At 45.4% G+C, this 46,990-nt stretch carries 42 protein-coding genes; 17 read left to right on the top strand and 25 right to left on the bottom strand.

Going from position 1 to position 46,990, the window contains the following annotated elements; genetic code table 11:
• Window positions 1-62: 62 nt before the first annotated feature.
• The gene (locus QUB61_RS12070; RefSeq protein WP_333123949.1) at window positions 63-503 is read right to left on the bottom strand and encodes a gamma-glutamylcyclotransferase; all 441 of its coding nucleotides are present in this window, start codon (window positions 501-503) and stop codon (window positions 63-65) included.
• A gap of 120 nt (window positions 504-623) precedes the next feature.
• On the opposite strand from QUB61_RS12070, the gene QUB61_RS12065 reads away from it, so the two are divergent.
• The gene (locus tag QUB61_RS12065) at window positions 624-1,223 is read left to right on the top strand and encodes a glyoxalase-like domain protein (RefSeq protein WP_333123951.1); all 600 of its coding nucleotides are present in this window, start codon (window positions 624-626) and stop codon (window positions 1,221-1,223) included.
• A gap of 278 nt (window positions 1,224-1,501) precedes the next feature.
• On the top strand, window positions 1,502-1,984 hold the full coding sequence (locus tag QUB61_RS12060; protein WP_333123953.1) for a hypothetical protein: 483 nt from the start codon (window positions 1,502-1,504) through the stop codon (window positions 1,982-1,984).
• A 1-nt stretch (window position 1,985) separates the two neighbouring features.
• Here the strand turns inward: QUB61_RS12060 and QUB61_RS12055 are convergent, their stop codons facing one another.
• The 7 genes from QUB61_RS12055 to QUB61_RS12025 form a co-directional block, all read right to left on the bottom strand.
• A complete protein-coding gene (locus QUB61_RS12055; RefSeq protein ID WP_333123955.1) occupies window positions 1,986-2,216 on the bottom strand; it encodes a hypothetical protein in 231 nt (76 codons plus the stop codon).
• Between the two features lie 59 nt (window positions 2,217-2,275).
• Complete coding sequence (locus QUB61_RS12050; RefSeq protein ID WP_333123958.1) at window positions 2,276-6,910, bottom strand: nSTAND1 domain-containing NTPase; 4,635 nt, start codon at window positions 6,908-6,910, stop codon at window positions 2,276-2,278.
• A gap of 25 nt (window positions 6,911-6,935) precedes the next feature.
• Entirely contained in the window at window positions 6,936-7,403 is a 468-nt protein-coding gene (locus QUB61_RS12045; RefSeq protein ID WP_333189951.1) for a M15 family metallopeptidase, read from the bottom strand.
• A 220-nt stretch (window positions 7,404-7,623) separates the two neighbouring features.
• Entirely contained in the window at window positions 7,624-7,902 is a 279-nt protein-coding gene (locus tag QUB61_RS12040) for a hypothetical protein (protein ID WP_333123964.1), read from the bottom strand.
• A 135-nt stretch (window positions 7,903-8,037) separates the two neighbouring features.
• Window positions 8,038-10,158 carry a caspase family protein gene (locus tag QUB61_RS12035; RefSeq protein WP_333123965.1) on the bottom strand — a complete coding sequence of 707 codons (2,121 nt, stop codon included), beginning with the start codon at window positions 10,156-10,158 and terminating at the stop codon, window positions 8,038-8,040.
• A 153-nt stretch (window positions 10,159-10,311) separates the two neighbouring features.
• Window positions 10,312-11,214 (bottom strand): peptidoglycan-binding protein, encoded by a 903-nt coding sequence (locus QUB61_RS12030; protein WP_333123967.1) that lies wholly within the window; start codon window positions 11,212-11,214, stop codon window positions 10,312-10,314.
• 41 nt (window positions 11,215-11,255) lie between these two features.
• Window positions 11,256-12,158: a glycoside hydrolase family protein gene (locus QUB61_RS12025; protein WP_333123970.1), complete on the bottom strand. Its 903-nt coding sequence runs from the start codon at window positions 12,156-12,158 to the stop codon at window positions 11,256-11,258.
• Between the two features lie 90 nt (window positions 12,159-12,248).
• Between QUB61_RS12025 and QUB61_RS12020 the strand changes: the two genes are divergently transcribed.
• Complete coding sequence (locus QUB61_RS12020) at window positions 12,249-12,455, top strand: hypothetical protein (RefSeq protein WP_333123972.1); 207 nt, start codon at window positions 12,249-12,251, stop codon at window positions 12,453-12,455.
• Between the two features lie 362 nt (window positions 12,456-12,817).
• Here QUB61_RS12020 and QUB61_RS12015 read toward each other — a convergent pair whose 3' ends face one another.
• From QUB61_RS12015 to QUB61_RS11965, 11 genes are all read right to left on the bottom strand, one after another.
• Complete coding sequence (locus QUB61_RS12015; RefSeq protein WP_333123974.1) at window positions 12,818-14,095, bottom strand: bifunctional sterol desaturase/short chain dehydrogenase; 1,278 nt, start codon at window positions 14,093-14,095, stop codon at window positions 12,818-12,820.
• 73 nt (window positions 14,096-14,168) lie between these two features.
• Window positions 14,169-14,792, bottom strand: coding sequence for a restriction endonuclease subunit R (locus QUB61_RS12010; RefSeq protein ID WP_333123976.1), 624 nt, complete (start codon window positions 14,790-14,792; stop codon window positions 14,169-14,171).
• A 123-nt stretch (window positions 14,793-14,915) separates the two neighbouring features.
• Window positions 14,916-15,812 carry a polysaccharide deacetylase family protein gene (locus QUB61_RS12005; protein ID WP_333123978.1) on the bottom strand — a complete coding sequence of 299 codons (897 nt, stop codon included), beginning with the start codon at window positions 15,810-15,812 and terminating at the stop codon, window positions 14,916-14,918.
• A gap of 137 nt (window positions 15,813-15,949) precedes the next feature.
• Window positions 15,950-16,930 (bottom strand): hypothetical protein, encoded by a 981-nt coding sequence (locus QUB61_RS12000; protein ID WP_333123980.1) that lies wholly within the window; start codon window positions 16,928-16,930, stop codon window positions 15,950-15,952.
• Window positions 16,931-16,933: 3 nt separating this feature from the next.
• On the bottom strand, window positions 16,934-18,088 hold the full coding sequence (locus tag QUB61_RS11995; protein ID WP_333123983.1) for a DUF3696 domain-containing protein: 1,155 nt from the start codon (window positions 18,086-18,088) through the stop codon (window positions 16,934-16,936).
• Complete coding sequence (locus QUB61_RS11990) at window positions 18,085-19,242, bottom strand: DUF262 domain-containing protein (protein ID WP_333123985.1); 1,158 nt, start codon at window positions 19,240-19,242, stop codon at window positions 18,085-18,087. Before QUB61_RS11990 ends, QUB61_RS11995 begins: the two co-directional genes overlap by 4 nt.
• Before the next feature lie 154 nt (window positions 19,243-19,396).
• On the bottom strand, window positions 19,397-21,040 hold the full coding sequence (locus tag QUB61_RS11985) for a family 10 glycosylhydrolase (RefSeq protein WP_333123988.1): 1,644 nt from the start codon (window positions 21,038-21,040) through the stop codon (window positions 19,397-19,399).
• 451 nt (window positions 21,041-21,491) lie between these two features.
• Window positions 21,492-22,664 carry a transposase gene (locus tag QUB61_RS11980; RefSeq protein WP_333189948.1) on the bottom strand — a complete coding sequence of 391 codons (1,173 nt, stop codon included), beginning with the start codon at window positions 22,662-22,664 and terminating at the stop codon, window positions 21,492-21,494.
• A 409-nt stretch (window positions 22,665-23,073) separates the two neighbouring features.
• Complete coding sequence (psb27, locus tag QUB61_RS11975; protein WP_333123991.1) at window positions 23,074-23,472, bottom strand: photosystem II protein Psb27; 399 nt, start codon at window positions 23,470-23,472, stop codon at window positions 23,074-23,076.
• A 147-nt stretch (window positions 23,473-23,619) separates the two neighbouring features.
• Window positions 23,620-24,873: a DNA replication/repair protein RecF gene (locus tag QUB61_RS11970; RefSeq protein ID WP_333124193.1), complete on the bottom strand. Its 1,254-nt coding sequence runs from the start codon at window positions 24,871-24,873 to the stop codon at window positions 23,620-23,622.
• Window positions 24,874-25,188: 315 nt separating this feature from the next.
• Window positions 25,189-28,011 (bottom strand): cation-transporting P-type ATPase, encoded by a 2,823-nt coding sequence (locus tag QUB61_RS11965; RefSeq protein ID WP_333123994.1) that lies wholly within the window; start codon window positions 28,009-28,011, stop codon window positions 25,189-25,191.
• 1,487 nt (window positions 28,012-29,498) lie between these two features.
• On the opposite strand from QUB61_RS11965, the gene QUB61_RS11960 reads away from it, so the two are divergent.
• The 8 genes from QUB61_RS11960 (at window position 29,499) to QUB61_RS11925 (ending at window position 35,196) form a co-directional block, all read left to right on the top strand.
• The gene (locus QUB61_RS11960; RefSeq protein WP_333123996.1) at window positions 29,499-30,017 is read left to right on the top strand and encodes a phycocyanin subunit beta; all 519 of its coding nucleotides are present in this window, start codon (window positions 29,499-29,501) and stop codon (window positions 30,015-30,017) included.
• 102 nt (window positions 30,018-30,119) lie between these two features.
• Window positions 30,120-30,608, top strand: coding sequence for a phycocyanin subunit alpha (gene cpcA / locus QUB61_RS11955; RefSeq protein ID WP_333123999.1), 489 nt, complete (start codon window positions 30,120-30,122; stop codon window positions 30,606-30,608).
• Window positions 30,609-30,758: 150 nt separating this feature from the next.
• Window positions 30,759-31,574, top strand: coding sequence for a phycobilisome linker polypeptide (locus tag QUB61_RS11950; RefSeq protein WP_333124002.1), 816 nt, complete (start codon window positions 30,759-30,761; stop codon window positions 31,572-31,574).
• 217 nt (window positions 31,575-31,791) lie between these two features.
• The gene (locus QUB61_RS11945; RefSeq protein ID WP_333124005.1) at window positions 31,792-32,661 is read left to right on the top strand and encodes a phycobilisome linker polypeptide; all 870 of its coding nucleotides are present in this window, start codon (window positions 31,792-31,794) and stop codon (window positions 32,659-32,661) included.
• A gap of 158 nt (window positions 32,662-32,819) precedes the next feature.
• The gene (locus QUB61_RS11940; protein WP_333124008.1) at window positions 32,820-33,092 is read left to right on the top strand and encodes a phycobilisome linker polypeptide; all 273 of its coding nucleotides are present in this window, start codon (window positions 32,820-32,822) and stop codon (window positions 33,090-33,092) included.
• Between the two features lie 276 nt (window positions 33,093-33,368).
• Window positions 33,369-34,208, top strand: coding sequence for a HEAT repeat domain-containing protein (locus tag QUB61_RS11935; protein WP_333124011.1), 840 nt, complete (start codon window positions 33,369-33,371; stop codon window positions 34,206-34,208).
• A gap of 156 nt (window positions 34,209-34,364) precedes the next feature.
• Entirely contained in the window at window positions 34,365-34,547 is a 183-nt protein-coding gene (locus QUB61_RS11930) for a hypothetical protein (protein WP_333124014.1), read from the top strand.
• A 22-nt stretch (window positions 34,548-34,569) separates the two neighbouring features.
• Window positions 34,570-35,196 carry a HEAT repeat domain-containing protein gene (locus QUB61_RS11925; protein WP_333124017.1) on the top strand — a complete coding sequence of 209 codons (627 nt, stop codon included), beginning with the start codon at window positions 34,570-34,572 and terminating at the stop codon, window positions 35,194-35,196.
• Here the strand turns inward: QUB61_RS11925 and QUB61_RS11920 are convergent.
• Together QUB61_RS11920 and QUB61_RS11915 are read right to left on the bottom strand one after the other, a co-directional pair.
• Complete coding sequence (locus tag QUB61_RS11920) at window positions 35,185-35,478, bottom strand: DUF2103 domain-containing protein (protein WP_333124020.1); 294 nt, start codon at window positions 35,476-35,478, stop codon at window positions 35,185-35,187. The two genes, QUB61_RS11925 and QUB61_RS11920, sit on opposite strands and share 12 nt — an antisense overlap.
• Window positions 35,479-35,578: 100 nt before the next feature.
• The gene (locus QUB61_RS11915) at window positions 35,579-36,049 is read right to left on the bottom strand and encodes a response regulator (protein WP_333124024.1); all 471 of its coding nucleotides are present in this window, start codon (window positions 36,047-36,049) and stop codon (window positions 35,579-35,581) included.
• A gap of 426 nt (window positions 36,050-36,475) precedes the next feature.
• Here QUB61_RS11915 and QUB61_RS11910 point away from each other — a divergent pair, with 426 nt between their 5' ends.
• Window positions 36,476-36,802, top strand: coding sequence for an antibiotic biosynthesis monooxygenase (locus tag QUB61_RS11910; protein ID WP_333124027.1), 327 nt, complete (start codon window positions 36,476-36,478; stop codon window positions 36,800-36,802).
• Here QUB61_RS11910 and cas6 read toward each other — a convergent pair whose 3' ends face one another.
• Window positions 36,803-37,684, bottom strand: coding sequence for a CRISPR-associated endoribonuclease Cas6 (cas6, locus tag QUB61_RS11905; protein WP_333124028.1), 882 nt, complete (start codon window positions 37,682-37,684; stop codon window positions 36,803-36,805).
• A 280-nt stretch (window positions 37,685-37,964) separates the two neighbouring features.
• Entirely contained in the window at window positions 37,965-39,047 is a 1,083-nt protein-coding gene (locus QUB61_RS11900) for a class I fructose-bisphosphate aldolase (RefSeq protein ID WP_333124030.1), read from the bottom strand.
• Between the two features lie 676 nt (window positions 39,048-39,723).
• Between QUB61_RS11900 and QUB61_RS11895 the strand changes: the two genes are divergently transcribed.
• The 5 genes from QUB61_RS11895 to QUB61_RS11875 all read left to right on the top strand — a co-directional run bounded on the left by QUB61_RS11895 (window position 39,724) and on the right by QUB61_RS11875 (window position 45,043).
• Entirely contained in the window at window positions 39,724-42,354 is a 2,631-nt protein-coding gene (locus tag QUB61_RS11895; protein WP_333124033.1) for a M1 family metallopeptidase, read from the top strand.
• Window positions 42,355-42,740: 386 nt separating this feature from the next.
• Window positions 42,741-43,157, top strand: coding sequence for an NUDIX hydrolase (locus QUB61_RS11890; RefSeq protein WP_333124036.1), 417 nt, complete (start codon window positions 42,741-42,743; stop codon window positions 43,155-43,157).
• A 123-nt stretch (window positions 43,158-43,280) separates the two neighbouring features.
• Window positions 43,281-44,029 (top strand): IS1 family transposase gene (locus QUB61_RS11885; RefSeq protein WP_333124196.1). Its coding sequence is split into 2 segments (ribosomal slippage): window positions 43,281-43,620 and window positions 43,620-44,029, totalling 750 coding nucleotides; the frame shifts between segments, so codons are not numbered across the junction.
• Between the two features lie 49 nt (window positions 44,030-44,078).
• Window positions 44,079-44,708 carry a hypothetical protein gene (locus tag QUB61_RS11880; protein WP_333124039.1) on the top strand — a complete coding sequence of 210 codons (630 nt, stop codon included), beginning with the start codon at window positions 44,079-44,081 and terminating at the stop codon, window positions 44,706-44,708.
• A complete protein-coding gene (locus tag QUB61_RS11875; protein WP_333124042.1) occupies window positions 44,696-45,043 on the top strand; it encodes a hypothetical protein in 348 nt (115 codons plus the stop codon). Before QUB61_RS11880 ends, QUB61_RS11875 begins: the two co-directional genes overlap by 13 nt.
• Before the next feature lie 5 nt (window positions 45,044-45,048).
• Here QUB61_RS11875 and QUB61_RS11870 read toward each other — a convergent pair whose 3' ends face one another.
• Complete coding sequence (locus tag QUB61_RS11870) at window positions 45,049-45,531, bottom strand: hypothetical protein (RefSeq protein ID WP_333124045.1); 483 nt, start codon at window positions 45,529-45,531, stop codon at window positions 45,049-45,051.
• A 51-nt stretch (window positions 45,532-45,582) separates the two neighbouring features.
• Complete coding sequence (locus tag QUB61_RS11865) at window positions 45,583-46,710, bottom strand: FAD-dependent oxidoreductase (protein ID WP_333124047.1); 1,128 nt, start codon at window positions 46,708-46,710, stop codon at window positions 45,583-45,585.
• Window positions 46,711-46,990: the final 280 nt, after the last annotated feature.

Raw genomic sequence — 46,990 nt, 5'->3', positions numbered from 1 at the left:
GCCCGTCTTTTTTGGACGGGCGGGACGCCCATCCCACAATAACAATTAAAATTGTAAGTTATTTAATTCGCGATCCTAAGCTCATCGGCATTAAGGATTTTATGTGTTGAAAACCTATTTTCCCACGTGCCGTGGGGCAGGCAGATGCCTCCTAGGGAACGGACGCGATCGGGTAACATGAAGTATGCCCAAGCGGTGCTTAAAGGTTTGAGGTGTCGATCGAAGATTTCGATGGACTGCCGCTGATATTCGTTTTGTGTCGGTTCCCGCAGGGGATGATAGTCTTCAAGTCGGTCTAAATCGTCCAAAATAGCCGAGGAAGCGAAACAGAGGAGAAAACCGCAGACTGTGCCATCTCCGGCAATCATCGCAGGATAGCCGATCGGCAGCGCAAAAAGTTGACCGCGGGCGATCGCGGGGTAAGCATCCACAACTTTTCCTTCGCAGTAGCGGAGGTAGTTGCACTCCCCGGGTTTGAGAGTGCCGTAGACAAAGACTTTCATCGGGTAGGGCCTAACGGCTAGCTTTTGCTAACATAGATGGCTAAGCTAATAGTTTAAGTCTCGCGGGCGATCGCGACTGCAATCTTGATAAATTTCGTTGTTTACCCTTTCTTATGATTCATGAGTTTAGTAGTTAGTATTATGGCTCTTGCACTTCACCCTTTGCACCTGAGTTCTTTCTTGCCATCCCTGCCCCTGGACAGCTTGTTTTCGACTCAAGGGATTATGGTGATGCTGCTGGCCGCCTATGCGGGGGCGATGTGGATGTTTCTCACCAGTGCTCCGAAGGTACACACGGTGATGGTATCCGATCTCGGGCAAGCGAGGGAGTTCTATGAAGGTATGCTAAACCTGCCCGTAGCAGAAGTGCCGCTGCACTACTACTACAATTACGAGCAAAGTTTGGGGACAACTGGTATCGATCCGCTGTATTTGTCGCCGAATGTCGGGAGGGCAACGAGTTCTCAAACGATGGGGGATCCCGAGGGTTTGTGGTATCAGTTGATGAAAAATACCCAACTGCACATCATTAGCGGGGCCGGTGCAGGGGAAAAAAATCGCCAGCGTCACGTTTGTTTCGATCGCGAATGTCTGGATCAGCTATTGATGAGGGTACAAACTCGCGGCATTAAGTATAAAATTCGCCGGGAAAAGCCGCTGAATTTTTTGGTCAAGGATTACGACGGCCGCGTCATTGAAATGGCTGAGGTTAGTAATTAAGTAGGTCGTTCTAATTAAACCTAAAACGATCTCGCGCGCTACCCCCGGCTTCTTTTGTTAAGTAATATCATTCCGGCTGTGCCGGAATGATATTAGTCGCGAACACGGCTCATCTCCCGAGAGATAATCGCTCAATCAAAAAATGATAAGAATAGTTGAGATTTTTGAAATATCACTATATTTTGGTTAAACTACCTTGATGGGTTTCGGGAGATTTTTTTATATCCCCAGAATAATCAGTAACACTCTTGTTAACTAAAGCCGGGAGATAACTAGCAATGACAGAAGTTGAAGCTATTGTGGCAAGTTTGTGGGAGCTGGATGATGATGTATTGGAAGCTCAGCTAGGCGCTCGTGCTGAAGCTATAGGAGATGATGTTGCTGGAGGTGTCGCAAGAGGGGTAGACCTAACTTCCTGGGAATCTATTGATGTGAACGTTGCGGCTAGAGCATCGATCGATCCAAGATTTCTAGATGCTGGTCGCCAGCTTTTCGATCGCGTCAACCCCTTAACTTACGAGCTGATGTGCAAACCCCTCGGAGGAGACGATGCAGAGACTCGGAAGATTTTAGATGAAACAATAAATCAGAACTATACCAAAGCGGCTGGGATGTTGGCTCCTGTTTTAGTCAGTGGAGTTGGGTTGGCTCCTGCTGTTGCAACTCTCCTAGCAACTCTAATCATTAAAAAGATTGCAAAGACAGGTGCTAATGCAATTTGCGAGACTTGGGAAAAAAGTTTAGTAAAACCTGCAAGCTGAGTTATTTACAAAGATTAGTAATACAGTCCTGGACGCACTCCGACTCCTCGAAACCGGGTTTTTTACGCCCGTGTGCGCGCGGCAGGGCGTCTTCTCGCAAAAAACCCGGTTTCTGACCACCCGTGCGTCCAGGACAATCATAAAAACTCTGTGAGGCGATCGCACTTCTGTACTCAGAGGTTTTGTCGGGCGATCGCACTTTTGTACCCAGAATTTTCAGAGGCGATCGCACTTATCTACGCATATTTGACGAATAGTTGGTACGGCGTTAAAAACTTTTATCTTTTCCAACTACTTTGGCACATCGTCGCATAGGTGGCGATCGCTCTCGTTAACATTAGAGTTATTCTTCAGATAGTCACGCACGCGATCGCAACCTTTGGTAAGTAATTTATCTAAGTTACCAATTTCCCATAATTTGGTAGTGCCGTCCTCGCCAATGGTAGCCAGCATACTACTGTCGGGGCTCAAAATGACGCTTTTGATTTTGAGGTCAGGGTCTTTAAATTCTCCTATCTTGGTTCCATCCAAATACCACAAGCTGAAAGTACCGTCTTCTTTGACAAGGGCAGCTAAACTACCATCATTGTTAGAACTGATATCGGAAAATTCACCTGCTCCAAAATTTTCGGAAATAGTCTGTAGTTGTATTCCCGACTTTACATCCAACAATACGATACTTTTGTAGGCTCTACTTAATTGTTGTACACCAGCTAACAGGATTTGGTCGTCTGATTTCCAAATCACATTGGTAATCATCATGGTTTCCTCATAAGGAAACGACTTATCATTTGGCTTACCTGAAGATACATCCAACAAATAAACTCTGTTATTATTATTGTCATTTCCCGTAACTGCTAGTTGGTTACCATTAGGACTAAAACTCAGGTTACTACCATCATATTTTCCAGTAAATTCTCTGTACTGCTGACTCGCAAAATCTAATATACCCACAGTTCCTTCGTTGCTTAGGGTTGCCAGTTGCTTGTCATTAGGACTAAAACTCAAGCTATTAAAGACAGGGTATCGCTTGTTAAACTGCTGCACTAGCTTCCCGGATAAATCTAACAAGCGGACAGTTCCATCTACTGCTTGACTTGCTATCAGCTTACCATCTCGGCTAAATGAGAGACTCTTAACTTTGTGTGGAAGTTTTTGTGATTGACTTAGCTGTTGTTGTTCCAAATCCCAAAGACGGAGAGTCCCATCAGCACTGGCAGTAGCAAGGACTTTAGCATCTGAGCGAAAATTTAAACTCGCGATTTGACCTTTATGTCCTTTGAGTTCACTAATTGTGCCTGTGTCCAAGTCCTGCAAGCGTATAGTACCGTCATTGAATCCTGTAGCAGCAAGTTTTTTACCATCTGGGCTAAAACTAATATCGTCGTTCCGACCCAACAACTTTGTCCGCCCTTCTTGCGCGTTATTTGGTTGCCGCCAATCCCACAAATAACTTTCACTACCCCTGGTGCTTCTAGCTTGTCCGTAGATAATTCCTATATCCTTACCATTGGGACTCAGTATTACTCGATCGACGCTTACTGGAAACTGCGAGGTTTTACTTAACTCTCGAAAAGATGAGTTAAACACGCTGACAGTTGTACCATCCAGAGTTGTAGCAACAAATAATAATTCACCATTGGGCTGGAAACCAGCAGTTACGATTTTGTTGTGAGGTACTTGTTTGTTCTGAGGTACTTGGATTTTCTGGTATCGCTTGGGCTGGAAACCAGCAGTTACGATTTTGTTGTGAGGTACTTGTTTGTTCTGAGGTACTTGGAATTCTTGGGATTGGTTGTTAGATAAATTCCACCAATGGGCAATACCTTTATCTCCAACGCTAACAATTTGACTGCCATCCGGATTAAAACTGAGACTTTTAATCTGACATGAATCAGAACTAGAGATGTTGTTTCCCTTCTTACATTGATTTGTTTGTAATACTGCTGCCTGTTGTTGATTTTCCCAATCCCAAAACAGGATAGAACCCTTGTTTGTGCCAATAGCGAGTTGGCTACCATTTGGACTAAAAATTACCTCTGTAACTGTGTATTGATTTCCTGGTAACTCAGCTAACTTTTTAGCTTGTTTGTCCCATACTCGGACAGTACCATCATTTTCAGTACTAACTACCAGTAGCCTACCCTCTTTTTCCCAAAAAATACTTTGAACCCCACTGGGAAACCCTGCTTTTTTGTAATATTCTCGGACTGTATAAGTTGCCTTTCTTAAGGTTCTAATAACTTGAATTTGTTCGCCTTCTTTTGGTGGGGGTACTTTTAACAGCAAGTTAGTTTTAAGGGATTTTCCAGCCGACAAACTATCGACCAAAGCATCTAAAATCAGTTGATTTGAGCGCAAGTTACCATCTGCGGACTCAGTATTAGTCAGCATTTGGTTTATCGTTGATTGCCTAAGATTCGCTAAGGCCCAGAGAATCAACCCGCTTAAAACCAGAATTACCACAATCGCACTGCGCCACCGCCAACTAATATTCTGGCGTTTTTGCAAAACACTTTCCTGCACAAAATCAGCTTCTACCTGGTTTAACCAGTTGTCATCGGAATTGAGTTCTTTATCCAATACGTCGAGATAAGGATTCGCATTCCACAAAAACTGTACGGGTTTCTCTCTCGATTGCGCTTGCTGATTTTGAGCGCGGCGTAATAGTCGAGCAAACTGAGCAGGAATTTTATTCACTAAGTTTTCGATAGTCAAGAGTCGTCGATCTAACCAATCCAAAACAGGATCAGCCCTGTCTAGAATCCCTTTTGGCTGTTCTTTGTCCTTATTTTTAAGGCTATCCCACTCCCTCGCTGCGGGAGTTAGCCGTCGTTGCAGCAGTAAGCTTTCTTGTTCCTCTTGCTTCCACTTCAGCAACCTTTCCCATCCCCGCACCAAAGCATCATGGGCTGGTTCCACGTAGGGATTCCCCTCTGTATCTTGCCCTTTCACTAACAACCTGGCTGTGCTAAAATGCTCAATTACTTCATTAACTAAACTATTTTTATCTGGCGGATATTCCAATTCCGATAACGGGACTTGTCTACGCGCTAGCTCGCCTCCACCCAGGGCTACCATCCGCAGCATTACATGACGGATAACTTGGCTATAAGCTGGATTTTCTTGAACTAACGCCTGATATTCCTCATCAGCTCTTTGAGTCAGCGATAGGATTACTCCTCCCAAAGCTTGATAATCTTCTTGAGTCAGGGCCCGGTCAATGGTGATCCCTCCGTTTTCTGCATCCCGTTGTCGCTTTAAATACTTGAGATAAAGTTCGCTCAGGACAAAGGAAAGCAGAGGCAATGCTCCCGGCATATCCGCCACTTCATTAATTAATTGTTCTACTAAATCGTAGGGGTGAAAATACATTACCCGTGCTTCAGCGGGCTTTTCAATTGCTTGGCGTAGTTCCGATCGTGTCATCGCTGGTACAATAAATCGTCCCTTGAGCCAACGCTTTTTAAGCTCAGTGTCAGTGTTTCCCACTTCTTTTTTAATGACTGTGGGAAAAAACTTTAAGCCAGCATCGCGGACTTGGGGTTCAAAGTCAGAACGTAGGCTTAACACTATTCGTAATTTATCCCCATGGGCATCAATTGCTGTAAGTATTTGTTGGAAAAATTCCTTGCGCTCATCCTCGTTTTGACAAAGTGTAATAATTTCTTCGCTTTGGTCAATAAACAGTAATAACTTATAATTGGGGAGTTGTTTCGCCCAAACATCAATGCTCATTACCAGGTTATGCTGTGGATTTTGTGGCTCTACCTCTGGTAATTGAATTTGTTTCAAAGCATTATTTAAAGCTTGCAAGGGAGTCTTACCAGGACGGATGGGTGGCATAAAATACCATTTTTCAGTTTTTTCTTTCCGTAGTTCGGGAATTAATCCTGCCTTCACCAAACTAGATTTACCCGCACCAGAAGCACCCAAAACCACTGTTAGGGGATTAGTTTTGACAAAATTCTGTAATTTTTTTACCAGTTCAGTTCTACCGAAAAACAGTTTGTTGTGTTCCTCTTCAAAGGGTGACAAGCCCCGATAGGGATTTTTGGAAACATCCAATGGTGGGGCGGGAGGTAGATTCAGGGCGTGTCCTGGTGTCAGGAAAATGTACTCGCCTTTATCGTGTTTGTTGAGGGGATGAATCCCTGGCGTCTGGCGGATGGCACGTGCTTCTGTGGCAATTTCAACACGATCGCGCATATATAGATAGAGTTCAGATGCCGTAATTACACCATCCCCGGCTGGCTTACCGGGTTCGGCTGGTGGAAAGGCATCGGCTTTACCTTCAAGTGCTTCAATCAACGCACAGGCAAACGGTGAATGGCTTCCTATTTGTCCGCGATCGTCTTTCAGGTCAAAGGCATCCCATGCAGATTGATCGTAGGCAGCCGAAGTGAGGACTTGCCATGCGGGGTCTTGAATGAAGCGATCGTAGCGTTCTTTGTGGAGTATACCCAGTTCAACAGGAATCGCTTTGCGTAGGCTTGACCAGCGAAAAGCACCCGCAAAACAACAGTCGAGAATACCTAAAAAGTGACGGCAGGGAAGCTGAAGCAAGGCTTTATTCACCTCTGACATCGGCAGGTAAGTGCTAACATTGCCCAACTTAGCGTTTTGAGGAATCAGATAGCCTTCCGGGCCATCCTCACCGTTGAGGGCAATCCCATGTCCAGCGAAGTAGAAGAGAAAGCGATCGCCCGCTTGAATTTGTTTCGGTAATTCTATCTCTAATATCTGCCGAAGTTGGCTGAGGTTAGCTTCTTGATTCAGAAGCAGAGTAACTGTGTAATGATGCTCGGTTTCGAGGAGACGGGCGATTCCTGTCGCATCACTAACAGCAGTTTTGAGTGAAGAGATGCCGTTGTTGTAGTCATTAATACCAATAATTAGGGCATAGCTATGTGTGAATTCTGACATATTTAAGTAATCAGTAAGTTTTTATTTAGTTGACTGCCCTGCCACCTTTAGGAAAACCCTCTCTAGGAGACTGATTTAGCCGTTCCTCAGTCTCAGGAGTATATTGGCCATCTTCTGGAATCTTATCTTCTGGATGATTCAGATTCCAGAGTTGTTGAAAAGCGAGGATAGGGAGACTACTGATATCGTCAGTACCGGAACCAACAAAGTCAAAATGAACTGGGTCGGATGGTCCTAACGATTGCCATCCTTCTGATTCTAGAAAGGGTTGCCATTTCTCAGGCTCTTCAATATCAATAGCTAAACCATTCTGATGATTGCTCCTGCCAGGCTGTGCAGCAACCTTGAAACCTGGCTGTTCTTGAGCTAAATTATACAATATTTGTTGCACAGAAATTGAGCGATAAGGAATGAGAATTAAATAACTTCCACAAGTTTGTGGGATGGGCGGGACGCCCGTCCTTTTTGGACGGGCGGGACGCCCATCCCACAATAACAATTAAAATTGTAAGTTATTTAATTCGCGATCCTAAGCAGAATTAATTCTGAGTTTTTCACCGCGTTGATTAATAGGCTTTTCTAAAGCTTTTACAGCAGCTAATTGCAGAGAAGGAAAACTGCTATTTTCATTAAATTCGACCGATTTTTTTTGAAAATTGACAATAGAAGTAGGATGAATTAATTTCCTCCTAAAGAAGATTTGTTAATCCAATTTACGAACTTTGTGCTCGTGTAATGTTGGCAGTTGTTGCTTCCTCATTGATTAACTTACAGATGAATTCTTTCTTAAAGTTGCCTCCACTAGGAGTGAGGAGCAGGTTGTAAAGCTCCTCTGCATCCCGATCGGCATATTTCAAATTCCAGCCCTGATACTGATATCGCGAGATACCAACAATAATTGCCCAGCGATCGCAGTTGCGATATTCTGAGTATAGCTCTAAGTCGGAAATTATGGGTTCTGCACCTCGGCTAGTAGGTTGCTGCTGGGACATTTTATAGAAAGGTTAATTGCTAATGCGTTCTCTGGCAATTGAAAATTCTAGAGCTATTCCCGAAATCAACATAGAATTAATGCAAAGAAGCCGTAATCTGTTTTAATTTAATGAATAGCCCCATTTACAAAACACCTATCGCGTTAGTGTGATTTTTATGTCCTTTGTTGTCCATTCCTGACTTGGATCGAAAATGGGTACTGCCGCACGGGTGAGTTCTGGAGGTCGATCCACATCCGCACCAACTGCAGCCAGAAGTTGTCCAAGTGGATTATCGCCACGAGCGAGTTTCTCTGCCTTTTTGCCAATTTCTTCATCAAGGGAGGGTAACTCCAGCCAACGAAAATCATTCTGCTTGATGGTGGCAAAAACTTTGATAGTTTCTCCTCCATTTAGGTATCTTTCTGGTAGTGTCAAGTTGAGTGGAAGCAGCATCTCTTGATTAGGATTGAAGGGATAAAAAACTGCCTCTGGTCTTTGAAGTTGAATGCGGGAAACCGCCCAGTTGGGTTCGAGATCCAGTACAGCAATATTCAAAACTTGAGAGGAAGTATTTTTTATTCGCAAGAATGCGTACTCACCAGATTTAACAACTAGATTAGTAGGCTCGGAAAATGGCTGCGGTTTTTTAGGCATTTCCAGTCGCCAATTTGGTTGTGTAAGTAATTCCACCTCTAGTTTATTGGTCAAATCAGAAAATTGATTGCTCAACTGTTGAATTGCTTGATATTTTACTAAGTGTATCAATCGTTTCACTACTTTTTGCGGAGCATCAGGGTCATCAATATTTAGTGCAGGTGTGAGGTTTTCAATCGGTGTACCAATACAAATTTCATACTCCCCTTTTTGATTAACCGCAACTAAATAATCTTCTTTTTGTTGTGCATCCGCCAGTTTCAACCAACCATTTCCTGCCAATGCTTCCTCGACTGCTGAGAGTGCATCATCCTCCCGATCCTTAATAGCTTGAGGCAGTTGATTGTCTTTCTCACCAACCTCTTTTTTGAAAAGACGTACTCCCCGTACCAGCTCGACAGGGGCTGATAGCATCACGGCTTGAGCGCCTTGCTCAATGTTGCCCGGACCTAGCACTTCAATTACATCTGCCCAGGCATCAGAAGCACCAACGCTGGCAATCTCAACGATCGCCAATTGCTTGTTTTTCTGGATAAAATCTGTAATGCCAAATGGATAAATGGCGAAGCGATAACCTGGACTAAGACCGTTTGCCATCCCCGTATTCAGCCGAACTTGCTTGACGACTTTCTTCGGTTCTGAGTCTGCCTCTGTTACCTCTTCCTCAATTACCTCAAGCACGTTGACGGCATATTGTAAAGATCCGCGCTCAACTCCGAAGACAAAGCGATCGCTCTGGCCCACGAGCATTGGCATCTGAGGGAACTTGCTTTGAATTTTCGCACTGACGCGATCGTGCAATGTTTTGTACGTCAATCCTGAAGGGCTACTGGTTAACGTATCGATCATCCAGTACGTCAGCGCCCCATGTCGCTCCTTACCACTCACCGCATACTCGTAGGCAGACTCGCTAGGACGACAGGCAGCTAGCAATACATAATCTCTAGGTTGAGGAAGCCACTGCCCGGGGGTAATACTTGCAGGAATTCCATCAGTCAGAGCCTGCCAGTTTTCGATTAGCTCTTGTCGCTGGGCAACCAAGCTTTCGGAGTCTCGCGGTGCTGTGTCGGTTTCTCCGGGGCCTCGAATTGCAACATCGTCGCCTCTAGTGGCTTCTCCAGAGTGGCAGCTATCCAAGACAAGGGTGACAATCAACCCTTTGTCCGTCATCCGCTTCAACAGTGTCGCCAATTCCACATCTCGCAGGTAGCGCCCAGATTCGTTGCCCACATCTATTGGCACAATTCCCTCATCGAGTTGGTCATTCCCCTTCAATTCTGGATAGATGGTTGTCGTCCGTCCTCCATGTCCAGAATAGTGAATGTAAACCTGCTCTCCCGGCTGAGCTATTTCTGTAATGGCCTGAAACTTTGCCACAATATTTTCATAAGTTGGTTCCGGGTCTTTGGTTTCGATTGTTTCAGCGACTTCAGGATTGGGAGAAGTCAGCTTGAATATCTTTTCAGAGGGAATGTTCAGCGTTTTCAGAAGGTAGTCCGCTACAAGATTAATGTCACGCACCGCTCCTTTAAGACTCTTGTACAACCGATTGGGTAAGTAGTAATCAATGCCAATTAATAAGGCGTAAATATTCGGTATTTGCTCAGGTTGCTCGCTCATTTTTACCTCATCAGTCCAGCAGTATCTGTTTAACTCAGAGAGTTGATGTATCAGCAGAGTTAAGGCTCAACAAGTTCAAGCTCTCCAGAAGACTCTGCCAATTCAGCAACCTATCTTTCCGTTTAAGGTTTTATTAACTACCTTGCGAACAGCTCAAGCCAGTTGTTGGCCAGTGCGGGTTCCGACAATTCCGTCTGGCTTCAAACCTTTCTGCTGCTGAAGTTCTTTGACGGCTTTGTCTGTTGCTGGTCCAAATTCACCATCAGTCCCAACTACAATGCCAGCTTTTTTCAACCCTTCCTGAAGCTTGAGTACATCCGAGCCTTCCATTCTGGGCATCGCCAAGCGCAACGTTCTGGGTTTTTCATCCCACGGCGCTTTAGGAAACCCTGGAGCAGGAGAGCGATTAAGCGCATCCTCAGTTTGAGGGCCAAAGCCGCCATCTTCGGTAATCCTTCGATCGGGATAATTCTGATTCCAAAGCTGCTGAAATGCAAGTATTGATTGACTGCGAAGATCGATCGTCCCGTCGCCTTGGTAGTCGAAGTGAGGTGGATCCCCTGGTAATGGATTCCAGCCATACCGCATTAAATAAACTTCCCAGCCTGTTGGATCGTCAATGTCGATCGCTAACCCAGTTTGGTGGTTGCTGGCTCCCGGTGGAGCTACAGGATAAGGATTGTTGAAGCGATCGTTATACAGCAACATTTGCTGAGCGATCGTGCGGTAGGCAGAGTTCACCTGCATAGTTTGACCTCGATCTTGAATCGCTCTCTGAAGTGCCTGTTTTGCTGAGGGTTGTACATAGGGAAAGGCTGCATCCTGCAACTCTACATTGAAGTCATCAAAACTGACAAAGGCATCTGGCATCATCAGTTGCAGTTGATATATCAACTGCTGGGATAAGCCATTGACCACCGCCGTCGAAAACATGGGTGCATCTTGGACCAATCCGGCGAAACTCCCTCTAACTCCCAACATATCCCGTTGGACAAATTCTTCACAAGCTTCGACAATTACAGGTTGATTAAAAAGAATATCCCTTGAGTCACTCATGGTTTTCTCCTATCTGTTTGAATTTGGTTACACAATCGATGTTATAGTCCCAATTCTTTTCGCGTTTGGGCACCTACAACACCATCCGCCATTAGCCCTTTCTGCTGCTGAAACTCCCGCACTGCCTTCTCAGTATCATTACCAAAGACTCCATCAGGTTCGAGATTAATTCCTGCTGTTTTCAAAGCTTCTTGCACTTGACGAACATCCTCACCTTGCATGAGAGGATCGGTGAGTTTCAAGGTGCCAGGTGCTTCTGCGATTGTTTCCCCTGTTACTTCTTCGCCTGTTCCTTCATAGGTTAAGAATGACTGCCAGGGTTTTCCCAAAAACAGTGCTCGTTCAGCCAATCGTCGGCGTGTCAGCCCTATCCAGGGTTGACCGTTTACCTTATTCCACACAGGAAACTGATTAGCTGCTCCTTGATAATTTCCCTCGTTCAAAAGCCTCAGAAGAGTTGAATCTCCAAAACCTCCTGACCCCACGTTGAAGCAGAAACAAACCAGTGCAGAAAACTGACTGTCATTGAGCTGAGCTTCAACGGCATCCTCAACAAAGGATTCAAATTTTTCTAAATCTATTTTCAGCAATTCTTCTGCCTGTGTTTGGCTAATCGTCAGTCCTGGGTAAACATCGTGGCCAGTGTGTCCGTAACCCATTGTCCACACTCCACTGCCGTCATCATAAGCAGTTAGCTCACATCCTTCAAACGTAGTGAGAAGCTTAAAGCCTTCTCCATTGATATGCTTTGAACCTCTGCGTTCTGCCACATCAGGCGGTTGTTCGTCTGGAGGATGAATGTTGTATGTTTTAGCCACGCTGAACTTTAAAGCCTCGATTAATGCTTTTACTTGCCCATTTGTCTCGGTGACTTTAACGGCGAGGTCGTCTTTTATTTCGTACACGCGACCATCGCCAAAGATTTCAAGCGATCTTCTTGGCATTTTAGTTTTTCCTTCTTAAAAGGTAGATTCTCTCGCAAGACCAATCCTGAAGAGCCCGATCGCCAAACTTTTGCCTGCCTCTGTGAATCTGTGAAAAGAGTTTATCAATTCATACTTGTTATCGAAACTCTTTCTCTAACAGGTGATATTACTTATTATATATATCTGTCCAATAAGTTCCGGGATTTTCTCAAACCTTTACAAAAGTTTATTTTTGCCGATCGAGAGCGGTGTGCTGCTTGTTCTATTTACGATCGCGATCGCCCAATTCCACCACTATCAAATTACACTTATTAGTCTTAAACCTATCAACTAACCAAAGAGCATAGTTGAAAACTACATTCAGCACCCGCAACTGGCGCCTACAGTGCTATTGCGGATAGAAGTAACTCAGGAGAGACAGTAGTTAATAAAAATACTTAATAATTTGTATCAGTAAGCATAAACCTGTTGGGAATGGGACCCGGAACAGGTCTCGATTCCACTCCCCGTCAACGATTTTGACCCAATAAGTCAGAAGAGTGGATTTGCGGCTATGGGAATGGGGGCGTCAGCTTAGCTTACTCGTGACGATGTGACAAAGGCTTTTGTTTTGTGGAAGTTAGCAGGAGGGCGGACAGTCACAGCCGCCGCCCCTGCCGAAACCCGGTTTTAGTTGGTCAATTAATCTTTGCTTCCGCGCTAGATTTTTCAGATGCTGCAGCTTGCTTTATCTCTGAAATCGCTTTTCGGCTGAAAAGTTGGAAGTAGAGAGAAACAAAAAACTCTTTGACTGGAAAAACTATAAAAGTCAAAGGATTAATTGTGACGATGATATTGCGGACATCGGCTTTAGCTTGTTTGACAACTTGCTGCGCTACCCAGTCGGGAGACATGATGCCGATCGGGTTTAAATTGCTTTTAAACGGCCCTAAAATCAGTTTGCGAACGATGCAGGGCGCGTCCAGCCGCCGCAGGGTGACTAAATCTCCCAGGGCGCGCTTGCTGAGTTCGTACAGGGGACTGACAGCGGGAATTACTTCTGCTTCTGAAGTGTTGATCCAGACTTCTTTGCAAGCGATGTTTTCGTTAGTGCGGACTGTTAAGAAAAAGAGTTCCATCAGCCGCCACGCCGAAAAAGTGTTAATTTCGTATGAGTTGGCGATCGCCTCTCCTGTTCTTTCTCGCTGTACGTTAATCCCGTGATTGATGACGAGAATATCGATTTTTTCTAACAATAGGGCTAAGTCTGCCTCTTGGCCAGCTTGCCAAGTTACGGTTTTTACAGGTAAATTTTCGCCGTCTATATTCAAAGTAATTTCCTCATTTCCCGAGGAGAGGGCGATCGTTTTTGCACCAGCTTTGTGCAGGTGTTTGAGAAGCAAACGTCCTAAAGTTCCCGATGCACCGGTGACGGCTACAGTTTTGCCTTTGAGAGAAAGTGCTGTACCCATAAGTTTGTCTATTAAGGTGAAAGTACCGCAATAGTAAGCATTTTGATTGTCGAAGTGGTGCCGCCAGTGATAAGGTTTATTAACTAACCACTTGCCGGGGGGAGTAAGGAAGTCTCCCGGTTGGTGGGTGATGTCGGTTAATTCGTCTGCGCCTTTGATGCCGATCGCGCGGGCGATCGCGCTCAACAAAAAGCCTAAAGTATAAATACAACCGGCTGCTGCGCCCCAGTGATATTCCGGTAGCCCAAAATAAGCTACAACCCACAGCAACAAGCCCAAAACCATCATCGCCGCAGCTTCGGGTACGTCGTGACGCCAGTGTGCTTGCTTGTAAATTGTCTCGCTGACGGCTGTCAAATTCGGGCGGAAAACGCGGTGATGCCAAGTGTGCAGCTTTTGCAGGGGTGCCCAATAATGGGACACGACGTGATAAAAGTCTCGTATTATTTCTGCCCAGCAGACAGAAGCTATTGCCACAGCGCCGACTATCCAGTAATTTACCATGCTCGCACCAGTTTGAAATTTGAGATATTAGATATTGTCTGCTTTGAAAGATAACTCAAGATGGCTTTTATTGCTAGTCTGGCAGTTGACTCAGGCGTTTTAAAATCTGCAAAACGCGGTACAATTCATTGCCGGGATTGGAAATAACAAATTCAGCAGAGCGGGCATACTGGGGAGTTTCCCCTCTGACTAACTTGACAAAAGAGAAGTTAGCACCTGTGGAAATCATCCCAAAAGTAGGAGTTTCTGGGTTGGGATCGGCCAGCATATATGTCAGGAGTTGTGCGAGTGCTTCGTCAGTTGAAAACGAAAGTTGTTTGGATTCAATTACTGTCACCCACAAGTTTGCTTTCATAATTAAGATATCTATTCTGCCTTCGATGATTCTGCCTTCGTCTTCCTCTTGAATGGCGATCGACTTTTCGGCTTTGACTTGAAAAGGAGACTCATACAGACCGGCAATAAACAAAATGGGGCTGATAATTGTTAGCTTGACTGCATTTTCCAATACAGGCGGGTTGTCTACAAAGTTGAAGTATATGTCTTGGACGCGATTGAGCAATTGTTTTTCTGAGTCTGTTACTTCGGGTAAGTTTTCTTGCCATTCTCGGAAAAATTCGCTATTGCGAACTCGCTGCAAGCCGAAGTTATCGATTAGATAGCGGAGGTTTATCTCTCTTGCTTGTAGTTTTTGCATGATGATTTATAAAGGGTTTTATGGTTATTAATAAGTTTAGCATGATTTGGATTTTTAACCGCAGATGAACGCAAATGAACGCAGATGAAATTTTGAGTAAGTTCATTTGGCCCAGATGTCTGTTTATTGGGATTTGCGATCGGCAATTCGCTGTTTTTGTTCAGCTTGCATTTGCAGCAATTGCGGTACGGTTACAAAACGATATCCCTGCTGTTGGAGTTTGGGAATAATTGCAGATAGCGCCTCGACTGTTTGCTGGCGATTTCCGCCGCCGTCGTGCAACAATACGATCGCCCCCGTTGAAGCTTGGGATAGCACGCTACGGGCGATCGCAGCAGCCGGAGGTTGCAAAAAGTCTTTAGGGTCGATCGACCACATCACCACTACATAATTTTTCTTTTTAGCGTAATTTGCCAAACCGTTATTTAAGCGGCCCCCGGGAGGGCGAAACAAGAAACTTTTTGCCCCAGTCGATCGATAAATATGAACCGCAGTATTATCTATTTCATCGGATGCTGTTTTTTCGGTAATATTGTGAGAATAGTGATGCCAAGTATGATTGCCGATCGCATTTCCCGCTTGCACAACTCTTTTCGCAATTTCTGGATACTGCCGCAAATTTGCACCCAAGCAGAAAAATGTGCCCACAACTTGATGTTTGTGCAAAACTTCTAATATTTTTAAAGTTTCAGGCGTTGGGCCATCGTCAAATGTCAGGGCGATAACTTTTGAGTTGTTAATACTGGCTTTATAAACAATTTGGCTGCGAAATTGCGCGGGCGGTGCGAAGACTAAAGGTTGTTCCAGAGGTTTGGGAGAGGGAGTTGTGGGGGGAGAAGGGGGTGTTTTTAGTTTGGCGGGCTTCAGGAGGTTTGGCGACGGATTTTCAACGGGTGCGATCGGTATTAACGGATTTGAATTGGCGGTTTTTCTGTTTGACCACAACAGGGAAATTGTGAGGCTCAATCCGATAAGTATAACGGTTTTAGTTACCGATTTTTTATTGACTTTGCGACGCATCAGGTAGAGGACTTATTTTGAACAATCTCATTATGCCTGATTGTTCTGTCAGCTTGAAAGTTTGGTGATTTTTTTGGCAAAAGGTCGATCAAATGGCGAGCGAGACTTTCATCTAAAATTATACAGACCTTTTGATATCAGGTAGGATACTTATCAGTAGGAAGGTGGAGGCCAACATAACCGATAATCACCGTTATTGTCTTTACTTCCTTTGTTGTCTTTACTTCTGGGAAGAAGTGAATTCGCCAATTGCATTCTTTCAGTTTGACGTGTCGTTCAAACAGACGTTCCTCACCGTCAGGACAAAGAAAAGTTCGCTCTCTCGAATATTGGTTAAGGGTAGATAGACTTTCTCCCGACTCCTCAAAGGGATAACCCTCTAGACTAAAATGCCCCGCCTGCCAATTCTTAGCGCACTTATCAAGAACAGACAATACTGCTAAAACAAGTTCGAGCTTTCTTTCTCCTGTACGAAGTCTTCGCAACTGCCTATTGCCAGCCTTACAAAATTGCAGACTAGGGAACAACTCATCTCTACGATTCCAGAGTTCCATCCCGTTAAGCCGATCGGGTTGGAGACGCTTCTGAATCCAATTAGCGTGTTCGAGAACGTGATTTTCCTGACTAGCATGAAGAACCTCTACACTTTCTTGTATCACCTCCTCGTTATCATCAATTTGTATTAGTTCTAACTTGATGCGACTGCTATTCCACAGCGATTCTGAATTAAAACTAATTGCCAATGTTTCAAGGTAGTACGCAACTTTAAAGCCTTCTGCTTGAGTCCCTTGCAAACTACCCAACTCGCAATCTGAATCTTGAATAGTTTTTATCTTTACATCAGTAATATCAACGGATAAAGGAGTCTTAGTTGCAAGCGTTCTCAGAAAAGTCCGATCGTCTTTATTAACTTCAGGATCGATAAGCCAACAAGAAAGAGGATAGTTTTCTGCCAGTATGATAGCAAAAAAATCTTCTTTAGTACGCATTGCCTTCAATCCACAGCCTTTAGCTGCAACCATCGTCCTAATCAATTCTGCCATCCATTGTCGTGCTATGGAAATATCAGGAGCAAGAGTTCGTGCAGACAGTTCATTAAACACCATCTCCAAATCCATCGCTTATTCTCCTTTCACCGCAGGTTGCAACAAAACCTCCAAGCTGTTGTCCCACTCATCAAAAAAACCATCTGGCCATCGATCAATTCGTCCGTTGCGATCGATTTTTGGCGATATTACCTCAGTCACAGCTTGTCCTTCTTTATTTTGACGCTGGAAGTAATGCAACTGAACATCCTTCGGGTCAATTTTGCCCCCGTGAACCGCTAGGCGAATCCCATTTAAAACATGATCGCTGTGAGTTTCTATAACAACTTGAACGCCACCGCTAGCCGCCAAAGCTAATAATTGACCCATTTTAACTTGTCCTTTCGGATGGAGATGCGCTTCAGGATTTTCAATTAAAATGATTGTACCAGGTGTTGATGCAAGTGCCGCTACAATAATCGGTAAAATGTAGCTAATTCCAAATCCCACATTAGTTGCACGGTAAGGATTGCTATCTCCATAGGAATATTGAAAACTCATCAAATCGACATCTGATTTGGCATCAATTTTGAGGCGCGTACCCGGACTAATTTCTCCCATCCACGCCTCAACTTGGTCGATTAAATCCATTGATTTTGCAGTAGATTGCTCTTTTTTTATTTGAGTATTTAATTTTTCCTCTGGATGACTGAGACTGCTATTGGGAATAACTTTCCGTCCATTAATAGCGAGAAAATGAGCCGCATATTCACCTTTGATACCCAATTGACCGAGCTGTCGTACTTGGTAATCTGACATTTCATTAAATGGCCGCGGTCCGATCCGTTCTGCCTGAAGGTAATGAAAATTATTGCCAAAAAGATTCGATTTATACACTTCCGACGTAACTTGTTCCGAGACAATTTTCAACACATCTACCTCTCGGTCATATTTGAAACGCCATAGCCCTTCGCTGTTGTTTTCCCAAACAATGTCAAAACCAATTAAGTCCTCTTTTGCTCCCTCAAAAAGTGCGTCTCTAGCAGTACCCACATTCACGAAATCGCCATTCAGCGCCAACCCTTTTTCTGGCAGTAAACCCTGTTGGTAAGATTGGCGCAGCAACAGGAGCGATTGCATAACAGAAGATTTACCAGTGCTGTTTAAGCCAGAAAATAACGTGAGATTTTTAAATTCCAATAACTGATTTGCAAAAGGTTTAAAATTGAGCAACTGCAGCGAAGTAATCATGCCAGAACCTCCTGAATTATTTGTTCAATTATCCTAAATCTGTACTCAATTTTTTCCGCTGCCTGAGAGATAGAAGTCCGAAACTCTCCATCTTCATCTACATAATTTCTAAATTTTTCAATCAATTTCTCCTTGTGCTGCTTCAATATATTAAGTTGCTCGTCGCTAAGTAAACTGAGATTAACAGACCAAACTTCAAACAATGCTTTATTTATTGGAAACATTTTTGTTTGGTGTTGGGAGATTTTACGAAAGGCATTTTTTCCAAAAATTTGCCAGGCTGCAATCATAGCTTTTGTGAAATTATTTTCTATTACTTGTAATTCCTGTTCAGACATATTATTAACCTTAGATAATGCTTTACTTAAAAATAGATTTCTCTTTTCAGATTGAGAATTTTTATAAGATGTAAGCGTAAAGGCTAAAAAACCGAGTATAAATTCCCGATCGTCCATCCGCATTTTACGCAACTTACTCAGCTTAGTAACTTGCTGGAATTCATTAGATGTAGCAAGTTGAGCTAGAAACTTTGTTGCCTTACCGGGGTTGAGAGCATGGCGGAGCTCTTGGGGAGTCATTGGCAATCCCCCTGTATTAATCCGTTTAAAAATGTTATATTTAACTTCAGGAGGTGTACCTTTTTCAATCAAATAAACTGTAACCTGAGTTTCCTCTATTCGACGCTGGTATCTGCGTTCAATTTCATCATAAGTTTTACCTTCTAAATTGATTAAGTATTCTAGTCCGCATAACCTAAGTGTTTTATCGCTCATAAATTGCTTGAGAGCAGATAGCCGTTGCAATCCATCCACAACTAACCATTTATCTTCATCAGTTGCATCTATATAAAAAGCTGGTAATGGAATCCGAATCAGGAGCGACTCAATCAGTCTACTTTTAGCGTCATCTTTCCAGATGTTTGCATGGCGCTGAAAGTCGGGTGCTAAGTCAAGAGCTTCCTCATTGATTCTTCTTAGAAGTTGCTCGATGGTTGGTTCTCTGGTGAAAATATTAATTTCATCAGGATCGTATATCAATTTGTCTGTTTGATAAGGTTCAGCATCGTTATCTTCTTCCTCTTGCATCAAATTTAGTTCATCAAGCGTCGTATCTTCGTTAGATACTTGGTTGTAGGGTTCAGGCTGAGCTACCATAGGAAATACTCCTTTGTACTAACATTTATTCCGATTCGGTATTGTCCTATTAAAACTTGGATGACATCGTAGCAGATAAAAACATTCTTAAATATTATCGCACAAATTCTCTCTTGTAGAGACGCCAGGAACCGCATCTCTACAAATAATCTCCTTACAATCGGCAAGTTTGCCGTGCCCTTTCATCCTCGGGTTCTTGCCACCCAAAAGCAAAATGGCTCACCGCATTAATTTGCGGCGTCGCAGAGCGAATTGCCCGCATTTGAATCTCCAATGACGGCCGATTTTTCAGAGGTTTTCCCCAATCTCCAGCAATGACAGGAATAATTTTTGCTCCCGCAGGCGCTAAACTCACTGTCCGCTGCACCTGTGGCACAATGCAGCTTACATCCCCGCAATTTCCGTAAGACATGGCGTGGAATTCCATAGCAGCCGGAAACTTGTCCCAAGGTTGCAATCTCGAATCAAACCCCCCTTGATTTATCGTTTGATTTGCATTGGGAAAAAACACCGCTCCTACAGGAATTCCCATCCTTTGAGCTGGCTGAATTGCTATTCCCAAAAAATCTAAAATCCCTTGGACTGCGTGAGCAACGCTCAGTTTCCATAGGTCTTTTTGCAGAATGCCTGTATCGGGAAGTGGCGGTGTCGGTTTTGGTGTTGGACGTGCAGCGTTGGGATTGTTAGTGGCGGGAGTTGTTGAGGCCGATCTTGATACGGCATTGTCCCTTCTAGAAGCTGGAGTTGCTATCGGTATCGGTCGCGGAGTTCGCCCCTGCCAAAGAGGTTCTTTCTCAGTTGGATACTGTTTGACTACTGCTTGAACGTCATTAGGATTGATAAATCCTTTAGTCAAATATCGCTGAATTAAATCTCGCCCTTGCTGATTGTTAGCCCGCTGCAACAGAACTTGCTGCGATGCTGGGCCGTAAATCCACAAGTCTTGAACTTTGGTAGCAACTGAAGCAGGTCCGACGCCCCGTAGATAGCGAATGTAGTCGAATAACATTCCTTGTGGCTTGCGCTTGACTATTTGATTCACTAACAAACTATAGTCTTGCCTCGCTTGCGGACTGTAGGGGTCGATAAAGGCTTGATTGCCCGGAACTTCTCCCAAGTCATCGTTAATTCCTGGGTTTTGAACAACTGTTAAAGTTGTCTGATTGTTACCGTTGATAGCGAGGGTTTCCTGTCTGTCTGAGCGCTGAGAATAGGTATAGCCAAAGTTCATGGTAAATAACCAAGCGTATACTTTTAAACCTCGCTGTTTGCCTTTGGCGATCGCCTTTTCTAACAAGTCGTATTTCTCGTAGCCGCGATTTCTCACAACAGAAGGCCAAGGCGTAGGATTGTCTGCGACTGGTAGCAGCACTTGACCGTCATAAAATGTTTCTATATAGACTTGGTTGTAGCCTTTATTCACAACTTTGTCTAATACCCGATCGATTTCTCCGGGTCTGACATCGCAGGGATACAAACGCAGCCAAACTGCTTGGGTTCCGGGCCAAGTTTTTTGGCGGCATTCTGCTATTTCCCGCGCGTGTTTGCTCAAAACAGCAAAATATGCTTGCTGAGATTCCCGTTTTCCTGACAGGGCGGCGCGGCGCAAGTCTTCTTTTTGATTTACCTGTTCTTTGGATAATTGGCAATAGGCTGATGTTTCGGCAAAAGCTGGTTGAGTTTCGATAAACGGCCACACAAGCTGGCTGATGAAGCTACTGGTTAGAACAGCAGTTACCGCACTTAAAAAGCGTCGCTGGTGTTGAAAATTCGCGATGCGAGTTGGTGCAATTTTCATGGGAGAGTTGAATGGGGTTTTCTGGTTTAAATTGGGTGACGATCCGCATGCAAGCCGATCGCGCTCAACAAGCAGCTACCAATTTTATACTTTTTTCGCTTGACCTAGTTATGCCACAAGTCGATCGCACAATGCAAATTTTGTCTGGCGGCTATTTAGATCGAATAAGGGCCGCCAAGATAAGACTCGGATCTTGAAACCGCTGCTATGCTATGGAAACTTTGCTTCGCCTAAGCGTTGGCGCGCAGCCACGCGCCTTCGCGGACTCAAAAATAAAGGGGGTAAAAAGCCCGGATTCGATCTCATATCCAGTCCAATTTTTCAGTATTTTTTCACTAAATGCTGCTGAAAAAAGCGCCTAGCTACAGTGGGCGCTAAAAGCAGTTGATATTTCTAGTGACGTACTCCAAACACTCCCCTTCGAGTGAGTGTGGGCTTCTCAACGACTCCTCTATGAGGACATTAATTGAGCTTTGAGGGCGTGCGTCCCACGCGCCTTTATGTTTATAGCCGCGTTCAAATCCCTGCACAAACTTGTATGGCATACCGGGCAATTGTGCATTCTTTGGGATAGCCGCTTTTTAACTTTGTGACCGCAGTGAGAACATTCTTGGCTTGTGCCATTCGGATTTACAGTTATTACTTTCAAGCCAGCATTTTCGGCTTTGTTTGAAAGTATGATGATAAACTGTCCCCACCCAGCATCATTAATACTTTTAGCCAGTTGAGTTTTAACGAGTCCTTTGATATTCATCTTTTCCACAGCTATGATATCGTACTTATCGAGCAGCGTTCTAGCTGTCTTAAAGTGGAAGTCTTTACGAGTATCCGCAACTTTTTTGTGTTGGATAGCTAGTTTTTTAATAGCTTTCTTGCGACGGTTAGAACCTTTTTTTCTCCGAGCAACACGACGTTGCGCTGATTTTAATTTGCGTTCAGCTTTACGTAGATGTTTGGGCGCGTTAATTCTCGAACCATCCGAAGCAACATAGAAATCGATTAAGCCTACATCAATACCAACAATATTGTCAGAGTTAAAATCCGGTTTGATTGTGGGAACCGTTTGGTCATCAAGACTTAGGGTTACATAATAACCATCTGCTTTTTTGGTGACTGATACGGTCTTGATATCAAACCCTACAGGTATTGGACGGTGAACAATTACCTTAACTTCCCCAATTTTTGACAGTGTGATTTTGTTGTTAGCAAAATGATGTCTCTTGAATTGAGGGTACGTAAATGTTTTGTATTGCACCACGCCTTTAAATCTGGGCCTACCAGATTTCTTTCCATTACTATCACCTTTTAACCATCGTTCAAAAGTTATCTCGACTTTCTTAGGGACTTCCTGCAATACTTGAGAGTAAATCTCTTTATACCAAGGTCTATCTACTTTAAGTTGGGTGAGAGATGCCTTTTGACTGTAATAGTTAGGCTGCTCTTTTAACTCTGGTATCTGGCAAATTAAGAGACATCTATCTAGAGGACAACGATTTTGCTCATGCCAATCAAACCTTTGAGCAAGTAGATAATTATATTGACAACGCAGCATTTCGAGCGTTTGAGCGATTTTTTCTACTTGCTCTTTAGTTGGTTTAATTTTGTACTGGTATGAAGTTCTCATTGGTATCCTTTGTTTTCGACCTACAAATAGTATAACATCAATGCAAAGACGTTGTGTAGGCATTGATGAAAAACAAAGCATTAAATTTGAGGAGTTCCGAGCGTAGATTAAACAAACTACGCTTATACTCGTCTCAAAACGATAAAACCATGACTCATGTAATCGAAGATTTTATAGATTCGCTATGAGTGTTAAAAATGGCGATTCCTCATCGACCCACCGGGGAAGTCAATCCTACGGATTGAATCGGTTGTGGGTCAATTCGTCATCGCCCAAAAATTCATCTCATCGCCTCCGCAACGGGCGAGGCGAGAGGCTTCTTTTGGTTTCAGCTAAAAATTGTTAACACTCAAATATCAAGGATGAAAGATGAATTATTAAAATTTATCCTTTATCCTAATTTTTGAGATTAAGATCCTCTGTTGAGAGCAGCTTCTACCTGCTGAAATTCTGCCTCAAGACGCTTTTTCAACTTTTCAGGAACGGGACGGTTTGGATAAGAACTGTAATGTCCTGCCAAAGAGTTTAATGCCGTGCGCATTGTCGTGAAAGATGCCAGCTTGGTAAGAGCCGGATCGCGGCGGTATGCAGCAAAAAAATCGTTGATACTTGTGCGAGCAGCGGCTTGAGCGGCTGCTTTTTCCGGCGCGCCCTCTGGCAAAGTGAGCGCTGTTCTCAAGCTGCTCACTAATGCTAATGTGTCTTTGCCATAATCTCCACTCAGAGTGGCCGGAACATTGGTACAGCCCGCTATGCCGATGACAACAACTAATACCAGGGCTAACAGACGGGAAATGTAATGCTTCATAAGGTTTACAAAAATGGAAGCGAAAGCTGCAATGAAAATTAACCTTTATCCTATCTCGAATGGAGCTAATAATGCCAATTTTTCAAAATTTTTGAACCATTACCATGAAACAGAAAATTTGTCAATCTAAAATCTAAAATCTAAAATCTAAAATCGATTGATTTGTCCAGCAACGACGGAGAGAATTTGGGTTTGTCGCAGCCACTGAGTGTCAAAAGCGCCTAAATGAGTCGTAGTAATCAGAGTTTGAAATCGTTCTTGAATTGTTTCTAAAAGTTGATTTTGGCGGCTCAGATCGAGTTCTGCAAGTACGTCGTCGAGCAACAGTAAAGGCGCTTCGCCGACGACTTCTTCAATAAGCTGCAATTCGGCTAATTTTAATGCTAATACCAGAGTTCGCTGCTGGCCTTGGGAGGCGTATTGACGAGCTGGGGTACTGTTAATTGTAAATGTAATATCGTCGCGGTGGGGGCCGACTAAAGTTGTTCCTTGAAACTGTTCTGCGATCGCCCTTTTTTGAATTTTCTCTAAAAATGCTTGCCGCACTCCTTCGAGATTGTCTTTAGCGATTAATTCCGCGCCTACTTCAATATTAGCCTCGTATTTCACATCTAAAACTTCAGCAGAACCGCTAATTGAATGGTGCCAATTTCGAGCTAAAGGCATCAATCGCTCCAAAATTCGATCGCGCCTGCGGATGACGCGAGCGCCCGCTGTCGCCAACTGCGCGTCCCACAAAGCTAATTCTGAACTGGGAATGGGGAATTGGGAATGGGGCATTGGGCCTTGGGCATTGGGCATTGGGAATTCTGCAATATTTTGGTCTTCGGGAGTTTCAGATCCGATAAATTGCATTTTGTCAAAACTTTCGGAAAATTCCGCTTTCCTGATTTCTCTAGAACGTTTCAACAAAGCGTTTCGCTGGCGCAAAATTTGGTTGTACTGCTGCAAAATGTGAGCGTAAATCGGTTCTAACTGGATGACTAGGCGATCGATCCAATTCCGCCTTCCTTCGGGTCCGCCGCGCACTAAGTCCAAATCCAAACAAGAAAATTGCACTACATTTAAGACGCTCAAAAAGTCTAAATGGCGGCGCAGCGGTTCACCGTTGAGCTTCAGTGTCCGACGCCCCCCAGAGCGAAGAGTTAAAGCTAAGTCGATCGGTCCGGTTTGGCGTTCGAGTGTAGCATCAATTTGCCCGATCGGCTTTGAGTCGAGTATTAAATCGCGATCGCGCCCTACCCTATGACTTTTTAATGTGGAAAGCAACTCTACCGCTTCTAACAAGTTAGATTTTCCTTGAGCGTTATTTCCTACTAAAATGGTTTTGGGAGCGTCAAAGGCTACCTTTTGATCGAAGTAGTTCCGAAACTGCCGTAGGTGCAGCGTTTTCAAATACATAATATTAGTAATTGCTAATTGGTAATTGGTAATTAGTAATACAGTCATCGAGCGGGTGAACGACCGGGCGCACCTTACAGGTTGGCAACCTAGATCCTTTACGATTGCGATTTTCGCCGAGCGTTGCGCTCGCAATCACATTATAACGAAGTAATAAATATTTAATTGTGACACAATCTCTTTAGTCTTCATATCGATGACTTTGGCTGTAAGCCAGGGGTGGAAACCCCTGGCGGGTGTGAAGATAGAATAGTGCCAAATGCGAGGGATCTAGCTAATAATGAAACATCGCTCATTATTCGTCAGCCGTTAATACTATTTTCTAGATTTGTAAAACCGCAAGAACAGTTTTTCCATTTCAATCCAGACAAACATTAGGGCGCTGAAACCGAAGCAAACCATCAATTCCAAAGGCGTTAAATAATGAGTGCCAAAAAAATCTCTCAGCGGCGGAACATAAATCAGCATCAATTGCAGAATAGTAGTCACAATCACAGCTCCCCAAACAAAAACATTAGTCAAGGGATTTAACTCGAGAGTTAGCTGAGTGTTAGACCGAATTGCGATCGCGTGACCCATTTGTGCCAAACAAAGAGTTGTAAACACCATTGTTTTCCAAGCCTCGGGATCTCCAACATGGTTAGGGTTGGTGGTATATCCGTAAGCCCAGGACATCATCGCGATCGTCAAAATTGCAAAAATAATCCCGATCCGAATCATGTAAGAACCCAAACCCCGCGCAAAAATACTTTCTCGCGGACTGAAAGGAGGCCTTTTCATCACGTTCGGTTCCGCCGGTTCCACGGCCAAGGCCAAAGCGGGAACGCCGTCTGTTACTAAGTTCATCCACAAAATTTGCAGCGGCGTCAGCGGCACTCCTCCCAAACCCATTAAAGGTGCGGCCGCAATTGTCAAAACTTCGCCGATGTTGCTGCCCAAAATGTACTTAATAAAGCGGCGAATATTGCTATAAACCACTCGCCCTTCTTCAGCGGCGGCGACAATAGTTGCGAAGTTGTCGTCGAGGAGCACCATATCGCTAGCTTCTTTACTGACATCGGTGCCGGTAATCCCCATTGCGATGCCGATATCGGCTTGTTTCAAGGCGGGGGCGTCGTTAACGCCGTCGCCGGTCATTGCGACAAATTTGCCCCAACTTTGCAAAGCTTGGACAATCCGCAATTTGTGTTCTGGGGAGACGCGGGCGTAAACGCTAACCTGTTCGACTTGCTGTTTGAGTTCTTCTTGGCTGAGCTTTTCTAATTCTTGACCGGTGAGAACTCGATCGCCCTCTGTTGCAATACCTAAATCGTAGGCGATCGCCTTTGCTGTCAATTGGTGGTCTCCTGTAATCATCACCACCCGAATGCCTGCATCGCGGCACTTCCTCACTGCTTCCCGCACTTCCGGGCGCGGGGCGTCCAGCATACTGACGAGTCCCAGCCAAATCATGTCTTGTTCGCTGGTTTCCTCAGAACCTTCGGGCGGCAGGTTTTCCCAGAGTTTGTACGCAAACCCGAGGACTCGCAAACCGCCGCTTGCCATGTTGTTGTTTTCGGCGAGGATGCGATCGCGCATTTCCTGGGTTAAAGCTTGTACTCGATCGCCGACTATAATGCCTTTGCAGCGCTCCAAAGTCAACTCTGGAGAACCTTTGGTCAGCATCAAATAATTCGGCTGCTGTCCTTGGACTGCTGGAAATCCCGAATGTCCCGATCGGCCCGGCACTTGGCAAATCACGCTCATGCGCTTGCGTTCGGAAGAAAAAGGAAATTCCGCCGTCCGCGGCAGCAATTGAGACTGTTTTTCCTTATAAATGCCTGCTTTTCCCGCTACACACAGCAGAGCTCCTTCTGTGGGGTCGCCTAAAATCTGCCATTCTTGCTGTTCTTGTTGCAACACTGCGTCGTTGCAAACTGCACAGGCAATTAATAAAGATTCGAGTTCTGGATATTCCTCTAAATTATTAATTTGGGTCGATGTATGCCGATCGGTAAAATCTCCGATCGGGGCATAGCCTTCGCCTGCGACGGCGACTGTGCAGTCGCCCGTAGAGACTAGCTGAACTACCATTTTATTTTGAGTCAGGGTACCTGTTTTGTCAGAACAAATGGTTGTTACCGAACCCAAAGTTTCTACGGCCGGCAGTTTGCGAATCAGGGCGTTTCGCTTCACCATCCGCCTAGTTCCGAGTGCTAGAGTGACTGTCACGACTGCTGCGAGTCCTTCGGGAACCACAGCCACAGCCATGCTTAGAGAAACTTCTAACAACTCTTCCCACCTGCTGGTATCGAACCCGAGGCTGCCGTTTTGGAAGGTAATCATGCCGCCGATGACGACAAGTGCGACTAAGGTTAGGGCACCGGAGACTAGAACATTTCCCAACTGATCCATCCGCTGTTGCAGGGGAGTCGGTTCGTTTTCTACTGACTGAAGCATGGTGGCAATTTTGCCCAGTTCAGTTTGCATTGCGGTGTTGGTGACAATCGCCTTTGCTCGTCCCTGAACAACTTCTGTGCCCTGAAAAATCAGGTTGAGCCGATCGCCCAAGGAAGCATCTTCTGGAAGTTCTAGCTCTGCTTGCTTGGTAACTGCTAAAGCTTCTCCGGTCAAAGCTGATTCTCTGACTTGCAAGTTGGAAGATTCGATCAAGCGTCCGTCTGCTGCTATTTTTACCCCAGCCTCTAACAGCATCACGTCTCCGGGTACGAGTTCCTTGGCTGCTATGTCCGAAGTTTTGCCGTCCCGCAGGACTCTGACTAGGGGGGAAGCGAGGTTTTTGAGGGCTGCGAGGGCTTTTTCAGCACTTTGCTCTTGGAAAAAGCCGAGAATGCCGTTGAGTATGACGATCGAAAAAATGGCGATCGCATCTTTGGGAAAAGTATTCGACCTGATGTCCAAAAAAGCCGAAATCACGGCCACACCCATCAGCATCAACAACATGATGTTGGTGAACTGATCGACAAAAATCGACCACGGACTGCGGCCTCCTGTTTCTTCTAGTTCGTTGGGGCCGTATTGCTGCAAGCGTTCTGACACCTGTTGGCTGCTCAAGCCAGCGTCTTTGTTGCTGCTTAGCTGCTGGAGAGTTTTGTCAATTGCTACGGTGTGCCAAGAAGAGGGAGAATTTGAAGACATAAATTACGATCGAGCATGGGGCATAAAGGTGGTTGCGGCCGGACAGCTACAGCCGATCCATCTGGCTGATTACAGTGAGAGAGTTTTAAGTTTTGAGTTCTGAATAAAAAACTGTTTAACTTGCGACTCGTTTTGGGCGGTTCGATGCCGGGGAAGCAAAAAGCTTTTAACTTCACTGCGTCTGCAGGCTCGATCGCGCCCTTTGTAGACCTACCGCTGATAGCACTTATCCACCTTACTACTAAAAATTAGCAATTCTGTCGGCTCTTACACAGAAAAGAAGCTGAAAGCAAGAGTTACTTTAGTACGGGGATGTAAGCGTGCGCGACAGGTTAAAACCTACCTTAAAAAAAACTTAATAAAACCCTCGTCTCCGAACTCATCTATTCCGCATTGTTTAATGTTACAAGAAAAATGGCGCCCAGGTGACAGGTCTCGATCGCCTATGTTGGTTTTCTCACGATCGACAATGCTCAGCTTCCCAGACGCTTCCTTGCTCCTGGGCCTCCTGGAACCAGAACATATAACAGATATATAGATGAAGAAAGTTTTTTGGCAACCGCTGTAGGGCACAGAGTAGATGCTTGGTCTTGGGTCAAGTCCAAGGACTCCTGATCATATAGCAACCGCCAACACGGTTAGGACATTCTTAACCGCTGAAACCATTGCTATTACTGCTTCTTCCTTCTTCCTTCTTCCGACGGACATCGGACTTCTGCTATACAAGAATCCCCGCGTTATGAAATACCGGGCCCGGTCTTTCAACTTCCAACGGCTGAGTTTTGTCGCTAAATGCTGATCTTTCCGGCAAAAGCTGAGGCTGTGGCGAGCGGGTTCACAATCTTTTGGATTTTTCCCACACCGAATTCTGCAGCCATCCTGACATTGGGCAGAATTTTGGCTTTTTTCCCTATTCCCCCAGCCTTCTTTTACCAAAACTTTAATTTACTTAACCATTCTTAACAATTCCGCTTTTCCAGACAAAGCTAACAAAGGCGATCGACCCACGGGAAGGTTCGGGGCGGTTCCACCGCCACGGCAGGGCAAGAAAAGCAAACTCTGCCTTTTGTGTGGCAACCTCGCATCTACCTTAGGGAGGAGATTTGCCCGCAATTCCCCCGCCGATATTTACCTTCTTAGAGAGATAAGTTTTTGTAATAAATTGTAATAAACAATGACGAACCAGCATTGTATAAAGATTATCATGAGGGTTGAAACGACAGGTCAAAGTTAACAAAAACACTGATTGACAAGGTTTGTCGCATCTCATACGCATCTCATAAAAGATGTAAAAAATTCTAAGGTTTCTTAAACGTCCGTTGCAATGTAACAATAGTACAGGTAGCGGAAAGGGAGAGATCGATCGAACCAGCAAATGAGCTGGCATCAAATTTCAACCCTTGCAGGCTCTAGCAGCCTGAACAAATTTAACTTAACGGTTTTATACCGCAACCAAACTCAATTAACTCAAGTAGGAGAGTTCTTTCATGTTTGACGCATTTACAAAAGTGGTTTCCCAATCTGACGCTCGCGGCGAATTTCTAGCTCCGGGCCAACTAGATGCTCTCAGCAGCATGGTTGCCGACGCCAACAAGCGGATTGACGCAGTAAACCGTATCACAGGCAGCTCATCCACAATCGTGGCCGATGCAGCTCGCAAACTGTTCGCCGAACAGCCACAACTGATCGCTCCTGGTGGCAATGCGTACACCAACCGCCGCATGGCAGCTTGCTTGCGCGATATGGAAATCATCTTGCGCTACGTGACCTACGCAACATTTGCAGGCGACGCCAGCGTTTTGGACGACCGCTGCTTGAACGGTCTGCGCGAAACCTACCAAGCTCTGGGAGTTCCAGGTGGCTCGGTTGCAGCCGGCGTGCAAAAAATGAAGGAAGCAGCGATCGCGATCGCTAACGACCCCAACGGCGTTACCCGTGGTGATTGCAGCTCGCTGATGTCTGAAATCGGCAGCTACTTCGACCGCGCAGCCAGTGCAGTCGGCTAAAAATAGCCAAGCCAACATTGGTTGTAAAGAAGCGAGCATCGCATTTTTGCAAACAATCATTTTTGTAGAAAAACCACAAAACATTAGGGAGACAACAGAACAATGAAAACCCCTTTGACTGAAGCAGTAACCGCAGCCGATTCTCAAGGCCGCTTCCTCAGCAGCACTGAACTCCAAGTCGCCTTCGGCCGCTTCCGCCAAGCAGCAGCAGGTTTGGACGCAGCCAAGTCGTTGACCGCCAATTCTCAGCGCTTGATCGACGGTGCAGCTCAAGCTGTGTACAACAAGTTCCCGTACACCCAACAAATGCAAGGCCCGAACTACGCTTCTACCCCAACCGGTAAAGCCAAGTGCTCTCGCGACATCGGCTACTACCTGCGGATGGTAACCTACTGCTTAGTTGCAGGCGGCACCGGTCCGATGGACGAGTACCTGATTGCAGGTGTTGACGAAATCAACCGGACATTTGAATTGTCTCCTAGCTGGTACGTTGAAGCTCTCAAGTACATCAAAGGCAACCACGGTCTCAGTGGCGACGCTGCAACTGAAGCAAATTCCTACATCGACTACGCAATCAACGCTCTAAGCTAGATTTGCGTGATGCCCGGAATTCTAAGCTACTGTTAGCTAGAGTGTTAGCGGTTGTTTAGAGTTCCGGGCATCTGCGATCGAATCCGAGTTTTCCAAATAATTTTTTAAATCTGTTAATCAGTTTTTAAAGGAAACAAGGAAGAAGCGAAAATGGGGGGATTGGATGCAGCAGAACGGTTGGGAATAAAAGCATTTGAAGAAGCGGGACGGGTAGAACAGCGTCCCCACTGGACGCAAGACGATGCGAAAGCAGTAATTCGCGCTGCTTACAGCCAAGTTTTCGGCAACGAGTATTTAATGTCGAGCGAACGACTTACCAGTGCTGAATCTCTGCTGCTGCAAGGGCAGATTTCAGTGAAAGATTTTGTGCGGTCAATTGCACATTCCGAAACTTATCAGAAAAAGTTTTTTGATCCGAACTCGCAAACGCGGTTAATCGAGCTTAATTACAAGCATTTGTTGGGCCGCGCTCCCTACGACGAGTCGGAAATTGCTTTCCACGTTGATTTGTATAATGCAGAAGGCTACGAAGCTGAAATCAATTCTTACATTGACTCAGTTGAGTATCAAGAAAATTTTGGCGAAAGTATAGTGCCTTACTATCGCGGTTTCGCGACTCAAAAAGGTCAAAAAACGGTCGGTTTTAACCGGATGTTTCAACTGTACCGGGGCTTTGCTTCTAGCGATCTATCGCAAAACCAAACCCAAGCCCGGCTGACTTGGGAAGTAGCGAGAAATATCGCTTCGCCGATATACACGGCCTCCACCGTCCAAGCCCTTCGGGGGACTTCCGGCGCTTGGAGCGGCCAACTATACCGAGTCACCGCAATTCAAGGTTCGGCTAAGTTTGCGCCCCAAGTGCGGCGGACTACTACCGAATATCTCGTGCCTTACGAGCAACTTTCGAGCCGCTTGCAGCAAATCAACAAAGGTGGCGGCAAAGTGGTAAGTATTACCACAGCTTAAAGTTTGTAAAGACGTTTCAAAAAAATGTCTTTAGCAAAGTAGGACTAAGGCTAAAAAATTCTTCAATTTTATGTGTATAGGTAAGGTGCGCAGTGCGCATCCTACTTTGAGCAGATGCGCAGTGTACACCCTAGTTTGAGACATATTAGCCTTAGTCCTAAAAATCTCAAGTGCAACAAAGCTTTAAACTTTTGTTATTAATTTAGGAGAAAATCTGGTGGCAATTACAACAGCAGCGTCCAGACTGGGAACATCCGCATTGAGCGATGCGCCGAAGGTAGAATTGCGCCCGAACTACAGCAAAGACGACGTTGAAACTGTGATTCGTGCGGTTTACCGTCAGGTGCTGGGCAACGACTATTTAATGAAATCCGAGCGACTTACAAGTTCCGAGTCTTTGCTGCGAGACGGCAGTTTGACGGTACGAGAATTTGTACGCGCTGTAGCTAAGTCAGAACTGTACAAAACCAAGTTTTTCTACAACAGTTTCCAAACTAGGACGATCGAACTAAACTACAAACACTTGCTCGGTCGCGCTCCCTACGACGAATCTGAAGTAGTTGAGCACTTAGATTTGTACCAAACACAAGGCTACGACGCTGATATTGATTCTTACATCGATTCAGAAGAGTATCAAGAAAACTTCGGCGACAGTATCGTGCCTTACTACCGCGGCTTTAACACCCAGCGCGGTCAAAAAACCGTTGGTTTTACCCGGATGTTTCGCCTGTATCGCGGCTATGCAAACAGCGATACATCTCAACTAGAAGGCAATAACTCTCGCTTAGCTGTCGAACTCGGCACTAACACCGCTACGGCTGTAGTTGGGCCTTCAGGCGGTAACGAAGGTTGGGCATATCGGCCTTCTGCCAGAAACGTAACTCCCGCCAGCACTTTCGGCGGCGCGGCAGCTTACGGAAAAGAAGGGCGGCTGGTGCGCGTGGAAGTTTCGGGCATTCGCACGGGCGGCTATCCCAGCGTGCGCCGCAGCAGCAAGGCTTTCATCGTACCTGTTGAGGAGTTGTCCTCGCAAATGCAGAAATTTCAACGCATGGGCGCGAAAATCGCCAGCATTACTCCAATTTAGTTGTTAGTCATCAGTCATTAGTCATTACATAATTAGGTTCTGCTTAAGGTGCGGTGTGCATGGAACCCTACATAATTAGGTTCTGCGTAAATTCTGAAGTAGAGACTAAGGAGGAATGACTACTGACTGCTGACCAATTACCAATTACCAAGAAGTTTATGTTGGGTCAAATTGTAGCTGGAAAAAGTGGCAATACAGCTTCGGCTGGTCGCTGCTTTCGGTATGAAGTTGTGGGCTTGCGCCAAAGCGATGAAACAAATAATGTGGATTATTCGATTCGATCGAGCGCGAGTACATTTATCACCGTGCCGTACAATCGGATGAATCAAGAAATGCAGCGGATTACTCGCATAGGCGGGAAAATTGTCAGCATTCATCCTTTGAACGCGGGTGCAGAATCATCCCATGAATCATCGGGTGAGCACCAATAGTTTGGTGGGAGGGGCGATGAAAATCGCTCCGACACAAGCTAGAAGGGGCGATTTCAATCGCTCCTAGATAAGCTAGAACGGGCGATTGAAATCGCTGCTAGACAAACTTTCGTCCACTCCAAGCGGACTAAGAGTTAATGCAACCCGCGCCGGCGGGTTTTGTCTGTTTAGTAGCTATTTGAATCGCCGAGTTTCCCTAATCCTTACCTTGCAGGCTTTATCTGTGTAGCAGCGATTGAAATCGCCTAATAGCTAATAACTAATAACTAATAACTAATGACTATGGATTATTACGAATCCGACTCACCGCCGCCGGGTGTAGCTGAGGGCGAGTCTTTAACTGTTGAACAGGCGATCGCAAATTTGCACTCCCAAGATTACAGTCTCCGGTATTATGCTGCTTGGTGGATTGGTAGATTTAGAGTCAAGGAACCGGCAGCTATTGCAGCTTTAATTGCCGCATTGCAAGAAGAATCAGAACAAACAAAAATCGGCGACTATTCCCTATTGCGAAATGCGGCGCGGGCCCTGGGTAAATTGGGCGACAAACAAGCCTTGCCGGCCCTGATTCGCTGTTTGGAATGCGCCGATTATTACGTGCGGGAAGCGGCGGCCCAAGCTCTAGAAATGCTGGGCGATCGCGATTCTATTGGGCCGCTAATGAAGCTCTTGGATGGGGGCTCGGTTGCCGCTGTGCGAGTGCCAGGAAAATCGCACCTCGTGCAACCTTACGACTCGGTAATTGAAGCTTTGGGAACCCTGCAAGCGACAGAAGCAATACCGCTAATTTCACCTTTTTTAGAACATTCTGTCGAGCGGGTGCAGTACGCTGCGGCGCGGGCGATGTATCAGTTAACTGGTGAGCGGGTTTACGGAGAGCGGTTGGTAAGCGCTTTGAAGGGGGATAATTTGCAGTTGAGGCGATCGGCTTTGATGGACTTGGGGGCGATCGGCTATTTGCCGGCAGCGCAAGCTATTTCTGAGACTTTAGCAGAAAATAGCATAAAATTGATTGCGCTCAAAGGAGTTTTGGAGCATCACCTCAACCAACAAGAATCACTATCTTTATCAGATGATGCTATCCGCGTTATGGATTTAATGGATAGTTTACTGTGAAAAAAAATCGTTCAAAAATGCAATAGGATTGCTGTAGCGATTCTCAATTGTCTACCGTATATTCAGGACACAGCAGTGCTGTTTCCCTACGGGATATCTGTATTTTAGGTAGGACACAGCAGTGCTGTTTCCCTACATATTTTGATGGGAATGTTGGTGGGTGATATCGTTTCCGGTTGGATGGGAACGATCGAGTCAAAGTCAATAATTCCACCTTCCCCAACGGACGACTCCCAACGGACGACTCCCGACTCCCCATCATGTATGAGTGCAACCGGAATTGATATGAGGCTGCAAAAAGTTCGATCGCGCGATCGACCCAACCTACAATTAAAATGATCACGGTAAAGCTTACAAATAAATGGCATTAGAATTAATTCAGGCTGTCGAACAAGCAGATTCTTCCGAGGGCTTGTTAAACTCCGTCAAAGCACTAGCGGCAGCTTCCTCAAAACAAGCAATTCCTACCTTAATTACAGTGCTCGGTTACAACAACCCAGGCGCCGCCGTTGCCGCCGTTGATGGGCTGATTCAACTCGGAGAAGCTGCCGTGCTGCCGCTTCTAGAACAGCTTGACGGCTACAATTACGGAGCGAGAGCTTGGGCTGTTCGGGCTTTGGCGGGAATTGGCGACCCCAGGGGTTTGGAGATTTTGCTCGATGCAGCGGCGAATGACTTTGCTTTGAGTGTGCGGCGGGCGGCGGCTAGGGGTTTGGGGACGATTTGCTGGGAACTGATGCCAGCAGAACAAATTGCCGATGCTCAACTTCGCGCTGTGAAAACGCTGCTGCAAGCGTCCCGAGACCCAGAATGGGTGGTTCGCTACGCAGCAGGGGGGGGTTTGCAAGCTTTGGCGGGTGCTGCGACTGTTAAACCGGATTGGTTAGCGTCCGTTTCTGCCAGGCTTGAGGAAATCGCCCAAACCGATGAAACTACTTCAGTTAGGGCCCGGGCTTTGCTTGCTAAGAAAAAATTGTCACTTGGCTAGGGTTTGGGCGATGGTCTCTTCCAAGTCCCCTTGACTGAGAGTGGTTAATATAAAGACTTCTTGTACGGTTTTGCCCTGTCTGGCGATGATTTTAAATCCCCCGCGGATGGGTACTGACACTCTTAATGTCATGCGGGGGATGTGTCCTTTAACTTTGTTGATGACGCCCGGAGTGACAGTTTGAATGCCCATTTTTTGGGTGAGGCGCTCTAAAATTGGTATCAAGCCGGGAAGGTGGGTAGAGTGATTCCAAACTAGGCGGCCTTTGGGTTGTGCGTTCATAAATTTTTAACCAAATTCAACATACCCAGTCTAAGCCACCCCTGGGTTGAAGCAATTTGAAATTCCCTCCACTTACGTCTCAATAACGTTACTGTGCGTGTCATTGCGAGCAAACCGGCGCAATCTCAAACCGAGTTTTTCGATTTTTGGCGCGCAAGCCGAGATTTGATGGCGCAGAATTGTCCTGTACTTTTTGATGTTGTGGGTTGCTAACTGTCGGTTTTTCTACTTGAGTGGCGATCGCCCCGAGCATTTCTGCGACGGTGCAAGGTTTGTGGAGATAGCCATCTGCTTTGAGTGCGAGAGCTTTTTCCATGTCGGAGGCTGTCATAAAAATAAACGGAATGCTGGCGGTTGCAGGGTGCGATCGCAAAACTGCGAAAACTTGTAAACCGTTTAGTTCGGGCATCCTGACATCTGATAAAATTAAATCGGGAATTTGGGCGATCGCTAACTGGATACCAACTTGTCCGTTTTCGGCGCCAACCGCTTCAAAACCGCGCGATTCCAGAATTTCTACTACGATTTCTCGCATTAAGTTATTGTCTTCAATTACTAATATTTTTGTCATTTTTTTTAGCTAGATTTTTACTGGGTTGGTATTTATCTGTGATAATTATTGCAAGTAAGTTTTAAGATATTCAAGAGGGTTATTGCAAAAAACCACTTTTAACCGCCCCCTTTTTAGGAATCTTGTGCGATCCCAGTACACACAAGATCTGATGTATCAGCCGCTTTACCTTTTGTACTAGCGCTCGAACTCGCTGGGGCGTACCGAGCATTGTGAATATCTAAAATCTTGGATTTAACAGTTTATTTAAGAGAGATTCCAGCCGCCTGACTCCAAAAGTTTCTATTTGAGTGGCGATCGCCCGAAACCTGTAATTAATAAATCCGCCTCGGGCCCAGCGCGAAACTACAAACCGTGAAGTTCACAAATTTTGGGCGATCGCGTAAAATATAACTTGCGGTATCGGTATTAAGTGAGGAAAAGCATATGTCAGAATTTCTAGACTTTCTGAGACATCAGTTTGCCTACGTGGCCGTTGGCGAATTTAAACCCGGAAAATTTAAAGAAGCAGAAGAACTTTTTGAAAAAGCCGTTGCAACTTATGCTAAAGGTTTTAAGGGAGCATACCTGCTGCAATTGCCCAATACAGACAAAGGTATTGCCATCATTTTTTGGGAAAGCGTAGAAGAGATGACCGCCAATCAAAGCGAAGCTTATCAGGAAATCTTAAAGCAAATGACGCCTTTGTTTGCGAAAATTCCCGACACTGATGTTTATGAAATCGTCAGTGAAATTCAGCCCAAAAGTGAATGATTAAAAATCCTGCAACCGACGCGTCATTCCCATTCCCATCGGCGTCTTTCGCCCGACTCCGCTGTAAAGCGCAAAATCTGCTAAAGTGTTAACTTGCTTGATAGTAGTAGGAGCTATATCTCCCATAATTCGGTAACTAATATGGCCGACGCAGCCAATAAATTTACTTCGAGAATCCGTACTAACTTCTGTTCGGATATCGAAGAAACTGGGGAAAATAGCTTCTGTGAAAGTAGGTTCGATCGCAATCCTGCTGTACTTGTTCCAGCGATTCGCTAAACTGCCAAAAATACTCTCACGAGTGGGCATAGCACTATCGTATAAACCTTGCCGAAAATTAGTAGGAGTGCAAAAACTAAAAGCAATTTGGCGCTCAGTTTCCGAAGCTCTATCGAACAATTCGGCGTAAGTACAAAAGTTGACCCACGGCTGGTTTGATTGCGGTTCGCTCAAAATATTAGTAATGTATATATTTGTCGGGCCCAGATGCCAAGGGCGAGTGAAATTGAGTTGCTGCCAAAGTTGAGTTAGGCGCTCGAACAAACCGTCATCCAGCAGAGAAATTCGCCACCAAATCGGCGTATTTTCCTGAATAGCTTGCTTGTAATCCCACTGTAGGGCCTGCGAAATTGTGCGGGAAGCAGGAGGCAAAACTCTCTTTTGTGGCTGTGGCGTGCTGCTTCTGTAAGCTTCTTTTCTGCTTACTTGGAAAGGGCTTAAAGTGAAAGCTTTTTCCTGAGATTGGTCGTGCAGGTACGCGCTCAAATCGCTGTCTACAGCACTCACCAGGTTCAAAAATAAAGCGTGGAGATGCCGTCCCGTTAAAAACTGAGATGGAATTGGTGCAACTGGCAGCAGGTTTAAAACAAGGCTGTGGGGCATTTTAAAATTCTATACTGTGTCTCTATAGCCTTTCTCAGTAACATGTTCCGACTTGCATAGGGCATAGGCCTCCGTGGGCATAGGGCATACCTCACTTTGTTGAGAACCGCTATATATATTTTCAGCTAGTATTAATATTACAGCTAAGTTGCAACTTATATTAAGGAATTTTTATCAGGTAAGGTGCGCAGGGCGCACCCTACGTTTAGGGGGATTTGTGCGCCCTGCACACCCTAGGTTTAGATTGTGATATTGAGGCAAATCTCTGTGCGGTAAATTTTTAGGCGATCGAGATTTCTGGCGACAAATAAACGTCTTGGATGGCGTGGAACAATTTTACACCTTCTTCAAAGGGACGCTGAAAAGTTTTGCGGCCGGAAATTAAGCCGCAGCCGCCAGCGCGCTTGTTGATTACCGCCGTGCGAATTGCTTCTGCAAAATCGCTTTTCCCGGAAGCACCGCCGGAGTTAATTAAACCCATCCTTCCCGCATAACAGTTGAGCACTTGATAGCGAGTTAGATCGATCGGGTGATCCGTTGTTAAATCCGAATAAACGCGCTTGTCGGTTTTGCCGTAACTGTGACCGCTAGCTTTAGCAACAGCTTCGTAACCGTTATTGCACTCGGGCAATTTCTGCTTGATAATGTCAGCTTGAATTGTCACTCCCAAGTGATTTGCTTGCCCTGTCAAATCGGCCGCAACGTGATAATCTTTGTCTTGTTTAAAAATATCGTTGCGGAGGTAGCACCACAGAATTGTCGCCATTCCGTATTCGTGAGCGTGTGCAAAAGCTTGACTGACTTCTTGGATTTGCCGCGTCGATTCCGGAGAACCAAAATAAATTGTTGCTCCGACGGCAGTTGCTCCCAAATTCCAAGCTTGTTCGACGGTCGAAAACATTATTTGGTCGAATTGATTGGGATAAGTCAGCAATTCGTTGTGATTGAGCTTGACAATAAAAGGGATTTTGTGCGCGTACTTGCGAGATACGCTTCCCAAAACTCCCAGGGTTGTCGCGACAGCGTTGCAGCCAGCAGAGATTGCTAGTTTGATGATGTTTTCGCTGTCAAAATAGATGGGATTCGGTGCAAAAGAAGCGGCCGCTGAGTGTTCGATTCCTTGGTCTACTGGCAGGATGGATAAATAGCCGGTATTCGCCAAGCGTCCGCTAGAATAGAGTTGCTGAAGCGATCGCAAAACTTGAGGAGATCGATCGGTTTGAGCAAAAATGCGATCGACCCAATCCGGGCCAGGCAAGTGCAAAAAATCTTTAGGAACTTTTGCTTGATGGGTGAGCAAGTCTTCGGCTTCGTCGCCCAGCCAAGACTCGATGGAATTGGGAACTGATAGTGTAGCTGTCATAAAGAATCTCAGTAAGTGCGAAACGAGCGTGGCTTGAGCCTAGAGAGGAAAATGACACTTCGGCTACGCGAGCGTGGAGCACACAAGCGGTTTCAACCGCATTGAATCTTTCTTTACCCATTACCGCCTTGGAGTTGTTCAATTTGGTGTACTTTTGTAATGCACTTTCGCGCTTGACAATTACCATCTCAAACTTCCCAACCCGCGATCGCATAATGGTTCGCTCAATTGAGCCTCCCTTTGGGGGTAATGTTAGCACGCGCCTTTGTTTTAAGAGCTTTTTAAACCTGCAACACTGTTGAGCGTGACTTTAAAACTGTTTAATTGCAGATGAAAAAGCAAGGAACTAGCTACGCATTCCGGGGTGTCGTGACTCAAAAAACGCAGTCAATGAAGACTTAGGCCCGTCAGTACAGCTTGCAAGAATTTCTCTTACAAGCTCAATCCCTTTAGGGTTGAGTTACTGACAATTTCAATTGCAGGCTGATGATTGCAGACATTAGCCTTGCTAATATTGTAGCGAAAAAATCATATTTCCATCCCGGCAAGGATCGACCCAGTTTTTAACAAGTTAGCGACAACAGCAGCTAGGACGCGCTACTCTATAATAAGCTGGCACTTCAGCCAGATCTGCGCTGCCAGCGATCGCCGCTCGACTCACAACTTTGCCATTACAATGTCAAATACTTACTTTGATTCTGAAAACGGTCACAAATCCTTCGAGATGCCCGGTGCTCGGCCGCATTACAATCCCGATCGCCCCGGTCAAGTAGAGCATATTTTCCTCGACTTAGTGCTGAATATTCCCAAACAAAGCTTTCGCGGCACTTGCAGCATCCGCATCAATCCAGTCCGCAGCGGCATTGACAAATTAACCTTAGATGCGGTAAACCTCAACATTGAATCGGTAAAAGTTGGCGAAACCGAGCAAAATTTCGACAGCGACGGCGAAGTGCTGCAAATTCAACTGCACGAACCAACAGAAGCTTACCAACCAATTACTATTGCGATCGACTACTGGGTCGAAAAACCCCAACGCGGCCTTTATTTCGTCGGCCCGGACAAACACTATCCAGACAAACCAACACAAGTTTGGACTCAAGGCGAAGACGAAGATTCCCGCTTCTGGTTTCCCTGTTTCGACTATCCCGGACAGTTGGCAACTTCCGAAATTAGAGTGCAAGTTCCCCGACAATTTTTTGCCATCTCCAACGGCGAATTAATTAGCACAAAAAACGAAGGCGACGATAAGATTTATCACTGGTCGCAAACCCAGGTACACCCGACGTATTTAATGACCTTAGCAGTCGGAGATTTCGCCGAAATCAAAGACGAATGGCGCGGCAAACCAGTTAATTATTACGTTGAAAGACGCCGCGAAGCGGACGCTAAGCGCAGCATGGGCAAAACGCCTCAAATGATTGAATTCTTCTCTGAAGCATTTGGCTATCCTTACCCTTTTCCCAAATACGCTCAAGTCTGCATTGATGATTTCATCTTCGGGGGTATGGAAAATACTTCGGCAACTTTGCTGACAGATAGGTGCTTGCTAGACGAACGCGCCGCCCTCGACAATCGAGGTACTGAAAGCTTAGTCGCCCACGAATTGGCTCACCAATGGTTCGGCGATTTAGTAGTAATTAAACATTGGTCTCACGCTTGGCTGAAAGAAGGCATGGCTTCTTATTCCGAGGTGCTGTGGACCGATCGAGAATATGGCAAAGAAGACGCGGCTTACTATATGTTAAGTGAAGCCCGCAGTTATTTATCTGAAGATAGTTCCCGCTACCGCCGCCCGATGGTTACTCACGTTTACCGCGAAGCCATTGAATTGTACGATCGCCATTTGTACGAAAAAGGCGCTTGCGTTTATCACATGATTCGCGCCGAGTTGGGCGACGAATTATTTTACAAAGCAATTCACACTTTTGTGCGGGATAACGCTCACAAAACTGTAGAAACGATCGATTTGCTCAGGGCGATAGAAAAGGCTACCGGTCGCAATCTCATGTTTTTGTTCGATCAGTACGTTTATCGCGGCGGCCATCCAGATTATAAGGTTGCTTATTCCTGGGATGGCGACAGCAAATTAGCAAAAGTGACTGTAACGCAAACTCAGGTAAAAGACAGCAAAAATGACAACGGCAACGGCAAAGATGTATTCGATCTAAAAATTCCGATCGGCTTCGGTTACAAGCCGGAAAACGAGGCAGACGATGAGAGTTCTGCACGTTCAACCCCGAACCTAAAAACTTTCACAGTACGAGTCTACGAACGCGAGCAAAGCTTCTATTTCCCTCTCGAAGAGAAGCCTGCATTTATCAGTTTTGATGTCGGCAATAAATACTTAAAAACTGTTGCGTTAGAGTATGGAGTTGCGGAACTAAAAGCTCAGTTGCAATTCGACCCCGACCCGGTTTCCCGGATTTACGCGGCCCACGCTTTGGCGAAAAAGGGAGGACTGGAAGCTGTGAAAACGCTGTCAGAAGTTCTCAATAAAGAGCCGTTCTGGGCTGTGCGCGCCGAAGTCGCGGGTCAGTTAGTTGAAATTAAACTCGATCAAGCTTTTGAAGGTTTAGTAAGTGGTTTGAGAGATAAAGATGCTCGCGTTCGCCGTGCTGTGGTGGGGGCGCTGGGTAAAATCAAAACTCACGAAACTTTTAAAGCGCTGAGATCTATCTTAGAAAAAGGCGACGCCAGCTATTACGTAGAAGCAGCCGCAGCGACTGCTATGGGCGGAATTGCCGCGGCTAACCCTGACGAAAAACCGACGGACGAACAGGTACTGAAAGAGTTAAAATTCGTGCTGAAAGAACGTCAGGGGTGGAATGAGATTGTGCGATCGGGTGCGATCGCAGGTTTGGCGCAGATGAAAACTTCTGAAGATGCGCTGAATTTAATTTTGAAATACACTGCTGCGGGTACTCCGCAAGCTTTGCGCTTGTCTGCAATTCGCTCTTTGGGCACAATTTCGACAGGTCAAACTAATATCAATTTAGAACGGATTTTGCAGCGATTTGCAGAATTGTCTAAAGAGACGTTTTTCTTGACTCAAGTATCTGTCGTAGCGGGATTAGGACAAATGGAAACTCGCAAAGCAATTCGCATTTTGCGTTCTTTAGCTGACCAAACTCCCGATGGCCGCGTCCGCCGCATGGCTGATGAAGCTGTGCAAAGAGTGCAGAAAAATGCTGGTTCTGATGCAGCGGTCAAGCAGTTGCGGGAGGAATTAGACCAGGTGAAAAAGGAGAATCAAGATTTGAAGAGTCGGATGGAAAATTTGGAGGCTAAGTCGAAGAAAGATTAGGCGTTAAACCGCATACCGACGCAGCTAAAAGCAGAGATTGTCGATCGGCTTTTATCTGCTTGTCGGTAGAGGATTGCGCCAGGTTATTATAATAATATTATAGTTCAGTGGGAGTGCAGGGAAATTTCCTATTTTCCACAGAGGGGAAAAACCCAAATATCTCTATTCTCCACTTTGTTGTCTCAACTGAGGAATTATAGAGAATCAGAATGCAATTTTTTTTAAATTTGTAAACCTTTGATGAAGTAGTATAGCGGTTCTCAAGCGTGGTGAGGTATGCCCTATGCCCTATGCCCTATGCCCTATGCCCTATCCCCTATGCACGTCGGAACATGTTACTCAGAAAGGCTATAGCCTCTTTTTCACCCATAAATATTGCATAGATCATGAGTATAAAAACCGCTGTATTGATAGAGCAATCGGGGGTAATTCCCTATCGCATTCAAGACGGACAAATTGAAGTAATGCTGATTACTTCTTCGGCTAGCAAGCGCTGGGTTATTCCCAAAGGATTAATTGAACCTGACATGACTCCCCAAGATTCCGCCGCCAAGGAAGCTTGGGAAGAAGCAGGTTTGTTGGGTACAGTGTTCCCGGATTTGCTGGGAACTTACGAGTATCAAAAGTCCGGCTGTACTTGGCTGGTAGGAGTATTTCTACTGCAAGTGCAAGCAGTTCTGGAAATTTGGCCGGAAGCTAGCAAGAGAAAGCGGCAGTGGGTAAGTATTCCTAAAGCAATTAAGCGGGTTAACGAACCGGAACTCAAACTCATTTTGGCGGATTTGCAGAATAGGTTCTGGTGAAGAGTCGCTTGGTAAGGGCCGGTTTACCAATACTTTGGTTTTCAACCATAGGCGTTGCTGAACTAGGGTATGATGAAGTTGTCCTCCGAGCGTCAAAAATCACACACATTTAAAAGCAATATTATGCAATGCCCTGAATGTAAATCAACTCATATCAATAAAAATGGTCACAAAAAAGGCAAACAAAATTATATTTGCATCAAATGCAAAAGACAATTTATAGATGATTATCAACCTCAAAAAGGATATCCGGAAGAAGTTAAACGTGAATGTCTCAAGATGTATGTTAATGGGATGGGTTTTCGAGCAATTGAAAGAGTCAAAAATGTGCATCATACTACAATCATTAATTGGGTAAAAGAAGCCGGGAAACTCTTACCAGATTGTTACGACCCAGAAACAAATCCCGAAGTGGGAGAATTAGATGAATTACAAACATTTGTTGGTTCAAAAAAAACAAAACCTGGCTGTGGACAGCCGTAGACCATTTTAAGCCAGGTATTTTAGGATGGGTTTTAGGATCCCATAGCGCCCAAACTTTTGAACCACTATGGGCGGCAGTTAGTAAATGGAAATGCTATTTTTATGTGACAGATGGCTGGAAAGTTTACCCAAATTTTATCCCCGAGGGAGACCAGATTATTAGCAAAACCTATATGACAAGAGTTGAAGGTGAAAATACCAGACTCAGACATTACTTGGCTCGCCTAAAAAGAAAAACTCTTTGTTATTCTAAATGTGAAAAAATGCTAGGGTATTCAATTAAATTACTAATTCATTATCTAAAATTTGGAGATGTTCCAATTCCCCATCAAAATCTCAAAAATCATTTTCGGGTTCCCTCTCGTATTTTTGCCCGTATCATACCGTAATTCAGCAACGCCCAACCATAAATTCGGGTGAACCCGCTAAAAGAACAAAATGACTGAAGACTATATGCTTTATGATTCGGGAGATGCGATCGCCATGCCATCTCCTCTGATGACCCACCTTAACCCGATTAAAATTCTCTCCCTCAATGACCTGCGCGACAACAAGCCCGAACGTCCAGGCTGGTCACTCACCTTCGGAGCCATCTGTGCAGATGCCGCCGCCGTTTGCCTCGACGATGGAGGACACTCTATCCCTGTGAAGCTGACAATCGAGGGGATTCAACCCTGTGAAATCCAAATTCAATGGGATGCGATCGATGATACCATCCGTCGCTTCAATGCCGATCGGGAAGTTGCCACTGAATATGGAGCCTACGGTATCGCGGCGTTGATCCTGCCTCACCTCACTGGATTCACCATCATCGAACGCTCTGTCAAAGGTAAAGGGTTAGGTTTTGACTTTTGGCTTGGTTCGCTCGAAGATCCAGGCACGCTATTTCAGCGTAAAGCCCGCTTAGAAGTCTCCGGGATTCGTAAAGGTTCGGACAGCATTATTCAAGCCAGAGTTAACATAAAATTAGAACAAATCCGCCCTTCAGATGACGTAGCTCCTGGCTATGTATCTGTAATTGAGTTCGGTACTCCCAAAGCACGGATCGTCAAAAAATGCAGACCGTAGAAGCCCTTCACCACGAAGCAATGGAACTGGTCGATAGAGCAGTTCTCGCCCGTCAGTGCGGTGATATCGACCAAGTGACTGCACTCACCAGAGCCGCCTTTGCAAAAGAACGGGCGGCAGCGGATTTAGTAGCAAACGAATGGGATTTTGAGCCGACTCGTTCTATACTGCATCGGAGCGCCGCCGTACTTGCCATTGAGTGTGCCCAACTCCGGGAAGCAGAACGGCTGATTGGACGCGCCCTCGCAGGCCACCCTCCCACAGACATTGCGGATGAACTGCGTGACCTGCTTATAGAAGAAATTTACTCGCAGCGCCAAGCGATTGGAGCTTAATTTATTTAAGCGTTAGCTGACAGAAAAGGAATACTTTCGGCTAAGTTATCCTTAACTTCAATTCCCTGTTTTCTCGCCCAAAACTGGCTCAAAAAGTGAATTTGCCGCAAGCCGACAACTAAATTTAAACCTGGTACAAAAAGCCACCAAACTGTTAGCGGTTCTTTGATTCCTTCTTGGCGGTACAATTCATTCACTGTCTTGTAAAGTTTGAACTGCACGATGTAAATCCAAGCAATACCCAGCAAGGAAAACCAACCAAACCATCCGGGAACGTCAGGGTCGAATATCCGCAAAGCTTGGGGGACGGCTACTCCTAACACAAAAGGAAGCAAGCAAAGAGTTCCCGACCAACCGCTACCGTTATAGCGACGCAATTCTTCTTGAATAATCCATTTGTACCATCCGTAATATAGCAGCAAGCTGACTCCAGACAGCAAAATTACTCGCCACAAAGAGCGCGGTTTACCTAAAGGTTTGTCGGACATATTTAGATGTAAGATATGAATGGCTATCTTGATTGTATTAACATTTGTTAATTATTGCAAAATCATTTCTCGAATCGATCGCGCTGTTGCAGGGGCCAGCAGAACACCGTTGCGATAGTGGCCGCTGGCGATGAAAACGCGATCGTTATCGGGAAGCGTCCCGATAATTGGGGCCGGCCGCCCTTCCGGCCGCGGGCGCAATCCCGACCATTTCCTGATGATTGAGGCGAATGCTAAGGCCGGACAAAGTGCGATCGCCCTCGCCATCACTTGCTCCAACATATCAGCATTCGCCTCAATTTCCCCGCCATTTTCTGAAAACTCCAGCGTCGCCCCCACCCAAAATTCCTGATTTCCCACAGGCACAATGTGAACGTCATCGCAAGTAATTACCGGGCTAAAATCTGGGTTTCCTACAGGATTGGGCGTCAGCAAATGCAGCGCTTGTCCCAACACCGGGCGAATGTCAACCAACTGATTTAACGATGCAGTCACAGCAGCAGAACCCAAACCAGCGCACACAATTAGTCGATCGAAATTTTCAATAACAGGCAAGATGCCTGTTCCACAAGACTTATTGACAGCAATGGAAGATGGGAGTTGAATCTGAGACGCCTGAGAATTCAACTCAGTAATGCCTTGAACTTCCACTCCAAACTCAAAATTAACTCCTTTGAGTTTAGCAGCATCAACCAAAGCCAAAGTTAGCGCCGTCGGATCGACTTGCCGATCTTGAGGTGAATAAATCGCAGCAATAATCCGATCGTTTAAATAGAGATGAGGGCAGAGTTCGCGCACTCGTTCCACATCCCAAAGTTCCAATTGCCAACCTTGAGAGTCGCGAGTGGCTATCAATTTTTCCCACTTACTTAAATCCTCTCCCTCCGAACAAAGCATTAAAATTCCTTGTTTGTTAAAAGGAATTTTTCGCCCCGTAACTGCTTCCAATTCTGGAATCAAAGTTTCGTAGCGCTGAAGGCTGGTTTCCCTCAACTGCCAATTTCTGCCCTTAGTTTTGTGGCTGATAACTCCCATCAAAACACCGAGTGCAGCGCCAGTAGAACCTTGTGCCGGCGGTTGTTTGTCGAACACAGTAACTTTCAGTTCGGGAAATTGACTTAGTTCAAAGGCGATCGAAGCCCCAATAATACCGCAACCAATAATTGCAACGCGAACCATTCAATTTTAGATTTTAGATTTTAGATTTTAGATTAACTGCTTCCTAGGTTCTGCCCGTATAAGCCTTTTTCGGGCGGGCAAGATGCCCGCCCCACAAGAAAACTGATTCTTTCTTTGTGGAACAGGCATCTTGCCTGTTCTTGACAATGATACAAGATGTGAGTTAAGGCTAATTAAGCTTTAGGAATTAGCTGCAAGAAGCTGATTAACTGCTTCCTAGGTTCTGCCCGTATAAGCCTTTTTCGGGCGGGCAAGATGCCCGCCCCACAAGAAAACTGAT

Origin of the sequence: Microcoleus sp. C2D2 (genome assembly GCF_036702495.1) — a bacterium.
Taxonomy (GTDB): Bacteria; Cyanobacteriota; Cyanobacteriia; order Cyanobacteriales; family Microcoleaceae; genus Microcoleus.
This window is presented reverse-complemented; position numbering and strand designations above follow the sequence as displayed.

Coding starts and splice junctions, on each gene's coding strand:
- QUB61_RS12070 (WP_333123949.1), bottom strand. CDS start 503: ATGAAAGTCTTTGTCTACGGCACTCTCAAACCCGGGGAGTGCAACTAC.
- QUB61_RS12065 (WP_333123951.1), top strand. CDS start 624: ATGAGTTTAGTAGTTAGTATTATGGCTCTTGCACTTCACCCTTTGCAC.
- QUB61_RS12060 (WP_333123953.1), top strand. CDS start 1,502: ATGACAGAAGTTGAAGCTATTGTGGCAAGTTTGTGGGAGCTGGATGAT.
- QUB61_RS12050 (WP_333123958.1), bottom strand. CDS start 6,910: ATGTCAGAATTCACACATAGCTATGCCCTAATTATTGGTATTAATGAC.
- QUB61_RS12040 (WP_333123964.1), bottom strand. CDS start 7,902: ATGTCCCAGCAGCAACCTACTAGCCGAGGTGCAGAACCCATAATTTCC.
- QUB61_RS12035 (WP_333123965.1), bottom strand. CDS start 10,158: ATGAGCGAGCAACCTGAGCAAATACCGAATATTTACGCCTTATTAATT.
- QUB61_RS12030 (WP_333123967.1), bottom strand. CDS start 11,214: ATGAGTGACTCAAGGGATATTCTTTTTAATCAACCTGTAATTGTCGAA.
- QUB61_RS12025 (WP_333123970.1), bottom strand. CDS start 12,158: ATGCCAAGAAGATCGCTTGAAATCTTTGGCGATGGTCGCGTGTACGAA.
- QUB61_RS12015 (WP_333123974.1), bottom strand. CDS start 14,095: ATGGTAAATTACTGGATAGTCGGCGCTGTGGCAATAGCTTCTGTCTGC.
- QUB61_RS12010 (WP_333123976.1), bottom strand. CDS start 14,792: ATGCAAAAACTACAAGCAAGAGAGATAAACCTCCGCTATCTAATCGAT.
- QUB61_RS12005 (WP_333123978.1), bottom strand. CDS start 15,812: ATGCGTCGCAAAGTCAATAAAAAATCGGTAACTAAAACCGTTATACTT.
- QUB61_RS12000 (WP_333123980.1), bottom strand. CDS start 16,930: ATGGATTTGGAGATGGTGTTTAATGAACTGTCTGCACGAACTCTTGCT.
- QUB61_RS11995 (WP_333123983.1), bottom strand. CDS start 18,088: ATGATTACTTCGCTGCAGTTGCTCAATTTTAAACCTTTTGCAAATCAG.
- QUB61_RS11990 (WP_333123985.1), bottom strand. CDS start 19,242: ATGGTAGCTCAGCCTGAACCCTACAACCAAGTATCTAACGAAGATACG.
- QUB61_RS11985 (WP_333123988.1), bottom strand. CDS start 21,040: ATGAAAATTGCACCAACTCGCATCGCGAATTTTCAACACCAGCGACGC.
- QUB61_RS11980 (WP_333189948.1), bottom strand. CDS start 22,664: ATGAGAACTTCATACCAGTACAAAATTAAACCAACTAAAGAGCAAGTA.
- psb27 (WP_333123991.1), bottom strand. CDS start 23,472: ATGAAGCATTACATTTCCCGTCTGTTAGCCCTGGTATTAGTTGTTGTC.
- QUB61_RS11970 (WP_333124193.1), bottom strand. CDS start 24,873: ATGTATTTGAAAACGCTGCACCTACGGCAGTTTCGGAACTACTTCGAT.
- QUB61_RS11965 (WP_333123994.1), bottom strand. CDS start 28,011: ATGTCTTCAAATTCTCCCTCTTCTTGGCACACCGTAGCAATTGACAAA.
- QUB61_RS11960 (WP_333123996.1), top strand. CDS start 29,499: ATGTTTGACGCATTTACAAAAGTGGTTTCCCAATCTGACGCTCGCGGC.
- cpcA (WP_333123999.1), top strand. CDS start 30,120: ATGAAAACCCCTTTGACTGAAGCAGTAACCGCAGCCGATTCTCAAGGC.
- QUB61_RS11950 (WP_333124002.1), top strand. CDS start 30,759: ATGGGGGGATTGGATGCAGCAGAACGGTTGGGAATAAAAGCATTTGAA.
- QUB61_RS11940 (WP_333124008.1), top strand. CDS start 32,820: ATGTTGGGTCAAATTGTAGCTGGAAAAAGTGGCAATACAGCTTCGGCT.
- QUB61_RS11935 (WP_333124011.1), top strand. CDS start 33,369: ATGACTATGGATTATTACGAATCCGACTCACCGCCGCCGGGTGTAGCT.
- QUB61_RS11925 (WP_333124017.1), top strand. CDS start 34,570: ATGGCATTAGAATTAATTCAGGCTGTCGAACAAGCAGATTCTTCCGAG.
- QUB61_RS11920 (WP_333124020.1), bottom strand. CDS start 35,478: ATGAACGCACAACCCAAAGGCCGCCTAGTTTGGAATCACTCTACCCAC.
- QUB61_RS11915 (WP_333124024.1), bottom strand. CDS start 36,049: ATGACAAAAATATTAGTAATTGAAGACAATAACTTAATGCGAGAAATC.
- QUB61_RS11910 (WP_333124027.1), top strand. CDS start 36,476: ATGTCAGAATTTCTAGACTTTCTGAGACATCAGTTTGCCTACGTGGCC.
- cas6 (WP_333124028.1), bottom strand. CDS start 37,684: ATGCCCCACAGCCTTGTTTTAAACCTGCTGCCAGTTGCACCAATTCCA.
- QUB61_RS11900 (WP_333124030.1), bottom strand. CDS start 39,047: ATGACAGCTACACTATCAGTTCCCAATTCCATCGAGTCTTGGCTGGGC.
- QUB61_RS11895 (WP_333124033.1), top strand. CDS start 39,724: ATGTCAAATACTTACTTTGATTCTGAAAACGGTCACAAATCCTTCGAG.
- QUB61_RS11890 (WP_333124036.1), top strand. CDS start 42,741: ATGAGTATAAAAACCGCTGTATTGATAGAGCAATCGGGGGTAATTCCC.
- QUB61_RS11880 (WP_333124039.1), top strand. CDS start 44,079: ATGACTGAAGACTATATGCTTTATGATTCGGGAGATGCGATCGCCATG.
- QUB61_RS11875 (WP_333124042.1), top strand. CDS start 44,696: ATGCAGACCGTAGAAGCCCTTCACCACGAAGCAATGGAACTGGTCGAT.
- QUB61_RS11870 (WP_333124045.1), bottom strand. CDS start 45,531: ATGTCCGACAAACCTTTAGGTAAACCGCGCTCTTTGTGGCGAGTAATT.
- QUB61_RS11865 (WP_333124047.1), bottom strand. CDS start 46,710: ATGGTTCGCGTTGCAATTATTGGTTGCGGTATTATTGGGGCTTCGATC.